General features: G+C 71.1%; 57 protein-coding genes, 1 tRNA gene and 1 riboswitch (1 of these 59 running past the window's edge). Of the genes, 34 read left to right on the forward strand and 24 right to left on the reverse strand.

All coding sequences use genetic code 11. The annotated features are described in order from the left end of the window. From ABD844_RS51140 to asnB, 6 genes are all read left to right on the forward strand, one after another. Positions 1-890: acetyl-CoA carboxylase carboxyltransferase subunit alpha (locus ABD844_RS51140; RefSeq protein ID WP_344896942.1), on the forward strand; the 890-nt coding region annotated here is incomplete at its 5' end. Continuing rightward, a complete protein-coding gene (locus ABD844_RS51145; protein WP_344896945.1) occupies positions 877-1317 on the forward strand; it encodes an acetyl-CoA carboxylase biotin carboxyl carrier protein in 441 nt (146 codons plus the stop codon). The genes ABD844_RS51140 and ABD844_RS51145, both read left to right, overlap by 14 nt. A 9-nt stretch (positions 1318-1326) precedes the next feature. Next, positions 1327-2676 carry an acetyl-CoA carboxylase biotin carboxylase subunit gene (locus ABD844_RS51150; protein ID WP_344896948.1) on the forward strand — a complete coding sequence of 450 codons (1350 nt, stop codon included), beginning with the start codon at positions 1327-1329 and terminating at the stop codon, positions 2674-2676. After that, positions 2673-3746, forward strand: a complete 1074-nt coding sequence (locus tag ABD844_RS51155) for a ketoacyl-ACP synthase III family protein (protein ID WP_344896951.1) — start codon at positions 2673-2675, stop codon at positions 3744-3746. Before ABD844_RS51150 ends, ABD844_RS51155 begins: the two co-directional genes overlap by 4 nt. After that, a complete protein-coding gene (locus tag ABD844_RS51160; protein ID WP_344896954.1) occupies positions 3743-5224 on the forward strand; it encodes a peptide MFS transporter in 1482 nt (493 codons plus the stop codon). Before ABD844_RS51155 ends, ABD844_RS51160 begins: the two co-directional genes overlap by 4 nt. 15 nt (positions 5225-5239) lie before the next feature. Continuing rightward, positions 5240-7099: an asparagine synthase (glutamine-hydrolyzing) gene (asnB, locus tag ABD844_RS51165; protein ID WP_344896957.1), complete on the forward strand. Its 1860-nt coding sequence runs from the start codon at positions 5240-5242 to the stop codon at positions 7097-7099. 80 nt (positions 7100-7179) lie between these two features. Here the strand turns inward: asnB and ABD844_RS51170 are convergent, their stop codons facing one another. After that, complete coding sequence (locus tag ABD844_RS51170) at positions 7180-8349, reverse strand: nucleotide disphospho-sugar-binding domain-containing protein (protein WP_344896960.1); 1170 nt, start codon at positions 8347-8349, stop codon at positions 7180-7182. A gap of 197 nt (positions 8350-8546) precedes the next feature. On the opposite strand from ABD844_RS51170, the gene ABD844_RS51175 reads away from it, so the two are divergent. Further along, positions 8547-9407, forward strand: coding sequence for an LLM class flavin-dependent oxidoreductase (locus ABD844_RS51175; RefSeq protein ID WP_344896963.1), 861 nt, complete (start codon positions 8547-8549; stop codon positions 9405-9407). 34 nt (positions 9408-9441) lie between these two features. Continuing rightward, a complete protein-coding gene (locus ABD844_RS51180) occupies positions 9442-10128 on the forward strand; it encodes an SDR family NAD(P)-dependent oxidoreductase (RefSeq protein ID WP_344896964.1) in 687 nt (228 codons plus the stop codon). On the opposite strand, the gene ABD844_RS51185 is transcribed toward ABD844_RS51180, so the two are convergent. From ABD844_RS51185 to ABD844_RS51200, 4 genes are read right to left on the reverse strand one after another with little or no spacing between them, the layout of a single operon-like run. Then, a complete protein-coding gene (locus tag ABD844_RS51185) occupies positions 10115-10987 on the reverse strand; it encodes an NAD(P)-dependent oxidoreductase (protein WP_344896967.1) in 873 nt (290 codons plus the stop codon). The two genes, ABD844_RS51180 and ABD844_RS51185, sit on opposite strands and share 14 nt — an antisense overlap. After that, on the reverse strand, positions 10987-11724 hold the full coding sequence (locus tag ABD844_RS51190; RefSeq protein ID WP_344896970.1) for an SDR family NAD(P)-dependent oxidoreductase: 738 nt from the start codon (positions 11722-11724) through the stop codon (positions 10987-10989). Before ABD844_RS51190 ends, ABD844_RS51185 begins: the two co-directional genes overlap by 1 nt. Before the next feature lie 14 nt (positions 11725-11738). Then, positions 11739-12623 carry a hypothetical protein gene (locus ABD844_RS51195; protein WP_344896973.1) on the reverse strand — a complete coding sequence of 295 codons (885 nt, stop codon included), beginning with the start codon at positions 12621-12623 and terminating at the stop codon, positions 11739-11741. Then, the gene (locus ABD844_RS51200; protein ID WP_344896976.1) at positions 12620-13612 is read right to left on the reverse strand and encodes a methyltransferase; all 993 of its coding nucleotides are present in this window, start codon (positions 13610-13612) and stop codon (positions 12620-12622) included. Before ABD844_RS51200 ends, ABD844_RS51195 begins: the two co-directional genes overlap by 4 nt. Positions 13613-13914: 302 nt before the next feature. Here ABD844_RS51200 and ABD844_RS51205 point away from each other — a divergent pair, with 302 nt between their 5' ends. Next, on the forward strand, positions 13915-15345 hold the full coding sequence (locus ABD844_RS51205) for a multicopper oxidase family protein (RefSeq protein ID WP_344896980.1): 1431 nt from the start codon (positions 13915-13917) through the stop codon (positions 15343-15345). 19 nt (positions 15346-15364) lie between these two features. Continuing rightward, a complete protein-coding gene (locus ABD844_RS51210) occupies positions 15365-15811 on the forward strand; it encodes a protein-tyrosine phosphatase family protein (RefSeq protein WP_344896983.1) in 447 nt (148 codons plus the stop codon). Here the strand turns inward: ABD844_RS51210 and ABD844_RS51215 are convergent. The 3 genes from ABD844_RS51215 to ABD844_RS51225 form a co-directional block, all read right to left on the reverse strand. After that, on the reverse strand, positions 15794-16060 hold the full coding sequence (locus tag ABD844_RS51215; RefSeq protein WP_344896986.1) for a hypothetical protein: 267 nt from the start codon (positions 16058-16060) through the stop codon (positions 15794-15796). The two genes, ABD844_RS51210 and ABD844_RS51215, sit on opposite strands and share 18 nt — an antisense overlap. After that, positions 16060-16392, reverse strand: a complete 333-nt coding sequence (locus ABD844_RS51220) for an ArsR/SmtB family transcription factor (protein WP_344896989.1) — start codon at positions 16390-16392, stop codon at positions 16060-16062. The genes ABD844_RS51215 and ABD844_RS51220 overlap by 1 nt, the downstream gene beginning before the upstream one ends. A gap of 66 nt (positions 16393-16458) precedes the next feature. Beyond that, positions 16459-17802: a hypothetical protein gene (locus tag ABD844_RS51225; RefSeq protein ID WP_344896992.1), complete on the reverse strand. Its 1344-nt coding sequence runs from the start codon at positions 17800-17802 to the stop codon at positions 16459-16461. A gap of 167 nt (positions 17803-17969) precedes the next feature. Here ABD844_RS51225 and ABD844_RS51230 point away from each other — a divergent pair, with 167 nt between their 5' ends. The 8 genes from ABD844_RS51230 (at position 17970) to ABD844_RS51265 (ending at position 25312) form a co-directional block, all read left to right on the forward strand. Then, the gene (locus ABD844_RS51230) at positions 17970-19778 is read left to right on the forward strand and encodes a flavin-containing monooxygenase (RefSeq protein ID WP_344896995.1); all 1809 of its coding nucleotides are present in this window, start codon (positions 17970-17972) and stop codon (positions 19776-19778) included. Between the two features lie 105 nt (positions 19779-19883). Further along, complete coding sequence (locus tag ABD844_RS51235; protein WP_344896998.1) at positions 19884-20360, forward strand: hypothetical protein; 477 nt, start codon at positions 19884-19886, stop codon at positions 20358-20360. Between the two features lie 88 nt (positions 20361-20448). Beyond that, positions 20449-21612 (forward strand): sensor histidine kinase, encoded by a 1164-nt coding sequence (locus ABD844_RS51240; RefSeq protein ID WP_344897001.1) that lies wholly within the window; start codon positions 20449-20451, stop codon positions 21610-21612. Between the two features lie 13 nt (positions 21613-21625). Next, positions 21626-22267, forward strand: coding sequence for a response regulator (locus tag ABD844_RS51245; RefSeq protein ID WP_344897004.1), 642 nt, complete (start codon positions 21626-21628; stop codon positions 22265-22267). 71 nt (positions 22268-22338) lie between these two features. Then, positions 22339-23133 carry an MBL fold metallo-hydrolase gene (locus tag ABD844_RS51250; RefSeq protein WP_344897007.1) on the forward strand — a complete coding sequence of 265 codons (795 nt, stop codon included), beginning with the start codon at positions 22339-22341 and terminating at the stop codon, positions 23131-23133. Between the two features lie 76 nt (positions 23134-23209). Continuing rightward, the gene (locus tag ABD844_RS51255; protein WP_344897010.1) at positions 23210-23782 is read left to right on the forward strand and encodes a PadR family transcriptional regulator; all 573 of its coding nucleotides are present in this window, start codon (positions 23210-23212) and stop codon (positions 23780-23782) included. 170 nt (positions 23783-23952) lie between these two features. Beyond that, the gene (locus tag ABD844_RS51260; RefSeq protein WP_344897013.1) at positions 23953-24303 is read left to right on the forward strand and encodes a hypothetical protein; all 351 of its coding nucleotides are present in this window, start codon (positions 23953-23955) and stop codon (positions 24301-24303) included. A 10-nt stretch (positions 24304-24313) separates the two neighbouring features. Then, positions 24314-25312 (forward strand): GNAT family N-acetyltransferase, encoded by a 999-nt coding sequence (locus ABD844_RS51265; RefSeq protein ID WP_344897016.1) that lies wholly within the window; start codon positions 24314-24316, stop codon positions 25310-25312. Here the strand turns inward: ABD844_RS51265 and ABD844_RS51270 are convergent. Continuing rightward, positions 25256-26782: a sensor histidine kinase gene (locus ABD844_RS51270; RefSeq protein ID WP_344897166.1), complete on the reverse strand. Its 1527-nt coding sequence runs from the start codon at positions 26780-26782 to the stop codon at positions 25256-25258. The genes ABD844_RS51265 and ABD844_RS51270 overlap by 57 nt on opposite strands. A 5-nt stretch (positions 26783-26787) precedes the next feature. Further along, positions 26788-27459, reverse strand: a complete 672-nt coding sequence (locus ABD844_RS51275) for a response regulator transcription factor (RefSeq protein ID WP_344897019.1) — start codon at positions 27457-27459, stop codon at positions 26788-26790. Between the two features lie 139 nt (positions 27460-27598). On the opposite strand from ABD844_RS51275, the gene ABD844_RS51280 reads away from it, so the two are divergent. Continuing rightward, positions 27599-28090, forward strand: a complete 492-nt coding sequence (locus tag ABD844_RS51280) for a hypothetical protein (protein WP_344897022.1) — start codon at positions 27599-27601, stop codon at positions 28088-28090. A gap of 41 nt (positions 28091-28131) precedes the next feature. On the opposite strand, the gene ABD844_RS51285 is transcribed toward ABD844_RS51280, so the two are convergent. Beyond that, complete coding sequence (locus tag ABD844_RS51285; protein WP_344897025.1) at positions 28132-29208, reverse strand: Rv3169 family protein; 1077 nt, start codon at positions 29206-29208, stop codon at positions 28132-28134. Between the two features lie 124 nt (positions 29209-29332). Beyond that, complete coding sequence (locus tag ABD844_RS51290; RefSeq protein WP_344897028.1) at positions 29333-29806, reverse strand: YtxH domain-containing protein; 474 nt, start codon at positions 29804-29806, stop codon at positions 29333-29335. A 183-nt stretch (positions 29807-29989) separates the two neighbouring features. Here ABD844_RS51290 and ABD844_RS51295 point away from each other — a divergent pair, with 183 nt between their 5' ends. Continuing rightward, complete coding sequence (locus ABD844_RS51295) at positions 29990-30526, forward strand: peptidylprolyl isomerase (RefSeq protein ID WP_344897031.1); 537 nt, start codon at positions 29990-29992, stop codon at positions 30524-30526. A 113-nt stretch (positions 30527-30639) separates the two neighbouring features. Then, positions 30640-31509: a rhomboid family intramembrane serine protease gene (locus tag ABD844_RS51300; RefSeq protein WP_344897034.1), complete on the forward strand. Its 870-nt coding sequence runs from the start codon at positions 30640-30642 to the stop codon at positions 31507-31509. Between the two features lie 34 nt (positions 31510-31543). Here the strand turns inward: ABD844_RS51300 and ABD844_RS51305 are convergent, their stop codons facing one another. Further along, entirely contained in the window at positions 31544-31789 is a 246-nt protein-coding gene (locus tag ABD844_RS51305) for a cell division protein CrgA (RefSeq protein WP_344897037.1), read from the reverse strand. A 145-nt stretch (positions 31790-31934) separates the two neighbouring features. Here ABD844_RS51305 and ABD844_RS51310 point away from each other — a divergent pair, with 145 nt between their 5' ends. From ABD844_RS51310 to ABD844_RS51320, 3 genes are read left to right on the forward strand one after another with little or no spacing between them, the layout of a single operon-like run. After that, entirely contained in the window at positions 31935-32546 is a 612-nt protein-coding gene (locus tag ABD844_RS51310) for a class E sortase (protein ID WP_344897040.1), read from the forward strand. A 1-nt stretch (position 32547) separates the two neighbouring features. Beyond that, a complete protein-coding gene (locus ABD844_RS51315; protein ID WP_344897043.1) occupies positions 32548-32706 on the forward strand; it encodes a hypothetical protein in 159 nt (52 codons plus the stop codon). Beyond that, positions 32703-33275 carry an anthranilate synthase component II gene (locus tag ABD844_RS51320; RefSeq protein ID WP_344897046.1) on the forward strand — a complete coding sequence of 191 codons (573 nt, stop codon included), beginning with the start codon at positions 32703-32705 and terminating at the stop codon, positions 33273-33275. Before ABD844_RS51315 ends, ABD844_RS51320 begins: the two co-directional genes overlap by 4 nt. A gap of 205 nt (positions 33276-33480) precedes the next feature. Here the strand turns inward: ABD844_RS51320 and pknB are convergent, their stop codons facing one another. From pknB to ABD844_RS51355, 7 genes are all read right to left on the reverse strand, one after another. Then, the gene (pknB, locus tag ABD844_RS51325; RefSeq protein ID WP_344897049.1) at positions 33481-35352 is read right to left on the reverse strand and encodes a Stk1 family PASTA domain-containing Ser/Thr kinase; all 1872 of its coding nucleotides are present in this window, start codon (positions 35350-35352) and stop codon (positions 33481-33483) included. Positions 35353-35434: 82 nt separating this feature from the next. Continuing rightward, complete coding sequence (locus tag ABD844_RS51330) at positions 35435-36805, reverse strand: serine/threonine-protein kinase (RefSeq protein WP_344897052.1); 1371 nt, start codon at positions 36803-36805, stop codon at positions 35435-35437. A gap of 22 nt (positions 36806-36827) precedes the next feature. Continuing rightward, positions 36828-38288, reverse strand: a complete 1461-nt coding sequence (locus tag ABD844_RS51335; RefSeq protein WP_344897055.1) for a peptidoglycan D,D-transpeptidase FtsI family protein — start codon at positions 38286-38288, stop codon at positions 36828-36830. Beyond that, positions 38285-39706, reverse strand: coding sequence for an FtsW/RodA/SpoVE family cell cycle protein (locus tag ABD844_RS51340; protein WP_344897058.1), 1422 nt, complete (start codon positions 39704-39706; stop codon positions 38285-38287). Before ABD844_RS51340 ends, ABD844_RS51335 begins: the two co-directional genes overlap by 4 nt. Then, positions 39707-41032, reverse strand: a complete 1326-nt coding sequence (locus ABD844_RS51345; protein WP_344897061.1) for a Stp1/IreP family PP2C-type Ser/Thr phosphatase — start codon at positions 41030-41032, stop codon at positions 39707-39709. Beyond that, positions 41029-41499 carry an FHA domain-containing protein FhaB/FipA gene (locus tag ABD844_RS51350; RefSeq protein WP_344897064.1) on the reverse strand — a complete coding sequence of 157 codons (471 nt, stop codon included), beginning with the start codon at positions 41497-41499 and terminating at the stop codon, positions 41029-41031. The genes ABD844_RS51345 and ABD844_RS51350 overlap by 4 nt, the downstream gene beginning before the upstream one ends. Positions 41500-41516: 17 nt before the next feature. Next, positions 41517-42257, reverse strand: coding sequence for an FHA domain-containing protein (locus tag ABD844_RS51355; RefSeq protein ID WP_344897067.1), 741 nt, complete (start codon positions 42255-42257; stop codon positions 41517-41519). Positions 42258-42457: 200 nt separating this feature from the next. Between ABD844_RS51355 and ABD844_RS51360 the strand changes: the two genes are divergently transcribed. Next, positions 42458-42540, forward strand: a tRNA-Leu gene (locus ABD844_RS51360). Positions 42541-42819: 279 nt separating this feature from the next. On the opposite strand, the gene ABD844_RS51365 is transcribed toward ABD844_RS51360, so the two are convergent. After that, positions 42820-43830: a hemolysin family protein gene (locus ABD844_RS51365; protein WP_344897070.1), complete on the reverse strand. Its 1011-nt coding sequence runs from the start codon at positions 43828-43830 to the stop codon at positions 42820-42822. Continuing rightward, the gene (locus ABD844_RS51370) at positions 43827-45176 is read right to left on the reverse strand and encodes a hemolysin family protein (RefSeq protein ID WP_344897073.1); all 1350 of its coding nucleotides are present in this window, start codon (positions 45174-45176) and stop codon (positions 43827-43829) included. Before ABD844_RS51370 ends, ABD844_RS51365 begins: the two co-directional genes overlap by 4 nt. Positions 45177-45421: 245 nt before the next feature. Here ABD844_RS51370 and ABD844_RS51375 point away from each other — a divergent pair, with 245 nt between their 5' ends. From ABD844_RS51375 to ABD844_RS51405, 7 genes are all read left to right on the forward strand, one after another. Further along, entirely contained in the window at positions 45422-46687 is a 1266-nt protein-coding gene (locus tag ABD844_RS51375; protein ID WP_344897076.1) for an LCP family protein, read from the forward strand. 40 nt (positions 46688-46727) lie between these two features. Beyond that, positions 46728-47333 carry a TenA family protein gene (locus ABD844_RS51380; RefSeq protein WP_344897079.1) on the forward strand — a complete coding sequence of 202 codons (606 nt, stop codon included), beginning with the start codon at positions 46728-46730 and terminating at the stop codon, positions 47331-47333. A gap of 30 nt (positions 47334-47363) precedes the next feature. Then, on the forward strand, positions 47364-48242 hold the full coding sequence (locus tag ABD844_RS51385; RefSeq protein WP_344897082.1) for an Fpg/Nei family DNA glycosylase: 879 nt from the start codon (positions 47364-47366) through the stop codon (positions 48240-48242). Positions 48243-48285: 43 nt separating this feature from the next. Beyond that, positions 48286-48609, forward strand: coding sequence for a rhodanese-like domain-containing protein (locus ABD844_RS51390; protein WP_344897085.1), 324 nt, complete (start codon positions 48286-48288; stop codon positions 48607-48609). A gap of 112 nt (positions 48610-48721) precedes the next feature. After that, positions 48722-49378 (forward strand): response regulator transcription factor, encoded by a 657-nt coding sequence (locus ABD844_RS51395; protein ID WP_344897088.1) that lies wholly within the window; start codon positions 48722-48724, stop codon positions 49376-49378. Positions 49379-49380: 2 nt separating this feature from the next. Continuing rightward, positions 49381-50520, forward strand: coding sequence for a sensor histidine kinase (locus ABD844_RS51400; protein ID WP_425568804.1), 1140 nt, complete (start codon positions 49381-49383; stop codon positions 50518-50520). 87 nt (positions 50521-50607) lie between these two features. Continuing rightward, a riboswitch (TPP riboswitch) is annotated at positions 50608-50721 on the forward strand. Further along, the gene (locus tag ABD844_RS51405) at positions 50712-52049 is read left to right on the forward strand and encodes a purine-cytosine permease family protein (RefSeq protein WP_344897094.1); all 1338 of its coding nucleotides are present in this window, start codon (positions 50712-50714) and stop codon (positions 52047-52049) included. It overlaps the preceding riboswitch by 10 nt. Here the strand turns inward: ABD844_RS51405 and ABD844_RS51410 are convergent. Beyond that, positions 52009-52587 carry a methylated-DNA--[protein]-cysteine S-methyltransferase gene (locus tag ABD844_RS51410; protein WP_344897097.1) on the reverse strand — a complete coding sequence of 193 codons (579 nt, stop codon included), beginning with the start codon at positions 52585-52587 and terminating at the stop codon, positions 52009-52011. The genes ABD844_RS51405 and ABD844_RS51410 overlap by 41 nt on opposite strands. A 94-nt stretch (positions 52588-52681) precedes the next feature. Here ABD844_RS51410 and ABD844_RS51415 point away from each other — a divergent pair, with 94 nt between their 5' ends. Continuing rightward, positions 52682-54550 carry an ATP-binding protein gene (locus tag ABD844_RS51415; protein ID WP_344897100.1) on the forward strand — a complete coding sequence of 623 codons (1869 nt, stop codon included), beginning with the start codon at positions 52682-52684 and terminating at the stop codon, positions 54548-54550. A gap of 154 nt (positions 54551-54704) precedes the next feature. After that, the gene (locus ABD844_RS51420; RefSeq protein ID WP_344897169.1) at positions 54705-55124 is read left to right on the forward strand and encodes an ATP-binding protein; all 420 of its coding nucleotides are present in this window, start codon (positions 54705-54707) and stop codon (positions 55122-55124) included. Here the strand turns inward: ABD844_RS51420 and ABD844_RS51425 are convergent. Then, positions 55108-55310, reverse strand: partial view of a YidC/Oxa1 family membrane protein insertase gene (locus ABD844_RS51425; RefSeq protein ID WP_344897103.1) — the final stretch only. 439 nt of this gene lie beyond the right edge of the window; the window shows 203 of its 642 coding nt (coding positions 440-642); the start codon falls outside the window, past its right edge — the gene reads right to left on this strand; it ends in the stop codon at positions 55108-55110. The two genes, ABD844_RS51420 and ABD844_RS51425, sit on opposite strands and share 17 nt — an antisense overlap.

Genomic DNA, 55310 nt, shown 5'->3' on the forward strand with positions numbered 1-55310 from the left:
CGGCGCTGCTCGGCCGCCGCCGTCCGCCCCGCCGCGGCGCGGCCACGGGCGCGCTCATCCGCCGCGCGGAGGAGCTGCCGCCGCGCGACGCCTGGCAGACCGTACGCCTGGCCCGCGACCCGGGACGGCCGACCGCGCTCGACCACATCGCCCAGTTCGTCGACGGCTTCTGCGAGCTGCACGGCGACCGGGCGGCCGGCGACTGCCCGGCGATCGTGGGCGGGGTGGGCCGCCTCGACGGCGAACCGGTGATGATCATCGCGCACCAGAAGGGCCACACGACCGCCGAGCTGATCGCCCGAAACCACGGCATGGCCAGCCCCGAGGGCTACCGCAAGGCGGCCCGGCTCATGCGGATGGCGGAGAAGTGGCGGCTGCCGCTGATCACGCTGATCGACACGCCGGGCGCGTACCCGGGTGTGACCGCGGAGGAGCGCGGGCAGGCGGTCGCCATCGCCGAGAGCGTACGGCTCATGTCGCGCCTGCGCACCCCGACGGTCGCGGTCATCACGGGCGAGGGCGGCAGCGGCGGCGCGCTCGCCCTGGGCGTCGCCGACCGCGTGCTCTGCCTGGCCGGAGCCGTGTACTCGGTGATCAGCCCCGAGGGGTGCGCGGCCATCCTGTGGCGGGACCGGGCGCTGGCCCCCCGCGCGGCTTCGGCGCTGCGCATCGAGGCACGGGAGCTGCTGAGCATGCGCGTGGTGGACGGGGTCGTCCCCGAGCCGGCCGGGGGCGCGCACAAGGATCCGGCGCTGGCCGCGGAGCTGCTGCGGCACGGGCTCTCCGCCGCACTGGAGGAGGTGACGGGCGTGCCACTGGACGATCTGCTGCGCGCCCGCCGTACGCGGTACCGCGACATCGGTAGGGAGAGTCGTCATGCAAGATCCTGAATCGGAGATCGTCGTCGACGAGGTCGTCAGAGGCGCGGAGCGGCTGCTGCGGGCCTCTGACCGGCCGCTGCGGCGGATCGTGGTCCGCTCGGGGGCGGTCTGCGTCGAGCTGGAGTGGCCGTCCGCCGCAGAGGCGGCGATCGTGGCGGCCGAGCCCGCGCCGGTCGAGGGCGCCACCTCGCTCCTGTACGTCCGCGCCCCCATGGTCGGGACCTTCTACCACGCCCCCGAGCCCGGCGCCGACCCCTTCGTCCGGCTCGGAGACCTGATCGAGCTGGGCAGCCAGATAGGGGTCCTGGAGGCCATGAAGATCATGAACCCGGTGGAGGCGGGCGTCGCCGGCCGCGTGACCGAGGTCCTGGTCCCCGACGGCACCCCCGTCGAGTACGAGCAGCCGCTCATCGTCATCGAGCCCGCCGGGGTGTGAGGAGCCAGCATGTTCGACACCGTGCTCATCGCCAACCGAGGCGAGATCGCGCTGCGCGTCGCCCGTACGTGCCGGGAAATGGGCATCAGGTCCGTGGCGGTCTGCTCGACGGCCGACCTGCACTCGGCGGTCACCCGCGTGGCCGACGAGGTGGTGTGCATCGGCCCGCCCGCGGCCAGGCGCAGCTACCTCAACATCCCCGCGATCATCGAGGCGGCCCGCCGTACCGGGGCGCAGGCCGTGCACCCCGGCTACGGCTTCCTGTCGGAGGACCCCGACTTCGCGGAGATCTGCGCGGCGGAGGGCCTGACGTTCATCGGGCCCACGCCCGAGATCATGAATCGTCTCGGCGACAAGGCGCGGGCCAGGGCCACGATGGCGGAGGCGGGCCTGCCGGTGCTGCCCGGCGGCGAGCACCCGCCGGACGACGCGGCCGAGGCCAAGGAGGCGGCCGACGCGATCGGGTACCCGGTGATCCTCAAGGCCGTGGCGGGCGGCGGCGGCCGGGGCATGAAGGTCGTGCACGACCCGCGCGACCTGATCCGCGCCTTCCACGACACCCGCGCCTCCGCGCGGGCCGTCTTCGGCGACGGGCGGCTCTACCTGGAGCGCTACGTCGAGTCCGCCCGGCACGTGGAGGTCCAGGTGCTGCTGGACAACCGGGGCAACGGGGTGCACCTGGGCGAGCGCGACTGCTCGGTGCAGCGCCGCCACCAGAAGCTGATCGAGGAGACCCCCGCTCCCGGCCTGGACCCGTCACTCACCACCCACATGTGCGAGGCGGCGGTCAAGGCCGCGGCGGCCGTCGGGTTCACCGGCGCGGGCACGTTCGAGTTCCTGGTGGACGGCACCGACTTCACCTTCATGGAGGTCAACTGCCGCATCCAGGTCGAGCACCCGGTCAGCGAGGCGGTCACCGGCGTCGACCTGATCCGCCAGCAGATCCGGGTGGCCGCCGGGCTGCCGCTCGACCTCTCGCAGGACGACGTCGTCCCGTCCGGCCACGCCGTCGAGTGCCGGGTCAACACCGAGGCGCCCGAACGCGGCTTCGCCCCCACGGCCGGCACGCTGACCGACTTCCGCCCGCCGGGCGGACCCTTCACCCGCGTCGACACGCACGGCTTCCCCGGCCTGACGATCACACCCGACTACGACTCGCTGCTCGCCAAGGTCATCACCTGGGGCGCCGACCGCGAGACCGCGCTGGAGCGCATGGACCGGGCGCTGGCGGAGTTCGTGGTGGAGGGGCACGGGGTGAGCACGACGATCCCGCTGCTCAGGAAGGTGCTGCGGGAGCCGGACTTCCGCGCCGCCCGCCACGACACGCTGCTGCTGACCCGCATGCTGGGGGAGACGTGAGGGGCGCCGACCTGTTCGTGGCCGGGACCGGGCGCCGCCTTCCCCCGGCCATGACCCTGGACCAGGCCGTGGCCGACGGGCTGGTCGAGCGCCGGACGGTGTGGCGCGACGGCATCGTCTCGGTGTGCGTCTCCGACGGCGAGTCAGGGCCGGAGATGGCCGTGCGCGCGGCCCGTACGGCGCTGCGCGTCGCTGGCGGCCATGCCCGCGGCGTGGACGGTGACCCTGACGACGACGTGGACCCTGACGACGACGTGGACCTCGTGCTGCACGCGAACATCTACCACCAGGGCCACGACCTGTGGCCGCCGGCCTCGTACGTGCAGCGGGCCGCCACGAGCGGCCGGGGCCCGGCCATCGAGGTGCGGCAGTTGTCCAACGGCGGCATGGCCGCGCTCGAACTGGCCGCCGGATACCTGGCCGCCGACCGCACCCGGCGGCGGGCCCTGATCACCACCGGCGACCGCTTCGCCCTGCCCGGCATCGACCGCTGGCGCAGCGACCCGGGAACGGTGCTCGCCGACGGCGGCACCGCGCTCGTGCTGTCCACCACCGGCGGGTACGCCCGGTTACGCAGCATCGTGACCGTGTCGGACCCGACGCTGGAGGCCATGCAGCGGGGCGGCGACCCGTTCGGCGCCACGCCACTCGACGCGCGCCGGCCCATCGACGTCGAGCCCGCGCACCGGCACTTCGTGTCCGCGACGGGGCTGGACACCGTGCTCGACCGGCTGGACGCGGGCGGGCGCGAGGCGTACAAGCGGGCCCTGTCGGAGGCCGGGGCCGACGCCGACGAGATCGCCTGGTTCGTGCTGCCGAACCTCGGGCTGCCCCGGCTGCGCGAGTACTTCCTCGGCAAGTTCGACATCGACGTCGACCGCACGCTGTGGTCGTGGGGCCGCAACGTCGGACACCTCGGGGCCGGAGACCAGATCGCCGGGCTGGACGAGCTCGCGGTCTCCGGACGTCTCCGCCCCGGGCAACTGTGCCTGCTGGCCGGCGTCGGCGCCGGCTTCACCTGGTCGTGCGCGGTCGTCGAGATGCTCAGGCCGCTGGAGGAGAGATCATGACGTCGCAGACCGAGACCGCCGAAGCGCCCCGCCGGACGTTCCTGGGCTGGCCGCGCTGGTTCGGCACGCTGTTCGTGGTGGACATGTGGGAGCGGTTCAGCTTCTACGGCATGCTCGCCATCCTCTACCTCTACCTGGTGGCCCCGGCCGAGCGCGGCGGGCTCGGGATGGCCCCCGACACGGCCTCCGCGCTGTTCGGCATCTACATGGCGATGGTGTTCATGGCCGCGCTGCCCGGCGGCTGGGTGGCCGACCGGCTGCTCGGGGCGCGTCGCGCCGTCTTCGCCGGCGGCGTGCTGATCGCTCTGGGCCACCTGTGCCTGGCCATCCCGATGGACGGGGCGCTCTACCCGGGCCTCGGCCTCATCATCGCCGGGACGGGCCTGGTCAAGCCCAGCATGGCCGCGATGATCGGCGAGATGTACCCGGGGCGGCCCGAGAAGCGCGAGGCCGTCTTCTCCATCTTCTACATGAGCATCCAGGTCAGCGCCCTGTTCGCGCCCCTGCTCACCGGCTACGCGGCCGAGCGCGTGGACTGGCACCTCGGCTTCGGCATCGCGGCGGTCGGCATGTTCGCCGGCCTCATCCAGTACGGGGTGGGCCTGCGCAACTTCGGCGACGTCGGCCTCCGCCCGGTCAACCCGGCCACCCCGGAGGAACGCGCCCGTGTGCTGCGCGGCACGGCCCTGTGGGGCGGCGTCCCGCTGCTGCTGGTCGTCGCGGGCGTCGCGTTCGGCGCGCTCACCCTGGACCGGGTGCTGATGCTGATCGGCCTGGTGCTGCTGGTGGCGCCGGTCGTGTACTTCCGCCGCCTGCTGCGCCGCCCCGGCGTCGAGGCCGAGGACCGGCCCAGGCTGCGCGCGTTCCTGTGGATGCTGCTCGCCTCGTCCGTCTTCTGGCTCATGTTCGCCCAGGGGCCGGCCCTGCTCAACCTCTTCGCCCTCGAGTCGGTGGACCGTGACGTGGCCGGGTTCGAGGTCCCCGCGAGCTGGTTCCAGTCGGCGCAACCCCTGTTCCTGCTGCTGCTCGCCCCCCTGTTCGCGCTGTTGTGGACGCGCCTGGGCGCGCGGGTGGGAACGCCGCCGAAATTCTCCGCCGGGCTGCTGGCCGGCGGCGTCTCCTTCGCCGTCATGGCCTTCGCCGCGTCGCAGGCGGAGTCGGGTCTCGTCTCGCCGTTCTGGCTGCTGCTGGTCTACCTGCTGATCGTCTGCGGGGAGCTGACGGTGGGGCCGGTGGGGCTCAGCCTCGCCGCCGAGGTGGCCCCGCGCGGGCACACCAGCCAGGTGCTCGGGCTGTTCTGGATGTTCGCCGCGATCGGCGCGGCACTCGGAGGCAGGCTCGCGGAGCTGACGAACGTGCTCCCGCTGCCCGTCTACTACCTCGTGCTCGCGCTGCTGGGCGTGTGCACGGCGCTCGCGCTGGCCGCGGGCGCGAAATCGCTGGGGCGGCGCCTCCAGGCGACGTCCAGGAGAACCTGAGGATTGGAGATCGTCATGTCGGGCATCGCCGGCTGGGTGGACGACCAACGGGATCTGTCGCGGGAAGGGAACACGCTGCGGGCGATGGTGGGCACCATGGCCTGCCGCGGTCCCGACGGCGAGGCGGTGTGGACCTCGCCCAGGGCCGCCTTCGGGCACCGCCGCAGGACGCTCGGCGAGGGCGACGGCGCCCAGCCGTACGTGCTGGACGTGGACGGCCGCGTACGTGCCGTCGTGGCGTACTCGGGCGACCTCTACAACGCCGGGGAGCTGCGCGCGGAGCTGGCGGCGCGCGGGCACCGGTTCACCTCCGGCAGCGACGCGGAGGTGATCGCCCGCGGCCACCTGGAGTGGGGCGAGGGCCTGGCGAGCCGGCTCACCGGCATCTACGGCATCGCCGTCTGGGACCCCGCCGCCGGGGAGCTGACCCTCATCCGCGACCGGCTCGGCGCCAAGCCGCTGTTCTACGCCTCCGTCGGCGCGGGCCTGGTGTTCGCCTCCGAGCGCAAGGCCCTCCTCGCCCACCCGCAGGTCCAGCCCAGGGTCACGGCCGACGGGCTGCGCGAGGTGCTCTCCTACGCCGGGTCCCCCGGCCACGCCGTCTTCCACGGGATGTCCGAGGTCCGTCCCGGTCACCGCGTACGCGTGCGGCACGGCGGTGTGAAGGAGGAGCGGTACTGGCGGCTGGAGGCGGGCGAGCACGAGGACGACCTCGACACGACCGCGCGCACGATCAGGGAGCTGCTGGAGAACGCCGTCCGCGAGCAGATGCGGGCCGACGTGCCGCTGTGCGTCATGCTCTCCGGCGGCCTCGACTCCAGCGGCGTGACCGCCCTGGCCGCCCAGGTGCTGCGCGAACGCGGTGACGAGCCGCTGCGCACGTTCACCGTCACGTTCGGGCCCGAGGAGGACTTCAAGGCCGACGAGGTGTGGGGCACGCCGGACGCGCCCTTCGTCCGCACCATGGTCGAGTCGGCCGGGGCCAGCCACACCGACATCGTGCTGAGCGCCGGTGACCTGCTCGACCCCGTGGTCAAGGTCAACTCCCTGCGGGCCAAGGACGTCCCCAGCCCGCTGGGCAACATGAACACCTCCCTCTACGCGCTCTGCCGCGCCATCGCCGAGCACGTCCCGCTGGCGCTGCTGGGCGACGCCGCCGACGGCGTCTTCGGCGGGAACATGTGGATGTCCATCCCGCAGTTGATCAAGGCCCCGACGTTCCCGTGGGTCGCGATGGCCCAGTGGGGCGGCGGCAAGCACGGCATGGGCACCGACCTGCTCGACCCCGGCCTGCTGGGCACCCTCGACGTGCCCGGCTACGCGGCCGCCCGCTACCGGGAGGCCATCGCAGAGGTGCCCGCGCTGCCGGACGACACGCCCGAGGAGAAGCGCATGCGCGAGGTGTGGCACCTGGGCGTCACCAACTGGCTGCACACGCTGCTGCCGCACGGTGAGTCGATCTCGCAGGCGGCGGGGCTGGCCTTCCGGCTGCCGTACTGTGACCACCGGCTGGTGTCCTACGTCTACGGGGCGCCCTGGGCCATGAAGAGCTTCGACGGGCGGGAGAAGAGCCTGCTGCGGGCCGCCCTGCGCGGGCTGCTGCCGGAGTCGATCCTGGAGCGGCGCAAGACGCCGTACCCGACGCCGCAGGACGACGTCTACGCGCGTGCCCTGTGCGCGGAGCTGATGGACATCGTGAACGACACCTCCGCGCCGGTCGCCCCACTCATCGACGCCGACGCGGTCAAGCGCTTCGCCGACGAGCCGGGCGAGCTGGTCGCCGGGCCGCGGGCGTGGGTGTCGCGTACGCACGCCGAGATGGTGCTGCAGCTCAACGCCTGGCTGGACCTGTACCGGGTCCAGGTGGACCTCTGAGATTCCAGCCGGTCCACGCGGAACCGCCGGCACTGCGGTGCCGGCGGTTCACGTGGTACTGAGCCGAGGCTCTGACGGGTTCAGGCAGGCCGGGCGGTGAGCCGGGCCAGCCTGGGGACGAGGGCGGCGGGGGCGGGGGCGGCGGCGATGTCGGCGCCCAGCGCGCCCGCCGCCTTGGCGTAGGCGGGCTCCTCCAGCAGCCGCAGCGCCTCCTCCCTGACCCGCTCGTCCGTCGCCTCCTCCAGCCCGAGTACGACCCCCGCCCCCGAGGCGGCCAGCCGCTGCGCGTTGAAGCGGTGGTCGGGCAGGAGCGGCAGCACCATCTGCGGCAGCCCGTGCACCAGGCCGGTGAATATCGTCCCGGCGCCGCCGTGGCCCACCACCGCCCGGCAGCCGGGCAGCAGCGTGTGCAGCGTCGCCGACTCCACCACCTCGACCGCGCCGGGAAGATCGCCGGGGAGGTCGCCGAGCAGGTGGCGCTGGGCGGCGTCCACGGCCACGACCACGTCCAGCCCGGCGCCGGCCAGCGTGCGGGCGATGCGGCCCGCGGGCATCCGGCCCGGCGCGACCTTGCCGACCGTGGTGCCCCAGGTGACGCAGATCCGCGGCCTGGCCGACGGCGGCAGGACGTGCCGTACGCGGTCGCCGTTGTAGGGGACGTAGCGGACCGGGGCCCGCTCGTGCGTGAGCCCCGGCTGCTGCATGCCCGCCGGGCAGGGGTCCACGGTCAGCCGGCCGAGCAGCTCGGCCTCTTCCCGCACGCCCAGTCGCGCGCACAACGACGCGACCGCCGCCGACTCGGCCTCCGCGACCCCCGGCCGCGCCCGCATCGCGCCCACGATGTCGGCCCCCCACGGGTGGCGTACGGCGGGCACGCCCACGGCCGCCGCCGCGATCGGTCCCGCCCACGAGGTCGGGTCGAACACGACCAGGTCCGGCCGCCACGCGCGGGCGAGCGCCACCAGGTCCGCGGCCATCGACTCGGCCAGGGTCAGCCAGATCGCCGAGGCCCTGGGGACCCCGGACGGCCCGGGGGAGCCGGTGCCCTCGACGATGTCGCGGAACATGGCCACGGTGTCCAGATCGGGTCCGACGGCCTGGGCGGGGGTGCCCGTCGCCCGTACGACGTGGGTCTGGGCCGGTGGTACGGCCGCCAGCACCTCGTGACCGGCGGCACGCAGCGCCCAGGCGAGCGGCGCCATCGGGTAGAAGTGCGTCGGCCAGCCCCAGGTGTTGAACAGGACCCGCATCACGTGCCTCCTCGCAGTACGCCCGCCCCGCCACCACGCGGAGCCCTTCCCCGCCACCCGCCCCGTGCGTGGCCTCGGCCGACGTGCGGCAGGCGGCGGGTGGGATGCGGTGACGTGACGTGTGGAAGACGAGGCTAGGCCGCCCCGGTCGAACACGGCTCGACCGATCGTCGAGCCCCGAGCCGGATCATCGCGGTATGGACATAGGTGTAGCGCTTCCCTCGCTGATCCCGGGCGCGCGGGCGGGGCGGTTGCTGGAGTGGGCCAGGCGCGCCGACCGGCTGGGGTTCTCCACGCTGGGGGCACTCGACCGGCTCGTCTACGACGGGCTCGAATCCCTGACCGCGCTCGCCGCCGCCGCCGCGGTCACCGAGCGGATCGAGCTGGCGACCACGGTGCTGATCGCCCCCTACCGAGCCGACGTGGCCGTGCTGGCCAAGCAGGCCGCCACCGTCGACCTGCTGTCGGGCGGCAGGCTGATCCTCGGCCTGGCCGCCGGGCTGCGCGAGGACGACTACACGGCCAACGGCACCGTGTTGGCCGGTCGCGGGCGGCGGCTCGACGCGATGACCGAACGGCTCCAGCGCATCTGGTCGGGCCCGGAGGACGGGTTCGGCAACCCCGTCGGGCCGGTGCTCCCGCGGCCTCCCCGGCTGCTGTTCGGCGGCCACTCGGAGGCGGCCCTGCGCCGCGCCGCCCGCCACGGCTGGGGCTGGATCGCGGGCGGCGGCGCCCCCTCGGGCTACGCGGTGCACCTCGAACGCGCCCGCCGCGTCTGGCAGGAGGAGGGCCGGACGGAGGAGCCGCGCAAACTGGCGCTCAACTACTTCGCACTCGGCCCCGACGCCCGCGACCACGCCGCCGGCTTCCTCGGCGGCTACTACGCCTTCCTCGGCCCCGGCTACGCGGGCAAGGCGGCGGCCGGTGCGATCACCGACGAGGCCAGGCTGGCGGAGGTCGTCGCCGGTTACCGCGACGCGGGCTGCGACGAGCTGATCCTCGTGCCCTGCCACGCGGACCCCGAGCAGGTCGACCTCCTCGCGAAGGCGGTCCTGTGATGCCCTTCCTGACGGCGCTGAAGGGGGTGCCACGATGAGCGGCCCACGTACTGCCCTCGTCACGGGCGCGAACGGCGACCTCGGCGGCCCGGTGGCGGCCCGGCTGCTGGAGGAGGGTTTCGACGTGGTCGTGGCGGCGCGTGAGGCGGAGACGGCCGCCTCCGTCGCGCGGGCGTGCGGCGGGTCCGCGCGCCCGGCCGTACTCGACGTGACAGAGCCCGACCTGGTCAAGTCCGCGCTCGACGAGATCGGGCCGGTGGACGTGCTGATCAACAACGCCGGGGTGCTGCTGACCCCGCGGCAGCGCCCGTCCGAGGCCGACCTCGAACTCGTCGAGCGCGAGCTGGCGGTGAACACGATCGGGGCGTGGCGGATGGCGCAGGCCGTGCTGCCGGAGATGATCCGCCGCGGCTGGGGCCGGATCGTCAACGTGTCGAGCGGCACCGCGTCGTTCACCCACGGCCTCTTCCCCGGAACGCCGGGCTACACGGTCTCCAAGGCCGCGCTCAACGCGGTCACCGTCATCCTGGCCCGCGACACCGAGGGCACCGGCGTGCTGGTCAACGCCGTCAACCCGGGCCGGGTCAGGAGCCGGATGCTGCCGGACGCGGAACGTACGCCGCTGGACGCCGCCCGGTCCATCGTGGCCGTGGCCACGCTGGCCGACGACGGCCCCAGCGGCGCGTTCTTCCGTCCGGACGGTGTGGTCATGGAGTGGTAGAGAACAACCGGCAGACGGCGGCCGCGTCGTGGTCGCCGTCGCCCTGGTCCACCAGCGCGGCGAACTGGCCGGCGGCCCGCTCGGTGACCGGCAGGCTCAGGTCCGCCGTGGCGGCCTCGGCCAGGACGAGCCGCAGGTCCTTCTCCATGAGCCGCGAGCGGAAGGCGGGCGGCGTGAAGCGCCCGTCGCGCATCAGCGCCGCACGGAAGCTCATGACCTTGGAGCTGAAGCCGCTCTCTGCGATGGCCGACAGCAGCATGGCGCGGTCGAGACCCGCGCTCTCCCCGTAGCTCACGGCCTCGGCCAGTGAGGCGAGCTGGGCGCCGAGCAGCAGGTTGAAGGCCAGCTTCATGGCCGCCCCCCGGCCCGCGGGGCCGAGTTCGTACACCTCGTGGCCGATCGTTTCGAGGACCGGCTTGGCCCGGCGGATGTCCAGCTCGTCCCCGGCCGCGAGCACGCGCAGCTCGCCGCGGCGGGCCTGCAGCGGGTTGCCCAGCACGCACGCCTCCACCCGGTGCGCCCCGGCCGCTGCCACGCGTTCCGTGGCGCGGCGGGCGTAGGCGGGGGAGACGGTGCTGGTGTCCACGACGAGCGTGCCCGGCCCGGCCGCCGCCAGCGCGCCGCCGAACAGCACGTCGTCCACGGCGCTCTCGTCGGCCAGGCTGAGCAGCAGGACCTCGGCCCCGGCCGCCGCGTCCTGGACGGAGGTGGCCACGTGGGCGCCCTTCTCGGCCAGCGGCTCGGCCCGCTCGGCCGTCCGGTTCCAGACCGTGATGCGGTAGCCGGACTCCAGGAGGCGGGTCGCCATGCCCGAGCCCATGGTGCCGAGCCCGAGCACGGCCACGTCCCGTACGGCCATCAGATTCCCCCGTCCACGGTCAGCGTGGCCCCGGTGACGTAGGCGGACTGGTCACCGGCCAGGTACAGCACGGCCTCGGCCACGTCGCCCGGCCCGCCCAGCCGTCCGAGCGCGGCCGCCTTCTTGATCCGCTCCAGCACCTGCGGCGGCGGGCCGTCGCCGTCGCCCGAGTCGATGATGCCCGGCGCGATGACGTTGACCCGGATGCGGCGCGACCCCAGCTCCTTGGCCAGCGACCGGGTCCAGCCGATCACCGCGGCCTTGGAGGCGGTGTAGTGGCTCTTGAACGGCAGCCCGCGCTCGGCCGCCGACGCGCCGAGGTTGATGATCGAGGAGTTCTCCGCCAGCAGCGGCAGCACGGCACGGGTGACCAGGTGCAGCGCGGTCAGGTTGGTGTCCAGCACGCGGTGCCACTCGTCGGGCTCCAGGTCGTCGATCGACGAGTGCCCGTCCACGCCGGCGTTGTTGACCAGCACGTCGAGGCCGCCGAACAGCTCACGGCAGGTGTTGGCCAGCATCGTCGCGTCCTCGGGGCGGCGGACGTCGGCCCGCACGACGCGGTGCTCGACGCCGAACGCCTTCAGTTCCCGCTCCAGCTCCGCCGCGGCCTCCTGGTCAGCGCGATAGCAGGTGACCACCCGGGCGCCGCGTGCGGCGAGGGCGAGCACGATCGCGCGGCCGGAGCCCCGGCTGCCGCCGGTGACGAGGCAGCGCTTTCCGGTCAGGTCCAGGCTCATCTTCTCGGCTCCGTTCAGGTCAGGGTCAGCAACTGGTACGCGCCGTCGTACGCGCGCGGATGGCCGGTCGCGGGATCGACGATGTGGGAGAGCAGCACGTACGGTCCCGCGGGCAGGTCGATCTGCACGGCCGCGGAGCGCCCCCGCGACAGGGGGGCCAGGCCGACCGGCTGCCCCCTGAACGGGATGCTCGGCGGCTGCTTGCCGCTCTTGATCGCGTCGAACACGTCCTGCAGACCGGTCGCGGTCGTGCCGGGCGCGACCGGGATGAACACCGCCTCGTTCAGCCCGTTGGAGGCGTTGACCACGAGGAAGCGGCCGTTGCGGAGCAGCGGGGCGCCGGCCACGTCGATGCGCGTGCGCGTCCCGTCCTGCCGGTGGATGATCGTGCCGTCCACGCCGGGGAACTGCTTCCTGTCCGCCCCGGCGCCCTCGACCTTGACGGCCTTGACCACCGGCTTGGCGGCGTTGTCTGCGTAGTCGTAGGCGATCAGGTGGTAGGCGCCGCGGGTCACGATCGAGCTGATCTCCACGACGGCCTGGGCGGTCAGCACGGCGCCGCCGTACTGGTCGACCGACATCTCCACGCGCCGGCAGGCGGCCTTGCGCTCCTCGATGTTCGCGGAGTTCGTCAGCAGGAGGTCACGGAGGTAGGCGTCGAGGCTGCGGCCTGGGCGCAGGCGTACGAGCAGCAGCGCGGTGGTCCGCGTGGCGCGCACCCGCAGGGTGAGGCAGCCTTCCGCCAGGGTCGAGGGGGCGGACAGACCGTTCGCGTCGATGACGACCTCGACCGCCTTGCGCGTGTCCGCCACGGCCGTGCCGGGCACGCCCGCCACGTGGGCGGCGGTCAGCAGCCCGGCGCCGGCCAGGAAGCCGCGCCGTCCGTGCAGCCTGCTCATCGGTCCTCCTTACGGCCGGACACGAGCACGTCGGGACCGGTCAGCGGGGCCACTTCGATGTCGCGGAAGCCGGCGGCGGTCAGCCAGGAACGGCATTCCGACTCCGCGTACTCCGAGCCCCCCGGCGTGATCAGCCGCATGTTGAGGCTCATGAGGAAGGTCTCGGGGTCGCCGGGGATCTCGTCCTTGAGCGCGTCGTAGATGACCACCCGGCCGCCCGGGGGCAGCGCGCGGTGGGCCTTCTCCAGCAGCGCGATGCGGCGCTCGTCGTCCCAGTCGTGCAGGACGTGCCCGAAGACGGCGACGTCCGCGTCGGGGATCGGGTCGGCGAAGAAGTCGCCGCCCTGGAAGCGGACCTTGCCGTTCATGCCGAGCCGGGTCATGTGCTCCTGGAAGCTGGGCTCGACCTGCGGCAGGTCGAAGGTGATGCCGGTCAGGTGCGGGTGCACGCGGACGATGTCGGCCGCCAGGTTGCCGCGGGCGCCGCCCACGTCCACGAACGACCGGTACGGGCTCCAGTCGAAGGCGTTGGCCAGCGCGGGCCCGACGGCGGCGGCGGCGCCGTCCATGGCCCGCATGAACTGCTCCACCCGGCGCGGGTCGGCGTAGAAGGCGTCGAAGTTCTGCGCGCCCTTGGAGCCCGGCTCCCCGGTGCGCAGCAGTTTCGTCAGCTCGGCCCAGTTCCCGTAGTGGTAGTTCAGCAGGTGGAGGAACCCGCCGATGTACGTGGGCCTGGCCGCGTCCAGGTAGGCCGCGGCGTCGCGCCCGTTGCCGTAGCGGTCGCCGTCCCGGATGAGCACGCCGAGGCCGGTGAGCGCGTCCAGCCAGTCCTTGCACGCACGCGGGTGCAGGCCGAGCCGCTCGCGGATCTCCGGTTCACTCAGCGCCTTCTCCGCGAGAGCGCTGAACAGGTCGAGTTCGACGGCGCTGAGCAGCGCCTTGGCGGCGAAGTAGGAGCGCGCGAGCCGGACGAGATCGATGTCTGCCATGGTCGCGAGCGTGACACGGGGCACTCGGGCATGGGTCGAAGCCGGTTGGGGGCCGCCTTGAGCGGGCCACGTCCGCCGTACGAGTGCCGCGGCCGATCGTGGTCGGGACTCTGGGTGGCGTCCCCGCGAAGCGTACGCTCAACCTGTAGACTGTCTACATATGGTGCCGCTCATCGCATCGGGGAGGACCGTTCGTGAAGCCGAGTCGCAGAGACGTGCTCCGTGCCGGGATGGGGATCGCTCTTTTACCGTTCGCCGCCTCCTGTGGCTCCTCCGGTGTGCAGGGGAGCACGGGGAGGGTCTTGACCAGCAAGGTGCCCCTGCCGAAGCCGTTCACGGTTCCGCTGCCCATTCCGCCCGTGCTCAAGCCCGCGCGGACCGACGGCACCACCGACTTCTACGAGATCGTGCAGAAACCGGCGCGGGCCGAGATCATACCCGGGTCGCCGACCCAGGTGTGGGGATACAACGGGCTCTTCCCCGGGCCCACGATCGTCTCGCGCAGCGGTCGCCGCACACAGGTGCGCCACCGCAACGAGCTGCCCGTGCCCGTCGCCGTCCACCTGCACGGCGGCAAGACGCCCGCCGAGAGCGACGGCTACCCGACCGACCTGATCCTGCCGGGCGGCGGCGGGGCCTCGCACCAGCACCACGGGGCGACGGGCCGCGTCAGCAAGGGGGCCAAGGACTACGTCTACCCCCTCGACCAGCCCGCGGCCACGCTCTGGTACCACGACCACCGGATGGACTTCACCGGTCCCCAGGTCTGGCGCGGGCTGGCCGGCTTCCACCTCGTCCACGACGACGAGGCCGACGCGCTGCCGCTGCCCCAGGGCGACCACGACGTGCCACTGATGATCTGCGATCGGGCCTTCGACGAGGACGGCTCATTCCTGTACCCGTCCGTGTCGCCCGACCTCCAGGGCGAGCCCGGCGTGACGGAGGAGTACATGGAGGGGGTGCTGGGTGACGTGATCCTGGTCAACGGCGCTCCGTGGCCGGTCATGGAGGTCGACAACACCCGCTACCGCTTCCGCCTGCTCAACGCCTCCAACGCGCGCCGCTACCAGCTCGCCCTCGATCCGCCCGCCGCGGAGTTCGTCCAGGTGGGCAGCGACGTGGGCCTGCTGGGCGCCCCGGTCAGGCACGACGAGCTGCCGATCGCCCCGGCCGAGCGCTTCGAGGTCGTCATCGACTTCTCCGCCTACCCGGTCGGCACGCAGGTGACGCTGAAGAACACGCTGGGCGACGGCGGCACCGCCGACGTCATGCGCTTCCGCGTCGCCAGGAAGGCCAAGGACGACAGCCGCGTGCCCTCCCGCCTGGTCGAGTTCGAACGTCTCTCGCGCTCGTCCGCCACGCGCACCCGCCAGGTCAACTTCACCCAGGGCGCGAACGACGGCCGCGTCATGTGGACGATCAACGGCAAGGTCTTCGACCCCGACCGCGCCGATGTCGAGTCGAAACTCGGCACCACGGAGATCTGGCGCGTCGTCACCGACGTGCACCATCCCCTCCACATCCATATGGCCCACTTCCAGGTGCTCAGCCGCGGGAGCGAGGGCAGGGTCCGGCCCAGCGACGCCGGCTGGAAGGACACCATGGACATCCCGGACAGCGAGCTGGTGGAGGTGCTGGTCCGCTTCACCGGCTACCGGGGCCGGTACGTCTTCCACTGCCACAACCTGGAACACGAGGACATGATGATGATGGGCAACCTCGACGTCATGTGAGGCCCGCTAACCTGTCCGCATGAACGCGACCTGGGAGCCCACCGCGGCGGGCGTGCTGCGCCTGCCGTCGGGCCGCCTCGTACGCGGCCGGGGCCTGAGACACCCGCTCCCGCCGGGCCCGCGCCCCGCCTTCGCCCTCTACCTGCTGGGCAGTCGGCCGGCCGAGGTCGAGTGGGAGCACCGGTGGCTGCGCTGGCCCGACTTCTGGCTGCCGTCCGACCGCCGGGCGGCCGTCGAGGCCCTGTGTGAGGCGTGGGAGCGCGCGGGGCACGAGCGCGTCGAGGTCGCCTGCGGCGGCGGGCGTGGTCGCACCGGCACCGCGCTGGCCTGCCTGGCCGTCCTCGACGGCGTGCCCGGCGACCGGGCGGTCGCTTACGTGCGCGAGCACTACGCGAGACACGCTGTGGAGACGCCGTGGCAGCGCCGCTACGTCACCCGTTTCCGCGCGTCACTCGACCGTGCGTAGGATCTGCTCGATCGAGGCCGTACGCGAGCGCAGCTCCGCCAGGTCGGCGGCGACCCGCTGCTGCGCGTCGAGGGTGGTCTCGGCGAGCTGCTCGAACCTCTGCACGAGCCGGCGCAGGTCGTCGGCCTGATCGGCCTGCCGCCTGGCCTTGCGGGCGTCGAACATCCCCACGATGACCACGCTGCCCAGGAACGTGGCCAGAACCAGTACCCCGAGATAGAAGATCACCTCGGGCCAGGACATCGCCATCAGGAGCCCTCCTCCGGGCCCGGCCCGGTGAGTGTCTTGGCCGCCTCGGCCAGCGCCGCCGCGGTCAGATGCAGGTCGAAGTCGGTGACCTCGTAATACTTCATGGCCTTGCCGTCGTCGGACAGCTCCAGGCTGCCGGTGATCAACCCGGCGGCCTCCAGCCGGCGCAGGTGCATGTGGAGGAGCGGCCGGCTTACCCCGATCACGCGGGCCAGGTGGCTCACGTAGTCGCGCTCGGCCGCCAGTTGCGCGACGATGCGCAGCCGCAACGGGTTGGCCAGCGCCGCCAGCATCTCGACCAGGTCGTCACCCGTCGGCCCGGCCTGCGTCATGGCTTCCCATCACGTGTAAGAACGCTTTTACGGGTACGACCGTAACACGGCCGGTCGCGCACCGGCCTAGGCCACCTCGACGGCTTCGCGCCGATGCCGGGGCTGCGGCCGTTCGCCCCTGAACGGGGTCCCCGTCCCGAGGGTCAGCCCTGCCGCCAGGCACACCAGCGGGATCGCCGGGATCACGTACCGCACGTCGAAGGCCGCCAGGAACGGCGGCGAGACGATCAGCGCGAGCGCGGCCACCCCGGGCAGCAGCGCGTCCCAGCGCCGCCGGACCAGCGCGGCGACCAGCGTCCCCGCCAGCGCCAGGGAGAGCAGCGGGAACGGCACGTAGCCGAAGCGCTGGTACGCCCGCAGCCACCCGGCGAACGGCTCCACCACCCGCGTGGCCGCCGGACCCCCCTCGTACGACTCGGCCACCCCCCGCACCGACTCGCTGATCGGCCGTTCCGCGGCGGGGAACTTGTAGGGCGTCTTCTCGTCGGCCGCCGTACGCTCCCAGCGCAGCAACTGCCCGAGATCGGTCACGACCGCGCCCAGGTACTCCACGGGCTGGGCGAGGATGGCGGCCCTGGCGAACTCCCCGGCGAGCTGGTTGCGGTTGGCCGTGCCCGGCACCTTGAGCAGCGGTGAGAAGTCCTCCCACAACCAGTGGGGCGGGTAGGGCCGCTGCTCCACCGGCATGTTCGGGCAGAGCACGGACAGCCGCTCGGACGGCTGGATCACCGCGCAGTCGGCGAAGCTCATGGTCCGCGACCACAGGAAGTTCCCGTCGGCCTCGGTCAGGGCGAACTTGCCCTTCTCCACCTTCGTCCAGGTCGCGTACGCGCCCAGCGGGATCGCCCCGGCCACCAGCAGCGCCACCAGGGGGCGCCAGCCGTACCGCCTGATCAGCAGGTACGCGGCGGTCAGGAGCAGCAGCGGCAGGCCGACGGTCCTGGTGATCCCGGCCAGGCCCAGCAGCAGCCCGCCCACGGCGGCCGTCGTGGGGCTGACCCGCCAGACGATCAGCGTGATCGCCGCGGCGACGAGCACGACGAAGACGGCGTCCGCCATGATCATGTGCTCGAGCAGCACCATGAACTCGTCGTAGAGCAGCGGGGTGACCAGCAGCGTGGCACCCCAGCCGGGCAGGCCGCGGCGGCGCAGCAGCGCGTACACCGCGACCGCGAGCGCCAGCACCAGCAGGTGCTGCAGGACCGTCACCAGGGTGAGGCTGTGCGCGGGCCGCAGCAGCGCCAGCAGCAGGGAGTAGCCGGAGGGCCTGCTGGTGCCCGGGGCCGGCTCCTCGGCCAGGAAGGCGAAGGAGTCGCCGTAGAACAGCAGCGCCGGGGGGAAGCCGAGCACCGCGAGCAGGCGCAGCCCGACCGCCGGCAACATGGCGATGACCAGTGCGCGATGGGCCAAGGCGGATCCGCTTCCTCGTGAGTCCGGGCCCCCACAATAGTGGACATCCCGATCGCCGAGCCGGACGGTCTCGGACGCCGTGGGCCCTGGGGCGGGGCTTGTGGGGGCCGTATCAGAATGACATTCTGGAATTACGTAGGGGAACCCGCCGCTCTCCGGAGGGACGCATGACCGCCGCCGACCGCCCAGCCGTCGACAGGGACGGCCTGCGCCGCAAATACCGCGAGGAGCGCGACAAGAGGCTCCGGCCGGACGGCAACGACCAGTACCGTCGCCTCACCGGCCGCTTCTCCCCCAACCTGGACGACCCGTACCTCCCCGTGATCGAGCGCGAGCCGAGGACCGACCACGTCACGGTCGCCTTCGTCGGCGGCGGCTTCGCCGGTCTCGTCACGGGCGCGCGGCTGAAGGAGGCCGGGGTCGAGGACGTGCGCATCGTGGAGAAGGGCGGCGACTTCGGCGGCACCTGGTACTGGAACCGCTACCCGGGAGCGCAGTGCGACACGGCCTCGTTCGTGTACATGCCGCTCCTGGAGGAGACCGGCCACATGCCGACCGAGAAGTACGCGCACGCCCCCGAGATCCTCGAACACTGCCGCCGCATCGGCAAGCACTACGGCCTGTACGACCACGCGCTGTTCCACACCGAGGTGGTGGGCCTGGAGTGGGACGAGGCCCGCTCGCGCTGGACCGTGCGCACCGACCGCGGCGACGCGTTCACCGCCCAGTTCGTCGCCATGGGCATCGGCCCCTTCAACGTGCCGAAACTGCCCGGCATCCCCGGCATCGAGGACTTCGGCGGCCACGCGTTCCACACGAGCCGCTGGGACTACGCCTACACCGGCGGCGACCCCTCCGGCGCGCCTCTCGACCGGCTGGCCGACCGGCGGGTGGCCCTCATCGGCACCGGCGCGACGGCCGTGCAGTGCGTGCCGCACCTGGCGCGGGCCTGCCGGGAGCTGTACGTCTTCCAGCGCACGCCCTCGTCGGTGGACGTGCGCGACAACCGGCCGACCGACCCCGAGTGGTTCGCCACGATCGCCACGCCCGGCTGGCAGCAGCGCTGGCTGGAGAACTTCACCGCCAACCAGAGCGGCGGCCGGGCCGAGGAGGACCTGGTGATGGACGGCTGGACCGACCTCGCCCGCCGTTACCGCACCAGGATCAACGCGGTGCCGCCCGGGCAGCTCACCCAGGACACGCTCCTGGCCGCCTTCGAGGACTCCGACTTCGAGAAGATGGAGGAGATCCGCGCCCGCGTGGACGCCGTGGTCGACGACCCGGAGACCGCCCGCGGCCTGAAGGCGTGGTACCGCCAGCTCTGCAAGCGGCCCTGCTTCCACGACGAATACCTTCAGGCGTACAACCTGCCCGGCACCCACCTGGTCGACACCGACGGCAAGGGCGTCGAACGGATCACCGAGCGGGGCGTGGTCGCGGCGGGCCACGAGTACGAGGTCGACTGCGTCATCTACGCCTCGGGCTTCGAGGTCGGCACCGACTACACCCGCCGCTCCGGCTACGACCCGGTGGGACGGGGCGGGCTCCGGCTGTCGGACCACTGGTCGGCGGGCATGCGCACGCTGCACGGCATCCACGTGCACGGCTTCCCGAACGCCTTCCTCGTGCAGCCGACGCAGGGCGCGAACCACATCTCCAACATCCCGCACAACCTGACCGAGGCGGGCAGGACCATCGCCGCGACCGTGCGACACGCCCTCGACCACGGCTACGCGCGGGTCGAGGCCACGAGGGAGGCGGAGGAGGGCTGGGTGACCCTGCTCCTGTCGGGCGCCGGCCGGCTGCTGGGCTCACCCGACTGCACGCCGGGCTACTACAACAACGAGGGCCAGGACCGCGGCCTCAAGGACCGGCTCAACGTCGGCCACCCGCACGGGGCGGTGGCGTACTTCGCCTTCATCGACCGGTGGCGCACCTCGGGCGACTTCGAGGGCCTGGAGTTCCACCGCCCGTGAGCCGACCGAGGCGATCGCGGCGATATGCCGTGGAGTTCCGCCGCCCGCGAGGCCATAGTGGGACGGCACGACCCCGTCGACTCCCGGAGGTCACGACCCCTCGCCATGGCCATGTTCGTCCACCTCACCCCCGCCGGGAACATCCGCTCCATCCGCCGGGCGGGCATCCGCCCCGCCTCCGGCACACCGGGTGTCTACTGCCTGCCCGTGCTGCCCTCGTACCAGCTCACCCACCAGTGGGCACGCGAGCTGCGCCGCGGCGGTCAGCGGACGTTCGTCGCCGTGCACTTCCGCATCCCCGACGACGAGCGCGTGAGCGTCGGCCACTACAACGGCCCGCCGGTCGAGCTGTCCGGCACGGAGGCCGCCGCGCTGGTCGCCGCCCAGCCCGACGCCCGAGGCTACGAGGTCGTGGTGCCCCGCTCCATCCGCCCCGGCGAGATCCACCGCATCAGGCGGGTCAACCGGGTCACCGGCTGGCGCTACCTGCCCGACGCGCACGGCCGCCCGCCCTGCTCCTGCCCCGTCTGCAACCCGCCCGGCCAGTACGGAGCCGCCAAGATCCGCGACAGGGACGAATGACCGGTGACCCCGCCGGGCGGCGCCACCACGGCGAAAGCTACACCCAGCACTACTGCCCGGCCCTCCCACCAGCGGATACGGTCACAAAATGCTCCACAGGACCGCGCTGGAAGCCCTGACCCGGCGTCCCGTGCCGTTTCTCGCCTCGGGCTGGCCCTGGCGCTGCGTGGCGTACCTGCTGGCCAGCCTGGTCCCCGGTGCGGCGGCCGGGCTCGTCGCCACAGTCGGCCTGGGCATCGCGCAGGTCGAGCCCGCGTTCGGCATCCTGGCGGGCCTGGTCGCCCTGGCCCTGTCCGTCCCGCTCATCGCCCGCTTCGAACGGTTCAGGCTGCGCCTGGTCGACCTCGTGCCCGTGCCCGGGCCGCCGGACCGGCGCAGGCGGGAGGCCGGGCTGGCGATCGTGACCGTGCTCGCGATGTGGTGGATCGACCTGATCATACTGGCGTTCACGATCGGGGGGCCGGTGGTGCTGATCCTCACCCCGGTCCTGCAGCCGGTGGCCTGGCCGGCCGGCGTCTTCGGCTCGATCGTGGGGGTGCTGCTGCTGCCCGTCGCCGCGTACACGATCACGGCCTGGGGCGGCGCCCGGGGCGCGATGGTACGCGCGTTGCTCGCCCCGGCGGGCTCCGAGCTGAGCGAGGTGCTGCGGTCGCGGGCGCGGCTGGTGGACGCGTTCGAGATGGAGCGCCGCAGGATCGAGCGGGACCTGCACGACGGCGCCCAGCAGCGGCTGGTGGCCCTGGCCATGACGCTCGGCCTGGCCAGGCTCGACCTGCCGGACGACTCCCAGACCGGGCGGTTGATCGGGCTGGCCCACGAGGAGGCCAAGCAGGCCCTGGCCGAGCTGCGCGAGCTGATCAGGGGAGTGCACTCCCAGGTGCTCACCGACCGAGGGCTGAGCGCCGCGGTATGCGACGTGGCGGGGCGCTCGCCCGTGCCCGTGGACGTCGACCTCGACCTGCCCCTCCGCCTGCCGCCCCCGGTCGAGGTGACCGCCTACTACGTCGTCAGCGAGGCCCTGGCGAACGTGACCAAGCACAGCCGGGCCACCAGGGCCGCCGTCACCGGGCGGGTCGAGCGCGGCATACTCGTCGTCGAGATCGGCGACGACGGCATCGGCGGCGCCGACCAGGGAAAGGGGACAGGGCTGACCGGGCTCGCCGACCGGCTGTCGGTGGTGGGCGGGAGGCTGTCGCTGTCCAGCCCGGCCGGCGGCCCGACGCTCGTCCGGGTGGAGATCCCGTGTTCATGACCGAGGAGAGCCCGTGCGCGTGGTGATCGCCGAAGACGCCGTCCTGCTCCGTGAGGGCCTGGCCGGGCTGCTCGAACGCTTCGGCCACACCGTCGTCGCCTCCGTCGGCGACGCGCCCGCCCTGGTCGAGGCCGTCACCGAGCACCGCCCCGACGCCGTGGTGACCGACGTGCGCATGCCGCCGGGCTTCTCCGACGAGGGCCTGCGGGCGGCGCTGGAGCTGCGCGCCCGGCATCCGGAGCTGGCGGTGCTGGTGCTCAGCCAGTACGTCGAGCAGACGTACGCGGCCGAGCTGCTCGAGTCGGGCGCCGGAGCGGGCATCGGCTACCTGCTGAAAGACCGCATCGGCGACGTACGCGAGTTCGTCGACGCCCTCGACCGCGTGGCCGGCGGCGGCACGGTCGTGGACCCGGAGGTGGTGCGCCAGCTCCTGCGGCGGCGCCGCGACCCGATCTCCCGGCTCACCCCGCGCGAGCAGGAGGTGCTCGGCCTGATCGCCGAGGGCCGCTCGAACGCCTCGATCGCCAAGGAGCTCCACGTCACCGAGGCGGCCGTGGCCAAGCACATCGCCAACATCTTCACCAAGCTCGACCTGCCCCCGGCCGCCGACGGGCACCGCCGGGTGCTGGCGGTGCTGGCGTACCTGAGGGCCTGACCGCGGTCGTCGTCGACGACGACCCGGAAGTCATATGCCGATCCTTGATCCTAAAAGTAGGGTTCGTTGGCATGAGCGAGAACTGGCAGGAGGTCGGCGACCGGGTCTATGTCCGGCGTCATCGGTCGTACGACCTCAACACGGGGCTGATCGTGGGCGACGGACACTGCCTGGTCCTCGACACCAGGAGCTCCCACAGAGAGGCGGCCGACCTGATCGAGGCGGTCAGGTCGGTCACCGCCTACCCCTGGACGGTCGTCAACACCCACTCCCACTTCGACCACTACTACGGCAACGCGCTCTTCCGTCCCGCCGAGATCTGGGGCCACGCCAGGTGCGCCGAGGAGATCGAGACGTACGGCGAGCAGCACCGCGCCGGCATGATCGAGCAGCGGCCTGAGCGGCGCGAGGAGCTGGAGGAGGTGACCATCGTCGCGCCCGACCACACGTTCACCGTCGCGGCCACCCTCGACATCGGCGGGCGCATCGTCCACCTGCGCCACTTCGGGCTCGGGCACAGCAGCAACGACGTGGTGGCGCACGTGCCGGACGCGGGCGTGCTGTTCGCCGGTGACCTGGTGGAGGAGGGGGCGCCGCCGGCGTTCGGCGACTCGTACCCGCTCGACTGGCCCGGCACCGTGGGCGCCATGCTGAGGGAGATGCCCGAGCCGGTGATCGTTCCCGGGCACGGCGCGGTGGTGGACCGCGCGTACGCCCTGGCCCAGCACGAAGAGCTGACGCGGGTGGCCGACCTCGCCAAGCGCGCCCACGTGGAGGGGCTGCGCGACGTGATCGGGCTCTTCCCGTACCCGGAGGACGTCTCCAGGCAGGCCGTCGCCCGTGCCTTCATGCAGCTCGACGCCTAGCTGCCCGCTCCGCCACGCTCGACGAGTACGTTACGACCGCGCTATAGTGCATTTTGCAATATAGAAGGAGTCCCTATTGGCGCGACGCCACGACCTCGTGGGGTTGACCGTCCTGGCCCTGCTCACGGTGCGTGCCAGCCACCCCTACGAGCTGCACCGCTACATCATCGACACCCACAAGGACTACATCACCGGCCTGCCGCGCAGCCTCTACCACGCGGTCGAGCGCCTGGCGGCGGACGAGCTGATCACCCCGGTGGGCACCGACCGTGCAGGCCGCAGGCCGGAACGCACGGTCTACGAGATCACCGACGAGGGTCGCCACGAGTTGCGCACCCGGCTGTGCCACCTGCTGGAGAGACCCGACCCCGACCGGCGGGCGTTCGTCGCGGCCGTCTCGCTCATCGGCTGCCTGTCACTGGACGAGGCGCGCACCGCGCTGCGGGCGCGGGCGGCCACGATCGAGGGCACGCTCGCCGGGATGCGGGCCAACATGAGCGCACTCGCGGAAAGCGGCCTGCCCGCGATCCTCACGCTGGAGGTCGAGGTGGAGCTGGCGCTCTACACGGCGGAGCTGGAGTGGATCAAGGGGGTGTTCGACCGCCTCGACAAGGGCGAACTCGTCTGGGATCCCACGGTCGAGATGTAAGGGACGAGAGGTAAGAGAAAGGGCCGCCGGAGTGCGCCAACACCCCGGCGGCCGTAGATCCGAACAAGGCGCCTGCCCTGCCCGAACTCGCAGTCACAGGATAGGCGCCGCGACACAGGGAGCTGTGCCATGTCCACAGAGATCGACCCCGGCGCCGGGGTGAGCCGGCCATGAGGAAGACGCTCATCACCGAGGTGTCCGGCGTGGTCGCCGCGCCGATCGAGGAGGTGTGGCGGGTCCTACGGGGCGAACGTCCGGCGCACGAGATGACGACCGAGACCGGCGACCACACCGTCGCCTACCAGGGCGGCTGGTGGTACCGCGGCGAGTGGTCGCTCCACCCCGACCCGGAGGGCACGCGCGTGGTCCACCGGGTCTACAACGTCGCCGAGTGGATGCGCTGGGGGGTGCCGCTGGCCAACCGGTTCTTCATCGGGTTCGGCGAGCGCACGCGTACGGCGTTCGCGGATGGTCTGGCCCGTATCGGGAGGGAATTGGGCTGTACGACCAGGCTCGTCTAGTCTGCCCTCCATGGATTGGGGACCGCTGACACACGACGACGCCCAGCCGCTGGCCGACCTCTGGGCCGCGATGGAGGCAGAAGACCGCACCGGCGAGGTCCTCGGCGTCGGCGACGTGGCGGAGCAACTCTCCCATCACCTCATCGACCTGGCCGCGGGCACTCTCGCGGCCAGGGACGACGGCCGGATCGCGGCCGTGGGCTACCTGCCGGTCAGACAGTCCGCGGAGGACGGGGTGCACGTGATGAGCCTGTGGGGCGGCGTGCACCCCGCCTACCGCAGGCACGGGCTCGGCCGGCGGATCGTCGACTGGGCCGTCCGTACGGCGCCGGGGCTGGGCCACCGGGCGTTCCCCGGTGTCCCGGTGGAGCTCCAGCTCAGCGCCCACCACGGCAACCCGGGCCTCGCAGCGCTGGCGGTGGGCGCCGGGTTCGCGCCCGTACGCACGTTCGCCGACATGAGGCGGAGCCTGTCGGACGCCCTGCCGCCGCTCAGGACGCTCCCAGGGGTCTCCATCGCCACCTGGTCGCCCGAGCTGGACGACGGAGCCAGGCACGTACGCAACGAGTCGTTCCGCGACCACTGGGGCTCCGCGTCGCACACCCCCGAGAGCTGGGCCGGCGCCATCACCGGCACGCGGAACTTCCGCCCGGAGTCCTCGTTCGTGGCCCTGGCGGAAGGCCGGGTGGTGGGCCTGCTCATGACGCACTTCTTCGACGAGCGCAGCGCGCAGCGGGGCGAGCGCGAGGCGTGGATCCAGATCATCGGCACGCTGAAGGAGTGGCGCGGCAAGGGCGTGGCCGGCGCGCTGATCGCGCACGCGCTGGCCGCCTTCGCCCGCCAGGGCTACGGGAGCGCCGGGCTGGGCGTCGACACGGAGAACCCCACCGGGGCGGTGAGCGTGTACGGCCGCGCCGGTTTCCGGATCACCGACCGCCGCACGACCTACGCCCTAACCGTCGTAGAGGGGGAACCGGGCGACGAAGCCCGAGCCGGCGTACACGAGTGAGCCTTCGTGCAGGTGGGCGATGTCGCGGGCGATCGGCAGGCCCAGCCCGGCGCCGCCCGCGTCTCTGGCCCGCGCCTCGTCCAGCCGGGTGAAGCGGTCGAACACGGCCTCCCGCTGATCGAGCGGGATCCCCGGGCCGTCGTCCCGCACCTCCAGCAGGGCCACGCCGGCTTCGGCCGCGACGCGGACCCGTACGGAGGAGGCGGCGTGCCGTACGGCGTTGTCGGCCAGGTTCGTGATGAGACGGTCGAGATGGGCGTTCGATCCCTTCATCACCACGTCGGGCTCGATGTCCAGCTCCACCCGCACCTCCGGACGCCGCCTGGCCCGTAGCGACGCCTCGGCCGCCACCTGGCCCAGGTCCAGCTCCGCGGCCCGCAGCGGCTCGCCCGCGTCCAGTTTGGCCAGCATGAGCAGGTCGGCGGCGAGCGACTGCAGGCGTTCGACGTCGGCCAGGGCCTCCTTGGTCAGCTCGCTGGGCGCGGCCAGCTCCAGCCGGGCCCGCAGGGTCGCGATCGGGCTGCGCAACTCGTGCGCGGCGTCGGCGACGAACCGCTTGTGCCGCTCCACGGCCGTCTCCAGCCGGTCGAGCGTGCCGTTCACGGTGGTGGCCAGGGCCGCGATCTCGTCCTTCGACTTCGGTACGGGGACGCGCTGGTTGAGATCGCGGGCCGTGATGTCGGCGACCTTGGCCCGGATCGCGGCCACGGGCCCGAGCGCCCGGCCCACCGAGAACCACGTCATCCCGGCCACCACGACCAGCAGGGCGGGCACACCGGGCAGCAGCGCGCTGTACAGCGTCTGCAGCGCCTGGTCCGCGCCCGCCAAGGAGACCCGCGACAGCAGCACGGCAGGACCGGCGGCGGTGGACACCTCGACCCCGGCGACCGCGTACTCGTCGGGCTGGGCCCACTCCTTGGCCGCCGTCACCTTCTTGGTCACCATGATGTCCTGGTCGGCGATCCACGCCTCGGTGCCGTCGTTCAGGCGTACCACGCCCTCCTTGCCGACCGTCGCGGTCGCCGGCCCCGACACCGTGACGTCGTCCGAGCCGGTGATCGGCGCGACCGGCTCGACCCTGACGTTGTCCAGGAGGAGGGGCGGCGGGGCCTTGCCGTCGTTCGAGCCGGTGGTCGGTTTGGCCGGCTTGGCCGTGGCGCTGTCCGAGCCGGTGGTCGGCTCGGTCGGTTTGGCCGTGGCGCTGCCCGAGCCGGTGGTCGGTGCGGGCGGCAGTGGCGCCGAGGCGCCGTCGACCCGGCGCGCGCTGACGATATCCAGCGTCTCCGCGTACGGCACGGCGGCCGTGGCCTTCCTGGTCGCCTCGGCGTCGGCGCTGTCCACCAGCGCGCCGCGCAGCACCGCCACCAGCACCAGGGCCGACACCCCCAGGGCGAGCGCCACGACGAGCGTGGCCGCCGCGGTCGCCCGCACCCGTACGGACGACAGCTCCCCGTGCAGCCGCTCCAACATCGCGCTCACGCCGCCTCCAGCCGGTACCCGGCCCCGCGGACCGTCATCAACGTCGTCTTCCCGAACGGCAGGTCGATCTTGCGACGCAGCGCGCTGATGTAGACCTCGACGATGTTCGGGTCGCCGTCGTAGGAGAAGTCCCATGCCTGGGCCAGCAACTCGCTCTTGGAGACCACCTCGCCGGGCCGGCGCGCGAGCGCGTGCAGCACCGCGAACTCCTTCGGCGTCAGCCCGATCCCCACCTCGCCCCGGCGGCAGCGCAGCCCGGCCGGGTCGATCACGAGGTCGCCGACGGTGATCGTCACGGGCCGTTCCCGCCCGCCGCGCCGTACCAGCGCGCGCAGCCTGGCCAGCAGCACCACGTACGAGAAGGGCTTGGCCAGGTAGTCGTCGGCCCCGTTGTCGAGCGCCTCGGCCTCGTCGTAGATGCCGTCCTTGGCCGTGAGCATCATGATCGGCGTCCAGTCGCCGGCCTCGCGCAGCCGGGCGCAGACCGCGTACCCGTTGAGCCTGGGCAGCATCACGTCCAGGACGATCACGTCGTAGGTGTTCTCGGTGGCCATCCACAGCCCGTCGCGCCCGTCGTAGGCCACGTCCACCGCGAAGCCCTCGCCTGCCAGCCCGCCCTTGACCAGGTCGGCCAGCCGCTCCTCGTCCTCCACCAATAACACTCGCACGCTGTCAAGAGTGCCTCAGCGTACCTAAAGCCAACCTGAAGATCATTTAGGCCCTCTTCAGGATCGCTTCAGGTGCGGCGCGCGAGCCTTGGGCCGTTCGATCGATTCAGGATTCGATCGATTCCCGTGAGGAGAATTCATGCTCAAGCGACGTCTCGTGGTGCTCGGTGCGACGGCCGTACTCGCTCTCGGCGGCCTGGCCGGCTCCGCCATGGCGGACGAGACCCCCGCCCCCGCCGCCGGTGCCAAGGTCACGTGCACCACCAGCGACGGCAATACCGTCCACCTGGCCAAGGCGCTGCCGGTCAAGATCGAGGATGTCGAGTCCGCCACGACCGACGGGAAGAAGGCGGAGCGCTCGGCCCCGAACGCGGACGACGCGGGGGCCGTGATCCGGGCCCTCCCCGAGGGTGAGACGCTCCACGTGACCAAGGCCGAGCCGGGCTCGCCGGACGAGGCCCTCGAGTGGTCGCCGGCCATCCCCGCCGAGCCGGGCAAGACGGCCCTCCCGGCGGAGCCGGGCAAGACCGCGCTCCCGGCCGAGCCGGGCAAGGCGGCCGTGCTCGGCGACGGCACGGCCCCGCCCGAGGCCGCCAAGACCGTCAAGATCATCTGCAAGAAGGCCGAGTAGCGGGCCCTGCTCGGTCGTTGAACGGGGGGTGAGGGCGCGGCTCAGTCGCCGAACGAGGGATGCGGCCCCAGCGCCCAGTACTCGAAGAGCCCGTGGCCGACGAGCCCGTCGTACTCGAAGCGCCCGACGGCGTCCACCATGCCCCACATCCTGGCGGCGTCGTCGGGCAGCCGGTACGTCACGCCCTGCACGACGGGCCCCGCCCCCTGGTACATCCCATGGCGCCACTCCTGCTCCAGCCCGTAGCCGGTGCCGACCATGAGGTGCACCGGCAGGAGCGGCGTGCAGCGCACGTCGAACGGCTTGCCGCCGGGCGGCGCGAACGTGATCGTGGCCTCGACGACGTCGCGGGTGCCGGGGGCGTAGACCGGTCGGTACTCTGGTCTGCCGAGGTACTCCTCCTCCCGTCCGTCGGCCCACACGCGTACGGCCTCCTCCAGCAGGCGGCGGCCCCGCTCGTCCTCCTGGACGATGCAGAGGATGGCGTGGTCCTCGAAGCGCATCGGCGCGTAGAGCCAGTAGAACGTCCCGGCGTTCCTGGCCTGGATGCCGGGCGGCTCGGGCTCGCCGACGGGCCGGATGCCCCACGATCGGTCTCTGGTGCCCATCCAGCGGTCGGGCGTGACCGTCACCCGCTGGTCGCCGATCGTGAGGTCGCCGGACCAGCGGCCGGTCTGCGCCATGCGTACGGAGTCGAACACCACCCGCTCCTGCCACCGCAGGAAATGCCGTGGCTCCAGGACCGCCGGGATCGTCGCCTCCCACAGGAGGTCGAAGGACAGGCCATGCTCGTTCGGCTCCAGCACCACCCTGAGCCGTCTGAGCCCTTCGAGCACCTCCACCCGGAAGGGGCCGATCCCGGTGTCCATCCGGTCAGCGCCCAGTTCGCGGGAGGCGCGGACGACGCGGTGCAGGTCGCGGGTGCGTACGCAGGCGAAGGCGTCGGTGACGCCCAGATTGGGGTACTGGCCCAGGCCGACGATCAGCATCAGCTCGTCGGAGGCGGGGTGGCAGTTGAAGTAGTAGCGGTCGTAGAAGTTGCGGTCGCCGGTGGTCACGTGCCGCATCACCTGGGCGGCCTGGTGCACGGGGTAGTCGTCGAGCGGTGACAGCGCCATGCCCGGCTTTCTAACAAGCGCTTGGTCCTACGTCAACGGTCGCGCACCATCGAAGGGGACAACGGCAGCGCGCCCCCGTGACGTTGATCACGAGGGCGCGCTCCCAAGGCGGCGGACCGGCGTATCACGGCATCTTGCGCGACGCCTCGTTCGCCTGGTCCGACATCCTGGTCGCCATGCGGTCCGTGGACTCCGGGACCCTGTCCGCCTTCTCATTGACCCAACGTGAGGCATCGGAGGCGGAGTCCTTCATGTGCTCGGTCCACTGCTGTGCGTTGCGGCGGTAGAACAGGTAGCCGATCGCCCCCACCGCGAGGCCGGTCAGCAGCATGAAGGTCGGCCACCGCCGTGATTGCACGGGCGTGGGGTCGATCTTCTTGGCCGCAGCCGTCAGCATCGAGCTGACCATGGGTGCGACCTGGTCCTCGAACCCGTGCGCCGCGGACTCCAGCCGCGGCGCCGCCCAGTAGCGGGCGCCTTCGATGCCCTGGGCGGCGGCCATCCTGGCCTGGCCCGCCATGGGCATCATCCGGTGGCCGGTTCGTGCGGCCTGGGTCTTCATCCGGTCCATCCACGTGGCCGGTATTTCCACGGTCACGCGGCGTCTTCTCATTGTCAGGGACACGACAACCTCCCCTGTCGTTGGGGCCCCGAGCCTGACCTTCCCTGGACAAGGCGGCTCAATCATGACGGGCCGTGGGAGGATGGCCCCAGGAGGACGGAACGCCATTGTCCTCAAAACACGACAAACAACCCTGTACATAGAGGGGGCAGCCGTACCGTGGCTGAAAACCTGATTGCCAACCTGAAGACCAACCGCGGGAACATCAAGGTAGAACTCTTCCCGACCAAGGCCCCGAAAACCGTACGAAACTTCGTGGAGCTGGCCGAAGGCTCCCGCGAGTGGACGCACCCGGGCACCGGCGAGAAGAGCACCGCCCGTTACTACGACGGCACGATCTTCCACCGGGTCATCTCCGGCTTCATGATCCAGGGCGGCGACCCGCTCGGTCAGGGCATCGGGGGCCCCGGCTACGAGTTCGACGACGAGATCCACCCTGAGCTCTACTTCAACCGCCCCTACCTGCTCGCCATGGCCAACGCCGGCATCCAGTTCGGCAAGGGCACCAACGGCTCGCAGTTCTTCATCACGGTCGTGCCCACGCCGCACCTCAACGGCAAGCACACCATCTTCGGTGAGGTGATCGAGGGCAAGGACGTCGTCGACGCCATCGCCAAGACCCGCACCGACCGGCGCGACCGCCCGGCGGAGGACGTCATCCTCGAATCGGTCACCTTCGACCGCGTCCCCGTCTGACGACGACAACCGGCCGCCGGGGGCGCACCACCACCCCCGGCCCCGGCCGTACCCCTCCCTGATCCACCGATCGGGGCCACGCGGCATGCCCAAGTAAGCCTTAGGCTTCGGTCATGACCAGCCAGCCGCCCAGCCAGCCCCCGCAGCCCGAGCAGCCCGCTGAGGCGGTGCCCACCTGCTACCGGCACCCCGGCCGGGAGACCTGGGTGCGCTGCCAGCGCTGTGAGCGTCCCATCTGCCCCGACTGCATGCGTGACGCCGCCGTCGGCTTCCAGTGCCCCGAGTGCGTGGCCGACGGCAACCGAGGCATCCGCCAGGCCAGGTCCACGTTCGGCGGCAACGTCGTACGCACGCCGTTCGTCACGTACGCCATCCTGGTCATCAACGTGCTGATCTTCGGCGGCCAATACCTCACGAACGAGGCGATCACCGCCGACCTGGCGATGTGGCCGCTCGGCGTCGCCGCTGGCGACCAGTACTACCGCCTGATCACCGCCGCGTTCGTGCACGGCGGGCTTTTCCACATCCTGTTCAACTCGTGGGCGCTCTACGTGATCGGGCCCTACCTCGAGCGCGCCTTCGGTCACGTGCGCTATGTGGCCGTCTACCTCATCAGCGCACTCGGCGGCTCGGTGCTCGGGCTCTGGCTCGACCCGCTCAACCAGCCCACGGTCGGCGCCTCCGGGGCCATCTTCGGCCTGTTCGGCGCGGTGTTCGTGGTCGGCCGCAGGCTCAACCTCGACGTGCGCGGCATCGCCGTGCTCATCGCGCTCAACCTGGCGATCACGTTCGTCTTCTCCAGCTCCATCAGCTGGACCGGCCACGTCGGCGGCCTGGTCACGGGATCGCTGCTGGCGGGGGCGCTGGCCTACGCCCCCAAGAACAGCAGGACCCTCTGGCAGGTGCTGGCGATCGCGGGAGCGCTGGCCGTGCTGGCCGTGCTGGTGATGGTCAGGACCTCGGCCATCCTCGGCGCGCTCTGACTTCCCCAGGCTGTGGAAAAGACTGTGGAAAGAACTAACGCCAGCGGGTGGAAAGAACCACACCGAAGATGATGAAGACAAACCCGATCAGCAGGTTCCAGTTCTGGAGGTCGCTGAAGAAGGGTGCCTGAGGGGCGACGTAATAGATCGCGATCCACAGGATGCCGATGATCCAGGTGGCGACCATCGTGGGGGCCAGCCAGCGCGGGCTGACCTTGACCTGCTGAGATCTCTGCGGCGGCGTGTAGACCGCCTTCTTGCTAGCCTTGGACTTGGGCACTGGCTGACTCCTGCTGAGGGCCTGGGGCATCCGGATCGTCCACAGGCTCTTTGTTTAGCGTAGTTGAAGCGTGCCCCAGGATAGTCGCCACGCGCATGACATGGCGATCCCCAGACGCCGCATCATGGCGGAATACCCTGATCGCATGCGGGCCACGCTCCGGGCCCTCGGGGAGATCAGCATCACCGCGGGCCTGATCCTCATGCTGTTCTGCGCCTACCTGCTCTGGGGTACCGGCGCCTACACCCAGAGCCAGCAGCTCCTGCTCCAGCGCGAGCTGGCCGCCAAGAACCAGGGACGCCCCGACAAGATCGAGCCGGGCACCGCGCTCGCGCTGCTCCGCATCCCCAGGCTGGGCCGCGACTACCAGTACGCCGTGATCGAGGGCGTCGGCGCCGAGCAGCTCAGGAAGGGGCCGGGGCACTACCCCGACAGCGCCATGCCCGGTCAGATCGGCAACTTCGTGGTGTCGGGGCACCGCACCACCTACGCGGCCCCGTTCAACGAGATCGACGAGCTGGAACGCGACGACGAGATCATCGTCGAGGCCCGCGAGGCCCGCTACACCTACCGCGTGACCTCCCAGGACATCGTGCGCCCCGACGAGATCGAGGTGATCGCCCCCGTGCCCGGCAAGCCCGACATCCGCCCCCTCCGCGCCTTCATCACGCTGTCCACCTGCCATCCCGAGTACTCGGCCGCCGAACGCCTCATCGTCTACGGCGTGCTCAAGGAGAGCGAACCACGCGAGGAGTGACATGTACCTCTGGCTCTGGCGCAGGCTGCCCGGCCGCCCGCGCACCCGGGTGCTGACGGCCGCCGTGCTGTTCGCGGTGGCGGTGGCCGTACTCTGGTATGTCGTGTTCCCGCTCCTGGAGCCCATGGTGACGGTAGACGAGGTGACCGTAAGGAAATGAGCCGCGTGCTGGTCGTGGACAACCACGACAGCTTCGTGCACACCATCGTGCAGTACCTGCGCGAGCTGGGTGCCGACTGCGACGTGCGGTCGCGCGACGACGTACGCGTGCGCGACGCCGACGGCTTCGACGGTGTGCTCATCAGCCCGGGCCCCGGCACCCCCGAGGCGGCCGGTGTCAGCGTCCCCCTGGTGCGCGACGCGGCCGAACGGCGCCGTCCGCTGCTCGGCGTCTGCCTCGGCCACCAGGCCATCGCCATCGCCTACGGCGCCACCGTGACCCGCGCGCCCGAGCTGTTCCACGGCCGTACCAGCGCCATCACGCACGACGGCGAGGGCGTGTTCGAGGGCCTGCCCTCGCCCGTGCGCATGACCCGCTACCACTCGCTGGCCGTGCTGCCCGAGACCGTGCCCGACGTGCTCGACGTGACCGCCCGCACCGACGACGGCGTCATCATGGGCCTGCGGCACCGTGAGGCCCCCGTCGAGGGTGTCCAGTTCCACCCGGAATCAGTGCTCTCCGAACACGGCCACCGACTTCTCCGGAATTGGTGGCGAAGAATCGTGTAACAAACATCTCGCGTAGAGCGACGTACAAGTGAGCGTCCCCGCCGTTGCCCCCGAGCGGCGGGGGCGTTCGTCGTTTCCGGCGACGGATCGGTCACCGGCGAAGCCAGGAAAAGGTACAAGACCGGCTACAGGCGAAGGGCCGCCCCTCCCGTCGTGGGAGGGGCGGCCCTTTCCTTATGCCGGTGTACGTCCCTGTACGGCCGCCTCAGCCGTGTATACCGCCACCCAGACCATCGTCGATGGGGTTGTCGTCCGGCGGCGGCTGGTCGTCCGACGGGAAGTCGTCGGTCGGCTGGTCGGACGGGAACCCGTCGGACGGGAAGTCGGTGGTGGGCGGCGGCCCGGACTCCTCGGGGCCGGTGGACACCACGATCGTGATCGTCGTGTTGGCCGGCTGCTTGGCGCCCTCACCCGGGTTCTGCTGCACGACCGTGCCCTGGGGCTCGTTGCTCGGCTGCGGCACGACCTTGGCCCTGAAGCCCGCGGCCTTGAGCTGGTCCGTGGCGTCTTCCTCGGTCAGGCCGATCACGCTGGGCACCGTGCCCAGCTCCTTCGGGATGACGAGGGTGACCACGCCGTTCTTCTCGACCTCTTCACCGGCCTTGGGCTCGGTGGCGATGACCGTGCCCTGCGGCTTGGTCGAGTTGCGCGTCTTGAAGGTGGTGCGCAGCTCGGCGTCAGACAGGAGCTTCTCGGCCTCCTCGCGCGACAGCCCGATGAGCCCGTCGGGCACCTTGACCTTCTCGGTGCCCTTGGAGACGACCAGCTTGACCGTGGCGTCCTTCTCGACCTTGCTGTTCTCGGCCGGGTCCGTCTCGATGACGGCGCCCTTCTCGACGTCGGAGCTGAACTCCTGCACGACCTGGACCTTGAGCCCCAGCAGCTTGAGCTGCTCTTCGGCGTATTGCCGCTCCTGCGAGGCGAGCGACGGGATCGTCACCGTCGTGTCGGTGGGCGTGCTCGTGCCGCCGAACACCATGTAGCCGATGGTGATGAAGCCGCCGATGATCAGCAGCGGGATGATGACCCACAGCGCGGTCTTGACGGCGTTGCCGCCGCCTCCCGACGCCCTGCGCCGCCCGCCACGGCCGCCGCCGTCGCCATCGCCGTAGTCGTACTGCGGGATCGCGCCGGTGCGCTGCGTGGCCGGGCCGGGCATCCCCGTCTGGGTGGCGGACATCATGCGTGTGCCCTGGCCGAAGTTGCCGGAGATCGCCATCGTCTGGGCGTCGGTCGGCATGCCGGACATCGCCCGCTGGATGTCAGCCCGCATCTCGCCCGCGCTCTGGTAGCGCTGGCCCGGGTCCTTGGCCATGGCCTTGAGCACGATCGCGTCGGCCCACGGGGGGATCTCGGGGTCGATCTGCGACGGCGGGATGGGCTCTTCGCGTACGTGCTGGTAGGCGATCGCGACCGGGGAGTCGCCGGTGAAGGGCGGCTGGCCGGTCAGCAACTCGTACAGCAGGCAGCCGGTGGAGTAGATGTCGCTGCGCGCGTCGACGCGCTCGCCGCGGGCCTGCTCGGGCGACAGGTATTGGGCGGTGCCGATCACCTGTGCCGTCTGCGTCATCGTGGCCGCGGAGTCGGCCATCGCGCGCGCGATGCCGAAGTCCATCACCTTGACGTCGCCGGCGCGCGTGATCATCACGTTGGCGGGCTTGATGTCGCGGTGCACGATGCCGCCGCGGTGGCTGTAGTCGAGCGCGCGCAGGATGCCGTCGACCAGCTCGACCGCGCGCTCGGGCAGGAGGCGGCGGTCCTGGCGCAACAGGTCGCGCAGTGTGCGACCGTCGACGTACTCCATCACGATGTACGGCACGGGGGTGCCTTCGGTGCCGTCTTCGCCGGTGTCGTAGACCGCGACCACGGCCGGGTGGTTCAGGGAGGCCGCCGACTGGGCCTCGCGCCGGAACCGGGCCTGGAAAGTGTGGTCTCGTGCCAGGTCGGAGCGGAGGGTTTTGATCGCGACTATGCGGTCCAGCCGGATGTCTCGGGCGCGATACACCTCGGCCATGCCGCCGCGCCCGACGACACCGTCGAGCTCGTAGCGACCTCCGAGTAGCCGAGGCTGAGTCATTTCCTGCACTGTCCCTTACCGTTCATCTTGGGTACCGGCCAGCTCGGGGGCTGCCGGTGTCCATCATCGCCCCCATAGCGCATCACGTCTCCTCTTTGGTCGGGTTTGTATCACCCGGGTCCGGCGAGGCGGTGGGTGTCGGGCTTGTCGGTGTAGTGGTGGGCGTTGGGGTCGGGGTGGGCGTAGGGGTCCGGGTGGTCGGTGTCGGCTTCGGTGACGGCTTCTTGGTAGGAGTTGCCGACTTGCTTACGGTAGCTGACGGCGAGGGTATCGGCCCCTGCGACTTCGCCGGAACCACCGGAGGCCGCCGTGTGCGCCTGGTCTTCGTCGGGCGCGGCTCGTCGGGCGTGGACGCGACGGGCTCCGGGGTCGTCGGGAGCGCGGACGGCTCGGCCACCTCGGGCGCCCGCGGCGTCGGCTGCCCGTTGGCGAACGTGATCGCCGTCAGCCCCACTGCCGCCACGCAGCCCGCCGTGGCCACCAGCGCCAGCGTCCTCGCGCCCCTGCGCCGCCTGACCTGCGGCCTCTCCTGCACCGTGGTGGCCGGGGCCAGGTCGTCGGTCGCCTGCTCGTCCTCGGGGGACGGCTCGCGTACGCGGAAGCCGCCCGGGTCGGTGAGCATGCTCAGCTCGGCGCCGTGCTCGGCGCTGGCCAGCGACTCGCGCAGCACGTATGCCCGGTCGGCCACCTCCAGCGCCGTGGCGGGCCGCTGCGCGGGCTCCTTGGCCAGCAGCGCCATGACCAGCTCGCGCACCGGCGCGGGCACGTCGACGCCGAGTGGCGGCGGCGCCTCGTTGAGGTGCATCAGCGCGATCGCCACCTGGCTGTCGGCCCGGAACGGCGTGTGCCCCGCCAGGCACTCGTAGGCCACCACGCCCAGCGAGTAGAGGTCTGTCGAGGGCGTGAGCGAGAAGCCCTGCGCCTGCTCGGGGCTGACGTACTGGGCCGTGCCCAGCACCGTGCCGGTCTGCGTCACCGGCGCCGCCTCCAGGGCCCGCGCGATGCCGAAGTCCGTCACCTTGATGACGCCCTCCTGGGTGACCATCAGGTTGCCGGGCTTGATGTCGCGGTGGATGATCCCGGCGGAGTGGGCCGCGTGCAGCGCCCTGGCCGTCTGGTGCACCACGTCGAGCGCCACCTCGGCCCCGATGGCGCCGTTGCGCGCCAGGATGGCCGACAACGGCTCGCCGTGCACCAGCTCCATCACGAGATAGGCCAGGTCGCTCTGCTCGCCGTAGTCGAAGATCTGTGCCACGCCGGGGTCGGCCAGCGCGGCGGTGAGCCGGGCCTCGTTCCTGAACCGCTCGCGGAAGGTCGGGTCGGCGTAGATGTGGCTGCGCAGGATCTTCACCGCGACCTCGCGCCCGAGCAACTCGTCACGGGCACGCCACACTTCCCCCATACCGCCCGTGGCGATGCGGGAGAGCAGGAGATAGCGGTTACGGAGCCGCATGACCCAGCAGGTTACCGTTCACTCACTTGTTCAGCACCGCCTCCAGCACGGCCTTTGCGATCGGCGCGGCGGTGTGTCCGCCGGTCGCCTCCGCGCCCACCTTGGCGGCGCCGGACTCGACGATGACCGCCAGGGCCACCTTCGGGTCGTTGGCGGGAGCGAAGGAGATGAACCAGGCGTGCGGAGGCTGCCCGTCGGTGGTCTCCGCCGTACCCGTCTTACCGGCTACTTGGACGCCTGAGACCTGCGCCAGGTTGGCGGTCCCGTTGTCGACCACGCTCACCATCATGTCGCGCAACTTGCCCGCCGTCTCGGAACTGACCGCCTGGGACAGCTCTTCCGGGCTGGCCTCGTCGACCGCGTCGCCCTTGGCGTCGCTGATCTTGTTGACGAGGTACGGCTTCATCACCGTTCCGTCATTGGCGATGCCGGCCGCGATCATGGCCATCTGCAGCGGCGTCATGCGGTTGCTGCGCTGCCCGATGGAGGCCATCGCCAGGGCGGCCTGGTCCTCTTCCTTCCCGAAGTCGCTCTGCGCGACCGACATCGGCACGGCGAGCTGCTGCCCCATGCCGAACTTCTCGGTCTGCTCCTTCATCTTGTCGTAGCCCAGCTCCATGCCCATCGCGCCGAAGGGGGTGTTGCAGGACTTCTCCAGCGCGAACACCAGCGTGACCTGGCCGCTGCCGCAGGCGGCGCCGCCGTAGTTGGGCAGGGTGACCGTCGTGTTGGGCAGGGTCAGCCGCTGCGGCGCCTCCACCGTGGTCTCGGGGCCGCGCGAGGAGTCGTCCTCCAGGTACGCCGCCATCGTGACCACCTTGAACGTGGACCCCGGCGGGTAGGTCTGCGCGATCGTGCGGTTGAGCAGCGGCTGGGACTTGTCCGCGGCCAGCTCGTCGTAGCGCGGGAACACCTTGCCCTTGTCGGTGCCCGACAGCTCGGTGGGGTCGTACGTGGGCAGCGACACCATGGCGAGGATGCCGCCGGTCTTCGGGTCGAGCGCGATGACCGCGCCGCGCTTGCCGCTCTGCCGCAGCGCGTCGTAGGCGGCCTTCTGGGCCTTCGGGTTGATCGTCAGCTCGACGTTGGCGCCGCGGGAGGGCTCGCCCGTGAACAGGTCGATGCTGCGTCGCAGCAGCAGGTCGGGGCTGGAGCCGTCGAGCAGTTGGTTCTCGCTGTCCTCGATCGCGCTCTCGCTCTCCGGCGAGAAGAAGCCGGTGACGTGGGCGTACAGCTTGGCGTCGGGGTATTCCCTGACGAACCTGAAGTCCTTGTTCTGCGTCTCCACGGACTGCGCGATCACCTTGCCGCCCGCCGTGATGCGGCCACGCTCGACGGCGTAACGCTCGTAGAAGTTGCGCCGGTTACGCGCGTCGTCCTGCAGACCGTCGGCCTTGACCGCCTGCAGGATGTTGACGTTGACCATCAGGAGCGCGAACATGGCCAGGCAGGCCACGGCCGCTCGTTTCAGAGTCCGGTTCATCGCTGGAACACCTGGGTCATTCCTTCGTTCTGGATCGCCTGGGGCGGGGGCCTGCGCGCCGCGTCTGACATGCGTACCAGGAGCGCGATAAGGATCCAGTTAGCCAGCAGCGCCGAGCCGCCCTGTGACATGAACGGCGTGACCAGGCCGGTCAGGGGGATCAGGTTGGTCACACCGCCGACGATGATGAAGACCTGCCAGGCCAGGATGAACGACAGGCCGCCCGCCAGCAGCTTCGAGAACGGGTCGCGGGCCGCGATCGCCGTGCGCAGACCCCGCTCGACCAGCAGCGCGTAGATCATGAGCAGTGCCATCAGCCCGGTCAGGCCCAGCTCCTCGCCGGTGGCGGCGAAGATGAAGTCGGAGAACGACAGCGGGATCTCGTCGGGGTTGCCCTGGGCCAGGCCGGTGCCCATGATGGCGCCCGCGCCGAAGCCGTACAGCGCCTGCATGATCTGGTAGCTCTTGCCGCACATCGCGTCGCCCGGCGGATCCGTCTGGCAGACGGGGTCGTTGCCGAAGTAGACCGGGTTCGACGGGTCGAGCCAGGCGTCGAAGCGGGCGCCGACGTGGTCGAAGGCCAGCCCGGCCAGATACGCGCCGCCGACGAAGAGCAGCACCCCGATCAGCACCCACGAGGTGCGCTGGGTGGCGATGTACAACATCGCGACGAACGTGCCGAAGAGCAGCAGCGAGGTGCCCAGGTCCTTCTCGAAGACCAGCACCAGCAGGCTGAGCACCCACGTGGCCAGCACGGGGCCGAGGTCTCTGGCCCGGGGCAGGTCGATGAAGAGCAGCCGGCGCCCGGCCAGCGCCAGCACGTCGCGCTTGGCCACCAGGTAACCGGCGAAGAAGACGACGAGCAGCAGCTTCGCGAACTCGCCGGGCTGGATGGAGGCGAAGTCGCCGAAGCGGATCCAGATCTTCGCGCCCTGGACCTCGCTGATGCTGCCGGGCAGCACCGCGGGCAGTGCGAGGAGCACCATCCCCACCGCGCCCGCCGTGTACGTGAGCCGCTGCAGTGTCCGGTGGTCACGCAGCACGATCAGGGTGACCGTGAACATCACGACACCCACGGCCGTCCACATGATCTGGTTGGTGGCCGACGCCAGCGGCATGCCGCCCGACTCCAGCCGGTAGATCATCACCAGGCCCAGGCCGTTGATCAAGGTCACCAGCGGCAGGATCAGCGGGTCGGCCCACGGCGCGAACTTGGCCAGCACCAGGTAGGCGGCCAGCATCAGACCGCCCAGACCCAGCCCGTACGTCAGCATGCCGGCCGGGATCCGGCCGTCGATCGCCAGGCCCACGTTGGCGTAGGCGCCCATGACGATGGCCACCGCGAGCGCCAGCATGAAGAGCTGGGCCCCGCGCCGCTTGGCCGGCATCGGGACGGGGGAGACCGCGACTTCGCTCATCTACTGCTGTCTCGTCTTGGTCGCGGTGGGGGACGCGGACGGCGGGGGTGCCGACGTGCTCGCCTCCGTGGGAGCTTCCTCTTCGGTGTTCTGATCGCCTTCGGTGTTCTGATCGCCCGTGAACTTCAAACCGTTGATCTTCGTCAAGCCTTCTTTGACCGTGGTGACGGGAATGCCGCCCTTGATCAGCGCCTGGTCCGCCTCCGACAGTTGGGAGAGCTGCCTGCCGGTCGGTTCGGAGACGTGGAAGAGCTGGAACGGCCCCACTTCCTTCTGGACCCCCTGGAACACGACCACCTCATCGCCCCTGGCGCCGACGAAGAACTGCTCCTGAGTCCACTGGTATCCAAAGTACCCAACGACGCCGGCGGCGACGATGCCCACACCAAGCACGGTGACCAGCACCGGCCACACCCGGCGACGCCTGCCCGAGCGCCGGGACGCCTGCGCGCCCGGCTCTTCGAAGTCGTCGTCGGTGAGCACCGGCTGGGGTGCGGTCACCGCGCCGGGTCGCCCCGGCGAGGCGTCCTGCGGATCACCGCGCAGCCGGTTAATGCCCGCGGCGCCGACCACGGCGGCCTCCACGGGCACCTGCTGCCCCTCGGTGAGCTCCAGCACGTCGGCCAGCACGCACGTGATGTTGTCGGGCCCGCCACCGCGGTTCGCCAGATCGATGAGCTGGCGGACGACCTCTTCCGGGTCGTCGATGTTGGTGAGCGTGGCGTGCAGCGTCTCCGCGCTCACCACGCCCGACAGGCCGTCGGAACACAGCAGGTAGCGGTCGCCCACCTGTGCCTCGCGCAGCGTGAGGTCGGGATCGACCTCGCCGCTGCCGTCGAGCGCGCGCAGCAGGATCGAACGCTGCGGATGCGTGGCCGCCTCTTCCGGCGTGATGCGCCCGTCGTCGACGAGTTGCTGCACCAGTGTGTGGTCATGGGTGATCTGGTATAGCTCGCCGCGTCTCAGGAGGTAGGCCCGCGAGTCGCCCACGTGGACCAGGGCGACTTGGGTGCCGTTCCAGAGCATGGCGGTCAGAGTCGTGCCCATGCCTTTGAGGCTGGGATCCCGCCCCACCATCTCGTGCAGCTTGCGATTGGCGTCGCGTACCGCTGCCTCGATGGCGTTGAGCAGGTCGCCCCCCTGTTGGGCCTCTTCCAGAGAGGCCATGGCGGCGATGGCGACTGAGCTCGCCACCTCGCCGTGTGCGTGCCCGCCCATGCCGTCGGCGACGGCGAGCAGGCGGCCGCTAGCGTACGCCGAGTCCTCGTTACCTTCGCGGAGGAGGCCGACGTCCGAGCGGGCGGCGTAGCGGAGTGCGATGGTCATTTGCGCAATTCAATGACTGTCTTGCCGACGCGGATCGGAACACCGAGCGGCACCGGGGTCGGACGGGTGACTTTGGAGCGGTCGAGATACGTGCCGTTGGTGGACCCAAGATCTTCCACGATCCATTGACCGTCCTGAGGAAAGAGCCGGGCATGCCGGCTGGAAGCGTAGTCGTCCGTGACTACCAGCGTGGCGTCATTCGCCCGGCCAATCGTGATGGGCGTCTCCGTGAGGTTGATGGTGGTGCCTTGGAGAGGGCCACCGGTGACGATGAGCTGGCGTGGCTCGCCCTTTTTGTTCCTGGGCTTTGCCACGGGTTTGGCGGGCTTGGGCGATTTGCGCCCACCCGCGGGAGCCGTGCGTGAGCCGAACAAGTCAGTCCGGATCACGCCGACTGCGGCAATGACGAAGAACCACAGCACCGCCAGGAAAGCGAGCCGGATCAGCAGCAGCGTGAGCTCGGACATGGACCGTTTGTCTACCCCTAATCGCGCCGGAACACCAGAGTCGTACGCCCCAGGGTCACTCGCGTGCCGTTCTGGAGCTCGATTCTGCGTACCGGCTGGCCATTGACAAAAGTGCCGTTCGTGGACCCGAGATCCACAAGGGCCACGTTCTGGCCCTCGACGCGCAGCTCCGCATGATGCCGCGAGACTCCCGGATCGACAAGACGAAGATCGCAGTCGGTGCCCCTGCCGAGCAAGGTCACCGGAGTGGTGAGCTCGTAGGAGCGGTCGCCCTGCGGGTCGTCCTGGGTGGAGACGAGCAGCCGCGGCCGCCCGTGGAAGGCGTTCGGCCTCGACGGGGGCAGGTCGCTCGCCGGCTGGCGGATCTCGTCCTGCTCGACGGTCGCCCCGCGAATGACCCCCGACCGGATGCGGAACAGCCCCACAGCCAGGTCGCCGGCGGTCTCGAAGCGGACCCGGACCGGTCCCACGAAGGAGTAGCCCTGTTCCTTGGCGTACTCCCTGGCGAGGTTGGCCAGCTCGTGGCTGATGCTGTCGGCGTAGACCTCGAGCCGTTCGGCGTCGGTCATGGACAGCTCTACCACGAAGTCGTTGGGCACGAGCGTGCGACCCTGCGCGACGATCGCCGCACGCTCATCCATCTCCCGCTGAACCGCGCTGGCGACCTCGACCGGCTGAAGGTCAGATTTGAACGCCCGCGCAAAGGCCCCCTCAACCAAGCCTTCGAGCCTTCGCTCGAAGCGCTGAAGGACTCCCACCGGGTACCTCCCTTCCTCCGTGCATATGATCGCGGCCCCCAGACGCTTTCGGCGCCCGGTGCCCGCTCGTCCCACGTCACAGTGGCCCTTGGCGCTCGTCGGCTGCCGCGCCCAGCTCCTCCGCTCCCGTGTCTTATGCGATCGTATCCGGGTTCAGTACCAGTGGCTGTTCCGTGCTACTGTTCTTTCCGCACCCACAAGGGCGGGTGGCGGAACGGCAGACGCGCACGGTTCAGGTCCGTGTGTCCGAAAGGACGTGAGGGTTCAAATCCCTCCTCGCCCACTCGGTGACTGGGGATCCATGGTCGCAAGCCTTACGGCTTGCTCCCTCGGGTCCCCTCGTCGTTTCTGCCCGGGGGGTAACCCCCGGACCCCCAGGGGGGTCGCTTTGCTCCTGGGGCCCTTTGGCCCCAGACCCCCGTCACAACCCTGTTGTGGTTGCTCTTTTTCTTTGGGGGCAGGACCACCTTGGCGAAGTGGGGAGTTGTTCGCAAGAGGGTGGGTGGTTCTTTTCTGGAACCCGGGTGGCTTGGCCACCCGGGTTCTGTGTTTTAGCTCACAGTCAGGCTGCTCTTGTGTCGAGTAGTTCGCCTACCAGGTCTGTGAGGCTCACCATTCCGATGACTTTTTCATCTTGGTCGGTAACCAGGGCCAAGTGGGAGCGTTGTTCCTGTAGTGCGGTGACCGCTTCGGGGACCTGAGTGGTGCTGGGGAGCTTCGGGAGTGGTCGGCACAGGTCGGTGGCCTTGCTCCCCGGCTTCAGCAGTGCGTCTCTCACGTGCAGGGCGCCCTCCACGCCTGTCGGGCCCTCCACCAGGAGCCGCAGGTGGGCACTGCCCGCCGCCGTCGATCTGATCTCCGTCGCCGTGGCCGCCGCGGGGACCTTGATGGCCTGGGCGATCGGGACCATGAGGCGTTCGATGCCCTCGTCGTCCAGCCGCAGGGCCCTGGTGAGGAGGTCGTGCTCCGCGCGGTCCAGGAGGCCCATCCGGCCTGACTCGCCGACCAGCAGCGCCAGTTGGCGGGGTGTCCTGGTGGTCGCCAGCTCGTCTCTCGGCTGGACGCCGAAGAGCTGGAGTATGACGTTCGTCAGGGCGTTGAGCGACGAGAGCAGCGGGCGCATCACCGTGGTGAACGCACGGAACGGGAAGGTGAGCAGCAGCGCCGCCCGCTCCGGGTGGGTCAGGGCCCACGACTTGGGGGCCATCTCGCCCACCACCATGTGGAGGAAGGTCACCAGCGCCAGGGCGAGCGTCAGCGCGATCGGGAGGCGCAGGGCCTCCGGTACGCCGATGGCGGCGAAGACCGGCTCCAGATAGTGCTCGATCGCCGGCTCCGTCACCTGGCCCAGGCCCAGGGTGCACAGGGTGATGCCCAACTGGGCGCCCGCGAGCATGAGAGAGAGCTGACGGCTGCCGCCCGCGGCCGAGCGCGCCGCCATCCTGACCAGGCGGTTGCCGCCCGCGCCGATCTCCTCCAGGCGATGGCGCCGTGACGAGACGAAGGCGAACTCCGCCGCCACGAACAGGGCGTTGAAGGCCAGCAGGGCCACACTCAGAATGATCATGGTCATCGGCGCGTGGCCTCCGCGTGCCGGAGCGGGATCAGGCGGACCCATTCGGGCACCCGGCGGTTGAGCGACATCACCGTCAGCTCCGCCTGGTGCTCCTGCGCCTCGTCCGTGAACAGGTCGGTCTCCTGGGCGATCGGCACGGTCACCATGTCGCCCGGGTTCGGCATCCGGCCCAGCCTGGCCAGGACCAGGCCCGCCAGGGTGTCGTAGTCGTCGCTCTCGGGGAGCGAGACGCCGGTCGCGCGCTCGACCTCGTCGAGGCGAAGGCTGCCGGGGACCTCCCAGACGCCGCCCGGGTGCTCGACCGCGCCGACCGGCTCGGGGTCGTTCTCGTCGACCAGTTCGCCGACCAGCTCCTCTGCCAGGTCCTCCACGGTGATCACGCCGGCCAGGCCGCCGTACTCGTCGATGACGCAGGCGATGTCGTCCTTGGCGGCCCGCAGGCGGTCGAGGACGGCCGGGAGCGGGACGGAGGCGGGCACCAGGATCGCCGGGCGGGTGATGGCCGAGACGAAGCCCTCGTCCAGGCCGGAGGCCACCAGCTCGCGTACGCCCGTCACGCCCGCCACGTCACCGTCGTCCGTCAGGACCGGGTAGCGGGAGTGGCCGCAGTCGCGCATGACGGAGAGGAGGTCGGAGACGGGCTGCGAGGCCCGCAGCACCACGACCCTCGGACGGGGGACCATGATCTCCTCGGCCGTGCGGTCGCCGAACTCCAGGGCTCTTTCCAGGAGGTCCGACAGCCGGGCGGGCAGCTCGCCCGCCTGGGTCGACTCGGCGATGATGCGCGACAGCTCCTCGGGGGTCGCGCCGTGTTCCACCTCTTCCACCGGCTCGATGCCGACCCGCCTGAGCAGGCCCGTCGCGGCCGAGTCGAACAGCTTGACCACGGGGCCGACGACGGCCAGATAGATCAGCGTCGAACGGGCCAGGAACTTGGCCACCTGCTCCGGCCTGGCGATGCCGAGGTTCTTCGGGGCCAGCTCGCCGAAGACCATCTGCACCACGGTCGCGACGAAGACGCCCATGGCCACGGACACACCCGTGATCATGGCGTCGGGCAGGCCCGCGTCGGTCAGCCACGGCCGTACGATGGTGGCGATCGCCGGCTCGGCCAGGAAGCCGACCAGCAGCGCCGTCACCGTGATGCCGAGCTGCGCGCCGGAGAGCATGAAAGACAGGCGAGAGGTGACTTGGAGCGCCTTCTCGGCGGAGGTGTCGCCGGTGGCGGCCTGCTCGCGCAGGATCCCGCGGTCGGCGGCGACGAAGGCGAACTCCTGGGCGACGAAATAGCCGGTCGCCGCGGTGAGGAGCAGAAGGGCCAGCAGCCCGAGATAGGCGCTCACCGGAGTGAGCCCTCAGAGGAACCCGTGCCTGCGCACGGGCGAAGACTCCAGGGGTCCGGATCGGACACGATCATCCCTTCGATAGCGGTCGTCCATAACCGTAACGATGCTGGTGGCATCTATGTTTCCGCAGTGACTCTCCGCTAGTTCCACGTACTTTTCCGTGGGAAAACCTTGACGGAAGGTCTTCACTGCCCAGGGGTTGGACGTAGCGTTTATGGCAAAGCGAAGGGAAGAAGGCGAAAGTGTCTGAGGACGACCGGACGCGGGCCATGCGCTCGCCGGGCGACGGCCGCCCGCTGCCACAACGGCCCGCTGACGGCCTGCGTTCGGGAGGAGCGCCCGCGCACCGGATGCCCGGCGGAGGGCCGGGAGCCCCCACGCACCAGCTTCCCAACGCGGCCCCCCAGGGTCCTCCCGAGTCAGGGCCCAAGCCCGGCGGCTCGCGGGTGTACGGGCGCGAGCGGTCGGGCAGCAGCCCGATCAAGCCGCTCAGGTCGCGCCGCGAGCCCTCCGAGAGCGGTCCACCCAGTCCCCGTGGTCCTGGCAGGCGGATCTCCGGCAGGACGGTTCTGAAGATCGTCGCCGGTGTGCTGGTCGTGCTGCTCGTCACGGTCGTGGGATTGTTCTTCTGGGTCAACTCGCGGCTGGCCGGCATCGACGGTGTGCTGGCCGACTACGAAGGGCGGCCGGCCGACACTCCCGGCACCAACTGGCTGCTCGTGGGCTCCGACAGCCGCAAGGGCCTCACCGCCGCCCAGCGCAAGAAGCTGGCGACCGGGCAGGCCGCGGGGCAGCGTACGGACTCGATGATGTTGCTGCACATCCCCGAGGGGAGCGACAAGCCCACGCTCGTCAGCCTGCCGCGCGACTCGGCCGTCACGATCCCCGGCAAGGGGCGCGACAAGCTCAACTCCGCCTACGCCCTCGGCGGCCCCAAGCTGCTGGTGCGCACCGTGGAGAGCGTGACCGGGGTGTACGTCGACCACTACATGGAGATTGGTTTCGCCGGGTTCGTCGACATCGTGGACGCCGTGGGCGGGGTCGAGATCAACGTCCGGCAGGCCGTCGACGACCCCAAGGCGGGGCTGAAGCTCAAGAAGGGCACGCAGGTGCTCAGCGGCTCCCAGGCGCTCGGCTACGTACGCACCCGCAAGGGCGGCGCGCTGCCCGACTTCGAGCGGACCAAGCGGCAGCGGCAGTTCCTCAGCGCGGTCGTGAAGAAGGCCGCCAGCCCGGGCGTGCTGATCAACCCGTTCACCGCGATCCCGCTGGCCTCCAGCGCCACCGCGGCGGTCGAGGTCGATTCGGGGACGGGGGCGTTCGACATGCTCTCGCTCGGCTTGGCCATGGGCGACAGCCCGGTGACCACGGTCGTGCCCTTCGGCGGCAACGAGGCCGTCCCGAGCGGTGGCACGGCGGTCAAGTGGGACCGTATGAAGGCGCTGGCGCTGTTCGACGCGTTGAAGAACGACAAGCCGGTGCCGAAGGACGTCATCGACGCCGGCTGACCTCAGCCGACGACGGCGACCCGCCACTAATCTCCCAGGCATGAGCGTTTCGGAGAAGTTGCACGCAGTCGGGCGGCCGTTGCTCCAGGCGCAGCTCGATCACCCCACCGTGGCCGGGATCGGGCGTGGCGACCTGCCGGAGCCGGTGTTCCGGTCGTGGCTGGAGCAGGACTACCTGTTCCTGCTGGACTACGTACGGGTGTTCGCGCGGCTGGCCTGGCAGGCGCCGGACGCCCACCTGGGCGACCTGGTGGACCTGGCGCACACCACGTTCCACGACGAGCTGAGCCTGCACCGGTCGTTGTCGGCCGGGTTCGGGGCCGATCTGGAGGGCGCGGTCAAGGGGCCGGCGTGCGTGGCGTACACGGGGTTCCTGCTGGAGTCGGCGGCGTCGTACGGTGAGGGGCTGGCGGCGCTGTACCCCTGCATGTGGGGCTATTCGAGCCTGGGCAGGATCCTGGCGGAGCGCCCGCCCGCCGAGCCGCGCTACCGGGCCTGGGTGGAGACGTACGCCGATCCCGGGTTCGCGGCGCTCACGGTGCGGATCGCGCAGATGATCGACGAGGCCGATCCGGACCCGGCGCGGGCGCAGGCCCTGTTCGAGGAGGGGATGGCACACGAGCTGGCGTTCTGGGACGTGCCGTAGACGGTCGGGGGCGCATCGTACTCTGGTGGCATGCCCGAACTTCCCGAAGTGGAGTCTCTCACCCACTTCCTGCGCGAGCGGGCGGTGGGCCGCACGATCCTGGGGGTCGACGTGGTCGCCATCCAGGCTCTCAAGACGTTCGACCCGCCGGTCACGGCGCTCGGCGGGCTGACCGTCATGGCCGTGGCTAGGCACGGCAAGTTCCTCGATCTCGACTGCGACGGCCTGCACCTGGTCATCCACCTGGCCAGGGCCGGGTGGCTGCGCTGGCGCGACGACCTGTCGGGGGCCAAGCCGGTGCGGCCGGGCAAGGGGCCGCTGGCGGTACGCGTACGGCTGGCGCCCGACGAGGAGGGCCTGGCGCCCGGGTTCGAGCTGACCGAGGCGGGGACGCAGAAGCGCCTAGCCGTCTATGTCGCGAAAAATCCGGACGACGTGCCCGGCGTCGCCGCCCTCGGCCCCGACCCGCTCGACGAGTCGTTCACCGTCGACGCGCTCAAGCAGATCGTGGGCGGCAACCGCACCCAGATCAAGGGGCTGCTGCGCGACCAGAAGGTCATCGCGGGCATCGGCAACGCCTACTCCGACGAGGTGCTGCACGCCGCGCGGATGTCACCGTTCAAGATCGCGGCCACGCTGACCGACGACCAGATCGCCGACCTGCACGAGGCCATCGTCACGACGCTGCACGACGCGGTCGAGCGGGCCCACGGGCTGGCCGCCAAAGACCTCAAGGCGGAGAAGAAGTCGGGGCTGCGCGTGCACAACCGCGCGGGGCAGCCCTGCGACGTGTGCGGCGACACGATCAGGGAGGTCTCGTTCGCCGACTCCTCGTTGCAGTACTGCCCCACGTGCCAGACCGGCGGCAAGCCGCTGGCCGACCGCCGCCTGTCCAGGCTGCTGAAATAGCCGCTAAGCGACGTGTGCCGGCGCGACGCGAGATGATGGAGACATGACCGTTCCTGAGATCGAGGCCGCCGCCGTTCCCGCCGACGTCTACCTGCTCGACGTCCGCGAGCAGGACGAATGGCGGGCCGGCCACGCCCCCGACGCCGTGCACATCCCGATGACCGAGCTGCAGGGCCGGGTCGGGGAGGTTCCCGCAGACCGTACGGTCTACGTGGTCTGCCGGGTGGGCGGCCGGTCCCTGCAGGTCGCGGCCTGGCTCAACCAGCTCGGGCACGAGGCGGTCAACGTCGAGGGCGGCATGCGGTCGTGGGAGTCCGCCGGCCGTCCGATGGACAGTGAGACCGGGCAGCCGCCCTTCGTGGCCTGAGGGCCGCAGGCCGCGCACCATAGGCTGGGCGGCATCGGAAGTGGTTACGTCCGCGTTATGTGGTGCCCGCGATGATCGCGGCATTCAGCGCTCTGATGAGGGGGTGACGTTCGTGCGCGTGTTGGTCGCCGAGGACGAGAGGATGCTCGCCGACTCGATCGCCGAGGGCCTGCGGGGCGAGGCGCTCGCGGTGGACGTCGCCTACGACGGGGAGGAAGCCCTGGAGCGGCTCGGCGTCAACGAGTACGCCGTGCTCATCCTCGATCGCGACCTGCCCGGCGTGCACGGCGACGACGTGTGCAGGACCGTGGTCCAACGGCAGTGGCCGGCCAGGGTGCTCATGCTGACCGCGGCCGGTGACGTGCGCTCGCGGGTGGCCGGGCTGTCGCTGGGGGCCGACGACTACCTGCCGAAGCCGTTCGCGTTCGAGGAACTGGTGGCCAGGGTGCACGCGCTCGGCCGCCGTACCGCCAGGGCGGATCCGCCGATCCTGGAGCGGGCGGGCGTGCGGCTCGACTGGGCGCACCGGCAGGTGTTCCGCGACGGCGTGTACGTCCCGCTGGCCCGCAAGGAGTTCGGCGTGCTGGCCGAGCTGCTGCGGGCCGCGGGCACGGTCGTGTCGGCCGAGGAGCTGCTGGAGAGGGTGTGGGACGAGCACATCGATCCGTTCACCAACACGGTCCGCACCACGATGATGAAGCTGCGCAGGAAGCTCGGGGAGCCCCAGGTGATCGAGACCGTGCCCGGCGCGGGCTACCGCATCCCATGAGCGTGCGGTTGCGTTTCGCGCTGGCCTGCGCGGCGCTGTTCGCGGTGCTCGGGGGCCTGGTCCTGACGGGCGTCTACGTGGTGACGCGGCAGAGCCTGGAATACCGCAGCGGACTGCTCACCCCCAACGAGATCACCATCCACAACCGCGGCGTCTTCTATCGGGGCGAAGACTACTACGAGGTCGCGCGTAGCCGGGCGATACAGGTGGTCTCCGTCTATCAACGCGACACGCTCGCCAACGTCAGGAACATCGGCGCGCTGGCGGTGCTGGCAGGGGCGGGCGTGGCGTTCGCGGTCGGCTGGCGGGCGGCGGGCTGGGTGCTCCGGCCGGTCAAGGCGGTGACCGAGACCGCGCGGCGGGTGGCGCAGAGCCACGACCTGACCGAGCGCATCGCGTACGAGGGGCCGCGCGAGGAGGCCAAGGAGCTGGCCGACATCTTCGACACGATGCTGGACCGGCTGGCCCGCTCGTTCGACGGGCAGCGGCGCTTCGTCGCCAACGCCGCCCACGAGCTGCGCACCCCGCTGACGATCAACCGCACGCTGGTGGACGTGGCCGTGCGCCGGCCCGATGCCACGGACGACGTCAAGCGGCTGGGCGAGTCGCTGCTGCTGGTCAACGGCCGCCACGAGCGGCTCATCGACGGCCTGCTGGCGCTGGCCGAGGGCGAGCAGACGGTGCTCGACCGGCACTCGTTCGACCTGATGGACGTGGCCGACCACGTGCTGGACCTGGCCGCGGCCGAGGCGGCCGAGCGGGAGGTGACGATCCACCGGCTGCTCGACGCGGCTCCGACGATGGGCGAGGCGGTGCTGGTCGAGCGGCTGGTACAGAACCTGGTGGAGAACGCGATCCGGCACAACCACCCCAAGGGCGAGGTGTGGGTGACCACGCGGCAGCGCACCGAGCAGGCGGAGCTGGTCGTGGCCAACACCGGGCTGCAGGTGCCGGCGTACGAGATCGAGACGATCTTCCAGCCGTTCCGCCGGCTGCACGGCGACCGGCTGCGCTCGGAACGGGGCAGCGGGCTGGGACTCTCGATCGTACGGGTGATCGCCGAGGCGCACGGCGGCACGGTCGTCGCCCGGCCGCGTGACGAGGGCGGGCTGACGATCACCGTGGAGCTGCCCATCGGGTAAGGCCGCGCTGTCGGCGCCGGGGGGTGGCTGAGAACGGACGAATAGTGCATCATGGGGTCGCGCGCCGGGGTGATCTCCGGTTCGCAGACCGATCGTCGCGGGAGCTCGGGGTTCGCCGGGCTGAGAGGGCAGCCAGATCCGCTGCCGACCGCATGAACCTGTCCGGGTAATGCCGGCGTAGGGAGTGTGCGATGACGCATGGCGTCGAAGAAGTCCCGCTGACCCTCGAAGGCCGGCCGCCGAGGACCCTGGGCGTGCTCGACCAGGGCGCGCTCTGGGCGAACCTCGGTGTCAGCCTGCTGGGCTTCTCCGGGGCGCTGGTGCTGCTCGATCCCCTCGGCAACGCCCCGCTCAGCCTGGCCGCGGCGCTCGTGGCCACGGTGGTCGGCAGCCTGATCGGCACGGCCATGGTGGGCCTGTCGGCCGTGCCTGGCACGCGTACGGGTCAGCCGGCGATGGTGCTGCTGCGCGGGCTGTTCGGGGCCAGGATCTCCTACGTGCCCACGGTGCTGAACATCGTGCAGATGCTGGGCTGGGGCGCGTTCGAGCTGTGGGTGATCGCGAAGGGCGCCACCGCGATCTTCGGGTCGGTGCCGTACCAGGTGTGGGTGATCGTGGCGGGGGTGCTGACCACGGCGCTGACGATCTGGCCGCTCGGGTCGATCCGGCTGCTGCGCCGTTACGTCACCGTCGGCGTGATCGTCTCGATGATCTGGTTCACGGTGTTCTTCCTGCGCGAGGCCCCCGTGCACCAGGGCGGCGACTGGACGGCCTTCCCCGCCGCGGTCGACTACGTGATCGCGCTGTCGGTGTCGTGGGTGCCGATGGCCGCCGACTTCGCCCGCCACTCGCGTTCAGGACGGGCCGCGTTCACCGGCGTGGTGGGCGGCTACACGCTGGCCCAGGTGGCCTGCCTGGGGTTGGGCGTCTACGCGGTGGCCATCGCGGGCGCGGCCGGGGTGTCGGCCGACCCGACGTCGGTGTTCGGGCCGTTCGTCGCGGTGCCGCTGGGCGCGCTGTTCTTCGGCATCCTGGTGCTGCGTGAGACCGACCAGTCGTTCGCCAACGTCTACTCCACCACGGTGTCGCTGCAGAACCTGATGCCGCGCATGGACCGGCGCGTCTTCTCCGCCGTCATCGGCGTGCTCACCGTGGTGATCGCCCTCTTCGTGGACGTCAACTCCTACGGCTCGTTCCTCAGCGTGATCGGCGCGGTGTTCGTCCCGATGTTCGCGGTGCTCGCGATCGAGTACTTCGTGCTGGGCGGAGCCGGCCGCTGGAACACCGCGCAGGACGCGCCCTCGCGGTGGGCGATGCTGGTGCCGTGGGCGCTGGGCTTCGTGGCCTACTGGCTGACGACCTCGACGCCGACCGTGCCCGCCTGGGACGGGCTGTGGGCGGGCCTGCGCGAGGCCATCGGCTTCGCCCGGCAGCCGTGGATGAACGGTGCACTCGGCGGGGCCTTGGTGGCCGCGCTGGTGACGCTGGTCATCGGCCTGCTGACGCGGCGGTCCGCCGCTCGACGTTGAGCAGGTGCTGCTTGGCGGGCAGGCCGCCCGCGTAGTCGCCGAGCTGGCCGTCCTCGCGCACCACCCGGTGGCAGGGCACGATCACGCACACGGGGTTGGAGGCCAGCGCGTTGCCGATGGCCCGCAGCGCGCGGGGGCGGCCGATGCTCTGGCCGATCTGCTCCAGCGTGGTGGTCGTGCCGTAGGGGACCGCCATGGTCTTCTGCAGCACCGTGCGGGCGAAGGTCGTGGCCAGCGTGAGATCGACCGGCGTGGCGAACGCCCGCAACCGGCCGGAGAAGTACGCGTCCAGCTCTCTGCGCACCGGGTCGAGCCGCCGCGCGTCGGGCCCGATGAAACTGCTCGCATGCCTGGCGATCAGCTCGAACACGTCGTTCTCCGGCTCGAAGCTGCACGCCGCGATGCCCTTGCCGGTCACGGCCAGCACGAGCCTGCCCACGGCGCCGTCGTAGGTGCCGAACGCGATGTCGGGTGGCGTTTCGCCCCGATAGCTGCTGGAGGTCACACGCAGCAGGGCATCGAGATCGTTGCTCGACATACCCCTCACCCTCCTACCGTCGGGAACCACCGTGACCGCAGCGTATCGGACCGATCGCCCGACGCGGCCACCGCGCCACGTGCACTATGGAGGTGTGGGGGACGAATGGGCCGGTAGTGACGATGAGATCGCCCGTGCGGCGCTCGCCAGCTCGCCCAACGCCGTCGTGGCGCTCGACAGGGACGAGAGCGTGCTGGTGTGGAACGCCGCGGCCGAGCGTCTGTTCGGGTGGACGGCCGATCAGATCGTCGGCCGCCGGGCGCCGATCGTGCCCGATGAGCTGGGCGCCGAGCACAACGCCGTGCTGGAGCGCGTACGCACCGGCGCGCCGGTCTCGCTGCGCACCAAGCGCGTGCACAGCAACGGTTGCCTGCTCGACGTCCGGGTGGACATCAGCGCGCTGCGCCTGGGCAGCGCCGTGGCCGGTTATGTGTGCGTGTACCACCCGGCCAGGGCCGACGAGATGGCCGAGCTGCGGATGGCGCGCAGGGCCAGGCTCGTGCGCCGGCTCACCGACGTGGTGGCCGACATCAACTCCGAGCTGGAGCTGTCCGCCGTGCTCGATCGCATCTCGGCGAGCCTCACCGAGCTGACGGGGGCGGACGCGGGCGGGTTCGTGCTCATCGAGGGCGAACGGCTGCGGCTCGTCAGCACCTACCAGTTACCCGAGTCGCTCAGGGGGGCCACCACCGGCCTGCGCACGAGCCTGGTCGACCGGCTCTTGCGCACCGGCAAGACCGTCCTGCTGGAGTCCGGTGGGCTCGACGACCTGGTGTGGGCGCGGCTGGACGGCCTGCACACGATCGCGCTCGGCCTCGCCGCCGTGGGCGGGCGCCCGTACGGGGCGCTCTACGCGTTGTTCGCCCGGCGCACGCCCGGGCACCTGGAGCTGGAGCTGCTGGAGCTGCTGGCCGGGCACGCGGGCATCGCCGTCGGCAACGCGGTGGCCTACCAGGAGGCGGTACGCCAGCGGGCCCACGAGCGGGCCGTGTTCGACGCCAGCGCCGACGGCATCGCCGTGCTCGACCAGGACGGCTGCGTGGTGCGCTGGAACCCGGCCGCCGCCGTGCTGACCGCGTTGCCCGGGGAGGCCGTCATCGGCGGGCCGCCGCCGTTCCCACTGCCCAAGGCGGGCGAGAAGGGCACCTTCCAGCTCGACAACGGCCGCTGGCTGGACGTCGTGAGCGCGCAGATCGAGGAGACGGGCGAGGTGGTCGTCGACTTCCGCGACGTGACCGCGGCCAAGGAGCTGGAGGAGGCCAAAGACCTGTTCCTGGCCACGACGAGTCATGAGCTGCGTACCCCGATCACGATCGTCCGGGGATTCGCCGGCACGCTCGACTCGCGCTGGGACGAAATGAGCGACCCCGAGCGGCGCGCGGCCGTGCACATGATCGCCGAGCGGGCCCGGTCGCTGGCCGAACTGATGGATCACCTGCTGCTCGGGGCCAGGGCGGGGGCCGACGAGCTGAAGGTGCGGATCGAGGAGTTCGACCTGGCCGAGCGGATCGACGGGGCCACGCTGGGGCTGCCCGAGCTGTCCGACAGGCACCGGGTCGAGGTGGAGATCGCGGACGGGCTGCCCCGCGTGCTGGGAGACGCCCTGGCCACCGACATCGTGCTGGGGCAACTGCTGGAGAACGCGTTCAAGTACTCGCCCAAGGGCGGACTGATCAGCGTGTCAGCCTGGCCGGAGGGCGGCAGCGTCGTCGTGGTGGTCGACGACGAGGGCGTCGGTATCGCCCCGACTGACCGGGAAAGGATCTTTGAAAGGTTCGTCCAGGTGGACAGCGGCGACCGGAGACGGTTTGGTGGAGTGGGGCTCGGGCTCTACATCGTCCGCAGCCTCGCCAGGGCACAGGGAGGAGACGTCAGCGCTCATCCGCGACCGGGAGGAGGCACGAGAATGCGACTCGTGCTCAGACGCGCGTCCACTATCGGATCCGACACACCGATGCGGTAACGAGGTGGTCACGGTTGCGCTGGCCTATCGTCCAATGTGTACAAGCTGTGATCGAGATGCGGTTTCTGGGATCGAGTAACGGGGCATTTCGGTCGTACCGGGGAGTGTTCCCGCGGGGGGCACAGGGAACGGGGAGGTGGGTGTGTCAAGCGTGGTGCTGCTGCCGTACGCGCCGTCCAGCGTTGCCGTTGCCCGCCAGCGTCTGAGCACTGATTTGCATGATTGTGGGGTATTTACCGCCGCTATTGACGATGCGGTACTCGTGGTGAGCGAGTTGCTGAGCAACGCGCTGCGGCACGCGCATCCGCTCCCGTCGGGGATGGTGCGGGTGGCGTGGCTGCGCAGCGACGATCACATCGAAGTAGCGGTGAGTGACGGGGGAGCGGCCACGGAGCCGCGGGCGGGCCGCCCGACCCTGTCCTCGCTCGGGGGCCGGGGGCTGGGCATCGTGGAATACGTCGCGGAGAGCTGGGGGGTCCGGCACGACGGTGACACGACCACCGTCTGGGCGATCCTGCCCGCACCGAGCCAGTCGGTGAACGGGCAGGTCGCGGCACTCAGAGAGGCCGGCTAGCGAGCACGGCCCGCTCACTGACGGTCCACGCCGTGGACACGAGCAGGTAGAGCCCGGCGGCCAGCGGGAGCACCAGCGTGGCCAGCACCGAGCCGTACGGCAGCAGCCGCATGATCTTCTTCATCGTCTCCGGCTGCTCCTCGGCCACCTTGATCTGCCTGGTCGACAGCCACGCCACCACCGCGA

Origin of the sequence: Nonomuraea antimicrobica (assembly GCF_039536965.1) — a bacterium.
GTDB lineage: Bacteria > Actinomycetota > Actinomycetes > Streptosporangiales > Streptosporangiaceae > Nonomuraea > Nonomuraea antimicrobica.

Excerpts from the sequence above, each read along its gene's own strand:
- ABD844_RS51300 (WP_344897034.1), top strand. The coding sequence starts at position 30,640 with ATGACCAGCCAGCCGCCCAGCCAGCCCCCGCAGCCCGAGCAGCCCGCT.
- ABD844_RS51215 (WP_344896986.1), bottom strand. The coding sequence starts at position 16,060 with ATGGCGATGTCCTGGCCCGAGGTGATCTTCTATCTCGGGGTACTGGTT.
- ABD844_RS51145 (WP_344896945.1), top strand. The coding sequence starts at position 877 with ATGCAAGATCCTGAATCGGAGATCGTCGTCGACGAGGTCGTCAGAGGC.
- ABD844_RS51350 (WP_344897064.1), bottom strand. The coding sequence starts at position 41,499 with ATGTCCGAGCTCACGCTGCTGCTGATCCGGCTCGCTTTCCTGGCGGTG.
- ABD844_RS51335 (WP_344897055.1), bottom strand. The coding sequence starts at position 38,288 with ATGAACCGGACTCTGAAACGAGCGGCCGTGGCCTGCCTGGCCATGTTC.
- ABD844_RS51285 (WP_344897025.1), bottom strand. The coding sequence starts at position 29,208 with ATGGCGCTGTCACCGCTCGACGACTACCCCGTGCACCAGGCCGCCCAG.
- ABD844_RS51340 (WP_344897058.1), bottom strand. The coding sequence starts at position 39,706 with ATGAGCGAAGTCGCGGTCTCCCCCGTCCCGATGCCGGCCAAGCGGCGC.
- ABD844_RS51380 (WP_344897079.1), top strand. The coding sequence starts at position 46,728 with ATGAGCGTTTCGGAGAAGTTGCACGCAGTCGGGCGGCCGTTGCTCCAG.
- ABD844_RS51170 (WP_344896960.1), bottom strand. The coding sequence starts at position 8,349 with ATGCGGGTCCTGTTCAACACCTGGGGCTGGCCGACGCACTTCTACCCG.
- ABD844_RS51180 (WP_344896964.1), top strand. The coding sequence starts at position 9,442 with ATGAGCGGCCCACGTACTGCCCTCGTCACGGGCGCGAACGGCGACCTC.
- asnB (WP_344896957.1), top strand. The coding sequence starts at position 5,240 with ATGTCGGGCATCGCCGGCTGGGTGGACGACCAACGGGATCTGTCGCGG.
- ABD844_RS51280 (WP_344897022.1), top strand. The coding sequence starts at position 27,599 with ATGCTCAAGCGACGTCTCGTGGTGCTCGGTGCGACGGCCGTACTCGCT.
- ABD844_RS51150 (WP_344896948.1), top strand. The coding sequence starts at position 1,327 with ATGTTCGACACCGTGCTCATCGCCAACCGAGGCGAGATCGCGCTGCGC.
- ABD844_RS51310 (WP_344897040.1), top strand. The coding sequence starts at position 31,935 with ATGCGGGCCACGCTCCGGGCCCTCGGGGAGATCAGCATCACCGCGGGC.
- ABD844_RS51260 (WP_344897013.1), top strand. The coding sequence starts at position 23,953 with ATGAGGAAGACGCTCATCACCGAGGTGTCCGGCGTGGTCGCCGCGCCG.
- ABD844_RS51240 (WP_344897001.1), top strand. The coding sequence starts at position 20,449 with ATGCTCCACAGGACCGCGCTGGAAGCCCTGACCCGGCGTCCCGTGCCG.
- ABD844_RS51190 (WP_344896970.1), bottom strand. The coding sequence starts at position 11,724 with ATGAGCCTGGACCTGACCGGAAAGCGCTGCCTCGTCACCGGCGGCAGC.
- pknB (WP_344897049.1), bottom strand. The coding sequence starts at position 35,352 with ATGACTCAGCCTCGGCTACTCGGAGGTCGCTACGAGCTCGACGGTGTC.
- ABD844_RS51230 (WP_344896995.1), top strand. The coding sequence starts at position 17,970 with ATGACCGCCGCCGACCGCCCAGCCGTCGACAGGGACGGCCTGCGCCGC.
- ABD844_RS51160 (WP_344896954.1), top strand. The coding sequence starts at position 3,743 with ATGACGTCGCAGACCGAGACCGCCGAAGCGCCCCGCCGGACGTTCCTG.
- ABD844_RS51250 (WP_344897007.1), top strand. The coding sequence starts at position 22,339 with ATGAGCGAGAACTGGCAGGAGGTCGGCGACCGGGTCTATGTCCGGCGT.
- ABD844_RS51365 (WP_344897070.1), bottom strand. The coding sequence starts at position 43,830 with ATGACCATGATCATTCTGAGTGTGGCCCTGCTGGCCTTCAACGCCCTG.
- ABD844_RS51320 (WP_344897046.1), top strand. The coding sequence starts at position 32,703 with ATGAGCCGCGTGCTGGTCGTGGACAACCACGACAGCTTCGTGCACACC.
- ABD844_RS51195 (WP_344896973.1), bottom strand. The coding sequence starts at position 12,623 with ATGAGCAGGCTGCACGGACGGCGCGGCTTCCTGGCCGGCGCCGGGCTG.
- ABD844_RS51315 (WP_344897043.1), top strand. The coding sequence starts at position 32,548 with ATGTACCTCTGGCTCTGGCGCAGGCTGCCCGGCCGCCCGCGCACCCGG.
- ABD844_RS51270 (WP_344897166.1), bottom strand. The coding sequence starts at position 26,782 with ATGTTGGAGCGGCTGCACGGGGAGCTGTCGTCCGTACGGGTGCGGGCG.
- ABD844_RS51390 (WP_344897085.1), top strand. The coding sequence starts at position 48,286 with ATGACCGTTCCTGAGATCGAGGCCGCCGCCGTTCCCGCCGACGTCTAC.
- ABD844_RS51235 (WP_344896998.1), top strand. The coding sequence starts at position 19,884 with ATGGCCATGTTCGTCCACCTCACCCCCGCCGGGAACATCCGCTCCATC.
- ABD844_RS51405 (WP_344897094.1), top strand. The coding sequence starts at position 50,712 with ATGACGCATGGCGTCGAAGAAGTCCCGCTGACCCTCGAAGGCCGGCCG.
- ABD844_RS51220 (WP_344896989.1), bottom strand. The coding sequence starts at position 16,392 with ATGACGCAGGCCGGGCCGACGGGTGACGACCTGGTCGAGATGCTGGCG.
- ABD844_RS51330 (WP_344897052.1), bottom strand. The coding sequence starts at position 36,805 with ATGCGGCTCCGTAACCGCTATCTCCTGCTCTCCCGCATCGCCACGGGC.
- ABD844_RS51185 (WP_344896967.1), bottom strand. The coding sequence starts at position 10,987 with ATGGCCGTACGGGACGTGGCCGTGCTCGGGCTCGGCACCATGGGCTCG.
- ABD844_RS51175 (WP_344896963.1), top strand. The coding sequence starts at position 8,547 with ATGGACATAGGTGTAGCGCTTCCCTCGCTGATCCCGGGCGCGCGGGCG.
- ABD844_RS51200 (WP_344896976.1), bottom strand. The coding sequence starts at position 13,612 with ATGGCAGACATCGATCTCGTCCGGCTCGCGCGCTCCTACTTCGCCGCC.
- ABD844_RS51385 (WP_344897082.1), top strand. The coding sequence starts at position 47,364 with ATGCCCGAACTTCCCGAAGTGGAGTCTCTCACCCACTTCCTGCGCGAG.
- ABD844_RS51410 (WP_344897097.1), bottom strand. The coding sequence starts at position 52,587 with ATGTCGAGCAACGATCTCGATGCCCTGCTGCGTGTGACCTCCAGCAGC.
- ABD844_RS51265 (WP_344897016.1), top strand. The coding sequence starts at position 24,314 with ATGGATTGGGGACCGCTGACACACGACGACGCCCAGCCGCTGGCCGAC.
- ABD844_RS51345 (WP_344897061.1), bottom strand. The coding sequence starts at position 41,032 with ATGACCATCGCACTCCGCTACGCCGCCCGCTCGGACGTCGGCCTCCTC.
- ABD844_RS51210 (WP_344896983.1), top strand. The coding sequence starts at position 15,365 with ATGAACGCGACCTGGGAGCCCACCGCGGCGGGCGTGCTGCGCCTGCCG.